The organism is Candidatus Limnocylindrales bacterium (assembly GCA_035571835.1).
In the GTDB taxonomy this organism is placed as follows: Bacteria; Desulfobacterota; Binatia; order UBA1149; family CAITLU01; genus DATNBU01.
On the sequence record DATNBU010000030.1, the window covers coordinates 1 to 41,750 of the forward strand.

General features: G+C 67.5%; 20 protein-coding genes and 1 tRNA gene. 18 read left to right on the plus strand and 3 right to left on the minus strand.

The genetic code is table 11. The features are described 5' to 3' along the window. A partial coding sequence (locus VN634_14250; protein ID HXC52045.1) for a hypothetical protein occupies positions 1 to 417 on the plus strand: 417 nt, incomplete at its 5' end. Beyond that, positions 414 to 1,880 (plus strand): aminomethyl-transferring glycine dehydrogenase subunit GcvPB, encoded by a 1,467-nt coding sequence (gene gcvPB, locus VN634_14255; protein HXC52046.1) that lies wholly within the window; start codon positions 414 to 416, stop codon positions 1,878 to 1,880. The genes VN634_14250 and gcvPB, both read left to right, overlap by 4 nt. A 456-nt stretch (positions 1,881 to 2,336) precedes the next feature. On the opposite strand, the gene VN634_14260 is transcribed toward gcvPB, so the two are convergent. Then, the gene (locus VN634_14260; protein ID HXC52047.1) at positions 2,337 to 3,059 is read right to left on the minus strand and encodes a hypothetical protein; all 723 of its coding nucleotides are present in this window, start codon (positions 3,057 to 3,059) and stop codon (positions 2,337 to 2,339) included. Between the two features lie 31 nt (positions 3,060 to 3,090). Between VN634_14260 and VN634_14265 the strand changes: the two genes are divergently transcribed. The 5 genes from VN634_14265 (at position 3,091) to VN634_14285 (ending at position 22,572) form a co-directional block, all read left to right on the plus strand. Then, a tRNA-Leu gene (locus VN634_14265) sits at positions 3,091 to 3,177 on the plus strand. Positions 3,178 to 3,218: 41 nt separating this feature from the next. Next, positions 3,219 to 3,710: a flavin reductase family protein gene (locus VN634_14270; protein HXC52048.1), complete on the plus strand. Its 492-nt coding sequence runs from the start codon at positions 3,219 to 3,221 to the stop codon at positions 3,708 to 3,710. A 431-nt stretch (positions 3,711 to 4,141) separates the two neighbouring features. Next, on the plus strand, positions 4,142 to 13,699 hold the full coding sequence (locus tag VN634_14275) for a S8 family serine peptidase (GenBank protein ID HXC52049.1): 9,558 nt from the start codon (positions 4,142 to 4,144) through the stop codon (positions 13,697 to 13,699). A 90-nt stretch (positions 13,700 to 13,789) separates the two neighbouring features. Then, the gene (locus tag VN634_14280; GenBank protein HXC52050.1) at positions 13,790 to 18,229 is read left to right on the plus strand and encodes a S8 family serine peptidase; all 4,440 of its coding nucleotides are present in this window, start codon (positions 13,790 to 13,792) and stop codon (positions 18,227 to 18,229) included. Positions 18,230 to 18,258: 29 nt separating this feature from the next. Next, the gene (locus VN634_14285; protein ID HXC52051.1) at positions 18,259 to 22,572 is read left to right on the plus strand and encodes a S8 family serine peptidase; all 4,314 of its coding nucleotides are present in this window, start codon (positions 18,259 to 18,261) and stop codon (positions 22,570 to 22,572) included. Positions 22,573 to 22,632: 60 nt separating this feature from the next. On the opposite strand, the gene VN634_14290 is transcribed toward VN634_14285, so the two are convergent. Next, entirely contained in the window at positions 22,633 to 23,856 is a 1,224-nt protein-coding gene (locus VN634_14290) for an MFS transporter (protein HXC52052.1), read from the minus strand. 95 nt (positions 23,857 to 23,951) lie between these two features. Then, positions 23,952 to 24,431, minus strand: coding sequence for a VOC family protein (locus VN634_14295; GenBank protein HXC52053.1), 480 nt, complete (start codon positions 24,429 to 24,431; stop codon positions 23,952 to 23,954). Between the two features lie 204 nt (positions 24,432 to 24,635). Here VN634_14295 and VN634_14300 point away from each other — a divergent pair, with 204 nt between their 5' ends. The 11 genes from VN634_14300 to VN634_14350 form a co-directional block, all read left to right on the plus strand. Then, positions 24,636 to 27,284 (plus strand): valine--tRNA ligase, encoded by a 2,649-nt coding sequence (locus VN634_14300; GenBank protein HXC52054.1) that lies wholly within the window; start codon positions 24,636 to 24,638, stop codon positions 27,282 to 27,284. After that, positions 27,281 to 28,174, plus strand: coding sequence for a carboxylating nicotinate-nucleotide diphosphorylase (nadC, locus tag VN634_14305; GenBank protein HXC52055.1), 894 nt, complete (start codon positions 27,281 to 27,283; stop codon positions 28,172 to 28,174). Before VN634_14300 ends, nadC begins: the two co-directional genes overlap by 4 nt. After that, a complete protein-coding gene (locus tag VN634_14310) occupies positions 28,171 to 29,193 on the plus strand; it encodes a biotin--[acetyl-CoA-carboxylase] ligase (GenBank protein HXC52056.1) in 1,023 nt (340 codons plus the stop codon). The genes nadC and VN634_14310 overlap by 4 nt, the downstream gene beginning before the upstream one ends. Beyond that, positions 29,193 to 29,972 (plus strand): type III pantothenate kinase, encoded by a 780-nt coding sequence (locus VN634_14315; GenBank protein ID HXC52057.1) that lies wholly within the window; start codon positions 29,193 to 29,195, stop codon positions 29,970 to 29,972. The genes VN634_14310 and VN634_14315 overlap by 1 nt, the downstream gene beginning before the upstream one ends. Before the next feature lie 82 nt (positions 29,973 to 30,054). Beyond that, on the plus strand, positions 30,055 to 32,142 hold the full coding sequence (gene fusA / locus VN634_14320) for an elongation factor G (GenBank protein HXC52058.1): 2,088 nt from the start codon (positions 30,055 to 30,057) through the stop codon (positions 32,140 to 32,142). A gap of 111 nt (positions 32,143 to 32,253) precedes the next feature. Further along, on the plus strand, positions 32,254 to 34,140 hold the full coding sequence (locus tag VN634_14325; protein ID HXC52059.1) for a potassium transporter Kup: 1,887 nt from the start codon (positions 32,254 to 32,256) through the stop codon (positions 34,138 to 34,140). Positions 34,141 to 34,220: 80 nt separating this feature from the next. After that, positions 34,221 to 36,164: a potassium transporter Kup gene (locus VN634_14330; protein ID HXC52060.1), complete on the plus strand. Its 1,944-nt coding sequence runs from the start codon at positions 34,221 to 34,223 to the stop codon at positions 36,162 to 36,164. 74 nt (positions 36,165 to 36,238) lie between these two features. Beyond that, on the plus strand, positions 36,239 to 38,173 hold the full coding sequence (locus tag VN634_14335) for a hypothetical protein (protein HXC52061.1): 1,935 nt from the start codon (positions 36,239 to 36,241) through the stop codon (positions 38,171 to 38,173). 492 nt (positions 38,174 to 38,665) lie between these two features. Then, a complete protein-coding gene (gene icd / locus VN634_14340) occupies positions 38,666 to 39,919 on the plus strand; it encodes an isocitrate dehydrogenase (NADP(+)) (GenBank protein ID HXC52062.1) in 1,254 nt (417 codons plus the stop codon). A gap of 70 nt (positions 39,920 to 39,989) precedes the next feature. Next, positions 39,990 to 40,931 carry a malate dehydrogenase gene (mdh, locus tag VN634_14345; protein HXC52063.1) on the plus strand — a complete coding sequence of 314 codons (942 nt, stop codon included), beginning with the start codon at positions 39,990 to 39,992 and terminating at the stop codon, positions 40,929 to 40,931. 6 nt (positions 40,932 to 40,937) lie between these two features. Further along, positions 40,938 to 41,750 (plus strand): ATP-grasp domain-containing protein (locus tag VN634_14350; protein HXC52064.1); only part of this gene is annotated, 813 nt, incomplete at its 3' end.

Here is a 41,750-nt window from a genome sequence, read left to right on the forward strand (position 1 = left end):
CGCGAGCAGCACATCCGCCGCGAGAAGGCGACGTCGAACATCTGCACGAACCAGGGGCTTGCCGCGCTGTGCGCGACGGTGTTCTTCAGCCTCACCGGTCGCAGCGGCCTGCGCGCGCTCGCAATCGAGAACGCGCGCGCCGCGCATCGCACCGCCGACCGGCTTCGCCGCGAAGCAGGAATCGACGTCGCGTTTGCTGCGCCGTACTTCAACGAGTTCACCGCCGACGTGCCGGACCTCGACGCGGTCTTCTCGCACTGCACCGCGTCCGGCCTCGTTCCCGGCGTGAAGATTGCGCCGCTGATTCCGGGGCGGCCCGAACACAGGAACCGCCTTCTGATCGCGGTTACCGAATGCACGAAAGATGCGGACGTGGACGCGCTGGTCGCGCGCCTCGCGCAGAGGAAGGCGGCATGACGCGCAGGCTCGAACCGCTGATTTTCGAAAAGGGCAGTCCCGGCCGCAGCGGCGTCGACGTCGCCGGAGCCGGCGGCCCGCTTCCGATCGACGCTTCGCTGCTTCGCGACGAGCTCGAGGATTTTCCGGAAGTCAGCGAGCCCGAAGTGATCCGTCACTACGTGCGGCTCTCGCAACTCAACTTCTCGGCCGCGACCAACTTCTATCCGCTCGGTTCGTGCACGATGAAGTACAACCCGGTTGCCAACGAGCGCGCCGCCGCGCTGCCGGGGTTTGCGAACATTCATCCGTACGCGCCGGAAGAGCTGGTGCAGGGGGCGCTGCGACTTCTCGTCGATCTCGAGCACCGGCTCTGCGAGATCAGCGGCCTCGATGCGGTATCCCTGCAGCCGGCCGCCGGTGCGCAGGGCGAGCTCGCCGGCATGAAGATGGTGCGCGCATGGCACGTGGCCGAAGGCCGAGCGCGGAGGAAGGTGCTGATTCCGGAGAGCGCGCACGGGACCAATCCGGCGAGCGCGACGCTCTGCGGTTACGACAGCGTCTCGGTGCCGTGCGACGCGCGCGGCCTTCTGTCGACCGCTGCCGTCCGCGAGCGCATGGACGAAGACGTCGCCGCGCTGATGGTGACCAATCCGAATACGCTCGGCCTGTTCGAGGAAGACATCGAGCAGATCGCCGCCGTCGTGCATGAGAAGGGCGGCCTCGTCTACATGGACGGCGCGAACATGAACGCGCTGATGGGCGTCGCGAAGCCCGGCCACATGGGCGCCGACGTGCTGCAGTTCAACCTGCACAAGACGTTCTCGACTCCGCACGGCGGCGGCGGCCCCGGCGCCGGCCCGGTCGCCGTGAAGAGCCATCTCGAAAAATTCCTGCCGCGTCCGCGCATCGTCGAAAAGAACGGCCGTCTCGCGTGGGATCACGACTGCCCGGACTCGATCGGCAAGGTGCGCTCGTTCTACGGCAACTTCGGCATCCTCGTGCGTGCGTGGTCGTACATGGCCGCGTGCGGCGGCGACGGCCTCACCGATGCGACCCGCTGCGCCGTGCTCGCCGCGAACTACATCAAGGCGCGCCTGACGCCGCGCTACGCCGTTGCGTACGATCGCCCGTGCATGCACGAGGTCGTGCTGACCGACAAGCTGCAGCTGCGCTCCGGCGTGAAGACGCTCGACATCGCCAAGCGCCTTCTCGACCACGGCTTCCACGCCCCGACCATCTACTTCCCGCTGGTCGTCGCCGGCGCGCTGATGATCGAGCCCACCGAAACCGAAAGCCTCGAAACCATCGACAGCTTCATCGACGCGATGCTCGCCGTAGCCGACGAAGCCGAGAACGATCCGGACAAGGTTCGCGAGGCGCCGCACGAAACGATTCTCGCAAGGCTCGACGAGACGCGTGCTGCAAGATTCCCCATCCTGACGTGGCCGGGCCACCAGGAACCGGAGAAGCAAGAGGTCTGATGACCACGCTTCCCGGAGATATTCGGGAGCGTCGTTAAAACGACTCAGCACCACAGAAAAGGTGGGTGGGGCAGCCAAGCCGCGAGAGCCCACGCAACACGAGCCGGGCGTCGAGAAGGGCCCAGATGCAAGGCGCGATCCGCGTAGTGAGGGAGTCATACTTCCCGTACGTCGACCGAACGAAGCGGATCGCAACGCGGCAGATGGGTCCTTATCGGCGTCCGGCCCACGTCTGTCGGCCCGTCCCGAAATACGGCCGACCCCGTCTTTGTTGGCCCGTCCCGAAATACCGCCTATAGTCGGGGGACATGTTCGGTCTAGGCATCTACGAGCTGCTGATCATTCTCGTGATCGTCATCATCATCTTCGGCGCGGGGAAGCTGCCGGAGCTTGGTGAAGGCATCGGGCGCGGCATCAAGAACTTCCGGCAGGCGGTCAAGCCGGAGGAGATCGATGTTACTCCGCGGGATGAGGATCGGCCGGCAGATCCGGATCGGAGTCCGCAGCGGAATCCGCGGGAGGATGGCCGGCGCTAGGCTCGGCCGACGCGATCCGGTAGCTGACCTCGTCGATTTCCGTCCGAAGCTGGGTAAGGGCCACCTGGCAGTCGGTCCGCTCTCCCGGCGCAAGCACCTCGCTCTCCGTCGCAAGCCCCATCAACGCCGAAACTTCGTCGCGCGACAGTCGCTTGACGAGCCGCACGCTGACGTTCTTGCCGCACGTCCCCTGGCTTTTCGCGATCAGCTTGCCGTCGCGATATCCCTCGATTTCGAGCCGGATGCCGCGCACCGGAATCGACGAGTCGTTGACGAGCGTCGCTTCGAACAGCAGTGCGACCGAACGGTCGGACAGCGTCATGTGCTCGGTATGAACGTCGGTCAGGCGAAGCTGCTCGGCGACGATTCCGTCACTGGCCAGCGAGCCGGCGGGCGAGGGCAGGCGCGAAAGCAGCTCGTCGGTCCAGCGGTGATTGTTGGCGAGAAACAGCGCAAAAAGCGCGAACGCGCCCACGCTCGACGCCATCAGGACGACGGCGCTCCAGGCCGACGATGATTCCTTTGGCTCGTCGGGAACGATGGCTCTCGGGCTGCGCGCCATTGCGGCTGAAAACTCCTGGCGATTGTACGGGTCGTCGCGCATCTTTGCGATGCGCGGCTGGGTAAATTCACTTGCCCGCAAGCCGGTTTCCGTTATGATCCGCGCGCCTCGAGCGAAAGTGGCGGAACTGGCAGACGCGCAGGATTCAGGTTCCTGTGACCGAGAGGTCGTGGGGGTTCAAGTCCCCCCTTTCGCACCAACATCTTCCCGCGGTCTCACGGCCGCCCTCTGAGAAGCAGAGTGTCCATCGACGCGACCTCCTTTCGCCGGATCATGGGCAGCTTCGCGACCGGCATCGGCGTCGTCACGACCGACAACGACGGCCGCCTTCACGGGCTCACGGCCAACTCGATCACGAGCGTCTCGCTCGAACCGATGCTGCTGCTCGTGTGTGTCGACAAGGCGGCGCACGGGCACGCCGAGCTGATGCGCTGCCGGAGCTTCGGCGTCAGCATCCTCGCCGCCGACCAGAAGGATGTCTCCTCGCTGTTCGCAAAGACCGGCGAGCCGGAGCTCGGCACGCTGCGCGGTGTACCGTTTCGTACCGGCCGCAGCGGCTGCCCGCTGGTCGAAGGCGCGATCGCGCACGTCGAGTGCGCGCCGCACGCGGTCGTCGATGCCGGCGACCATACGATCTTCGTCGGCCGCGTCCTGCATGCCAGCATCGAACGCGACGACACCGGTCCGCTGCTGTACTTCCGCGGCGGCTATCGCGAGATCGGCGACCTCTGATCATTGGGAACAGACACCGATTTCGCGAAATCCGTGTCTGACCCCGATTTTTTTCTGACCCCGATTACTCATGCCGCACTGCGCTCGTCGCGGCTCAGCGCGTCGTTGAGTAACGCCTAAGGTTTTTCTTTCGATTTGCCCGGCTAAACACCCCGCTTCTGGGTTACATGCAGCCCACTTCCCCGGTAGAGTGACCGCGTTCGGAAACAAGCGGGGACTTCTCATTGAGCGTTCGGATCGGCAGAGGGACGACGATCGGTTCGGTTCTGGGAGTGTTGGTGGGGCTCACCGGGTTGGTTGCGCCGCCATGCGCGGAAGCTGCGCCTTCCGAGTGGCGAGTGCCGGCCGAACCGGCGGTACGCCCTGAGCTTCCATCCCGATTCCAGATCGATGCAGATGACAATCGGGTCGAAGACTCGATCGATCACGCCGTGGGCAAGCTTCGTCGCGCCTACGCGCGCGAGCTCGTGCTCGAACGCCGCGGCGAGCTCGAAGACAAGCTCGCCGAGCCGGTTCGCGTCGAGCTCGTCTTCTCGTCGCAGGTCACGCAGCAGCAGATCGACGACTTCGTCGCGCTCGGCGGTGAGATCGAGCATCTCTACAAGGCGATCAGCTACGGCTGGAGCGGCACGTTCCCGCGCGCGTCGGTCGATGCTCTTCCCGCGGCGATGGGCGACACGCTGATCGTCGTCACCGAGGATCATCCGGGCAAGCTCACCATGGACGAAGCCACGCGCACCGGTCGCGTGCGGCCGATGTGGGTCGCCGGATACGCGGGCACGTCGAACGGACTCTCAGGAACCAGCGACATCACGATCGCGATCGTCGATTCCGGCGTGGACGATTCGCATACCGACCTCGCCGGACGCCTCGAATATTGGAAGGACTACACGGCCGACGGCGATGCGAACCCGCGCGACGTCGTCCAGCACGGCTCGCACGTTGCCGGCATTGCGCTCGGAACCGGCGCGGCCTTCGGCGTCGGTCCCGGCACGCTCAACTACACCGACAGCGGCGACGAGACGGGACTTGCCGTCAACGCGTGGGCGCACAACTTCCTCCACTACGCGCCGGTGACCACGAACATCACGCAGGTTGCCACGTGGCTGGGCGGCGGATCGGCGCTGCAGCGCCTGGCGGCGCGCACGAACGGAGTCGGCGGCTCTTTCCTGTCGATCAACTTCAACTCGGCTACGGCCTCGCCGAATACGCTGAACAGCCAGACGATCGGCAATCCGTCCCAGGCGTACACGACGGCACTGATCCAGAACGGCTCGATCAACAAGTTTGCGATCGCGACGACGGTATCGCCGTACCCGGCCGTCGGCGACGGCTTCAACGCCATGCGCGGTGTCGCGCCCGGCGCGAAGTGGGCCGGCGCCAAAGTCGTCTCGAACGCAAATGCGACCAGCGCTGCGATCATCGGCGCGGCGCTCGACGACCTGGTCGTCCAGAAGAGCGCGCACAACATCAAGGTCGTCACGATCAGCATCGGACTGACCGGCGCGCCGGGTCTCGACCCGGCGCTGCGCGCCAAGGTCAACACGATGGTCGGCAACGGCATCGTGGTCGTCTGCGCGGCCGGCAACGACGGCACCGCCAGCGGAAGCGGCAACCAGGTCGACGATCCGGGCCGCGCGGGCCTTGCGATCACTGTCGGCGCGAGCAACGACGCCGACCGCCTGACCGAATATTCGAGCATCGGCTTTGCGTCGCCGGGCTCCGACGAAGACATGAAGCCCGACCTGATCGCGCCGGGCGGCTCGGAGTACTACTCGGGCATCATGTCGGTCGACAGCAACGACGCCGACGCGAGCGTGTCGACGTTCGCCGACAAGGTCGCCAACGACTACTACATCTTCAAGGGTACTTCGGCCTCCGCGCCGTTCGTCGCGGGCTCGGCCGCACTGATGATCGATGCGCTGCAGAAGAACGGAACGTCGTGGACGTTCGCGTCGAGCGCGCAGCCGCTGTTCGTCAAGATGCTGCTGCTGGCGTCGTCGACCGAGACCAATGCGAACCGGGAGATGACGGCGAACGGAGGCAACCCGACTCTCGGCCGTGCCGCCGATCCCAAGGACATCCGCGAAGGCTACGGGATGATCAACCCCGATGCCGCCACCGAGGCGATCACACAGGTCTACAGCGGTGGAACCTTGAACGGCTCGACCAATAGCGGCCGTTTCGATCGTCGCGCGTGGGGCCGCAAGCTCGGCATCACCAGCGGTCCTGCGGTCACGCTCAACCTCGACGTCCCTGCGGATTCGGACTACGACCTCTATCTCGTTAGCGGCATCCCCGATGCCAACGGCAACCCGGTCATCCGCGCGTCGAGCACCAACGCCGGTGTCGGCATCGACGAATCGATCACGTTCACGCCGACGTCGACCGAGCCGCGCTACCTGTTCATCAAGCTCATTCCGGTACAGACCGCGTGTGCTGCAAGCACCTCGGTATGCAACATCAATGATCCGGCGACGTGCGCCGGCACCAACACCTCGTGCGGGGCTGGCCAGGCCGCGCTCGTGTGTGCGTGCGGATTCGTCGAGACGTGCGATCCGGTCGCCAGGGTCTGTTCGAAAGCAAGCTCGTGGACGCTGACGAATTCGACGGCGCAGGCTTCGTGCGGCGACGGAACCAAGCAGGGCGGAGAAGGATGCGACGACGGCAACACCGTCAGCGGCGACTGCTGCTCGTCGACGTGCGCCGTCGAAGCCAACGGCTCGCCGTGCAACGACGGCCTGTTCTGCACCGCGAGCGACAGCTGCTCGGCCGGAGCCTGCGTCGGCAGCGGCAATCCGTGCAGCACCGGTCCCGAGTGCAACAACGTCTGCAACGAATCGGCCGACAACTGCCTGGTGGCCAACGGCACCTCGTGCTCGAGCGATTCCAACCCGTGCACGATCGACCAGTGCAGCGCCGGCCAGTGCGGTCACGCGGCCGGCAATGCGGGCGCGACGTGCCGCGCGGTAAACGGAGTCTGCGACCAGGCTGAAAGCTGCAACGGCAGCAGCACTGCATGTCCGGCCGACGGCTATCTGTCGACCGCGACGACGTGCCGTACCACCAACGGCACCTGTGATGTGGCCGAGAAATGCAGCGGGACCGCCGCCGATTGTCCGACGGACGGGTTTGCCGGAACCGCTACGCTCTGTCGCGGATCCAACGGTGTCTGCGACGTGCAGGAGGTCTGCAGCGGCTCCAGTGCGGCGTGTCCGGTCGACGGCTTCGTGTCGACGTCGACTTCGTGTCGCTCGTCGACCGGTGTCTGCGATCCGGCCGAGACGTGCACCGGCACGTCGGCATCGTGCCCGGCCAACACGTTCCTGTCGTCGGCGGCGGTGTGCCGCCCGTCGACTGCAATCTGCGATGCAGCCGAGACGTGCAGCGGCTCGAGCGGCGCGTGTCCGGCCGACGGCTGGGCATCGACGGCAACCGTCTGCCGGGCATCGACGGGCGTCTGCGATCCGCAGGAGACATGCCCGGGCACGAGCTCGACATGCCCGGCCAACGCACTGCTTCCCACGTCGGCGATCTGCCGCCCGAGCACGTCGCTGTGCGATGTGCCGGAGCTGTGCCTTGGCACCGCCGGAGGCTGCCCGATCGACGTGTTCGCGCCGACCGCGACGGTATGCCGCGCATCCACCGCGCTGTGCGATGCGATCGAGACCTGCACCGGCACCAGCGCAGCGTGCCCGAGCAACGGTTTTTCCGCCGCGAGCGTCGTCTGCCGCAGCTCGACGAGCCTTTGCGACGCGCAGGAGACCTGCACAGGAACTTCGATCACGTGCCCGTCGGACGGTTTCGCGTCGTCGTCGACCGTGTGCCGCACGTCGACCAGCGTCTGCGACGCGCAGGAGAACTGTACGGGCGGGTCGGCGACGTGTCCTGCCGACGGTTTCGCATCGTCGTCGACGGTCTGCCGGCCCGGCACGACCATCTGCGATGCCGCCGAGCGCTGCACCGGTGCGTCGAACTCGTGCCCGGCCGACGGGTTTGCCGACTCGAACACGGTCTGCCGGCCTACGGCCGGAAACTGCGACCTCGCGGAGAAGTGCACGGGCGCTTCGGCCACGTGTCCGGGAGACGGCTTCGCGTCGACCGCGACGGTCTGCCGCGTGGCAAACGGCGTCTGCGACGTTGACGAGACGTGCACCGGCGCGAGCGCGACGTGTCCGGCGAATGGATTCGCGAACACCGCGACGCTCTGCCGCCCGGGCACCGGCCTGTGCGACGCGCAGGAGAGTTGCAGCGGAACTTCTGCGTCGTGTCCTGCCGACGGATTCGCCGCAAGCTCGACGGTATGCCGTCCGTCGACGAGCATCTGCGACGCGCAGGAGACGTGCACCGGCGCGTCGGCGACGTGTCCCGGCGACGGCTTCTCGTCGTCGTCAACGGTTTGCCGGCCCGGCACCGGCGTCTGCGATGCCGCCGAACGCTGCACCGGCGCATCGAACGCGTGTCCGGCCGACGCGTTCGCCGACTCGAACACGGTCTGCCGGCCGACTGCCGGCAACTGCGATCTCGCCGAGAAATGCACCGGCGGTTCCGCCGCATGTCCTGCCGACGGATTCGCATCGACGTCGACGATCTGCCGCGGCTCCGCGGGCATCTGTGATGTTCAGGAGACGTGCACCGGCGCGAGCGCGACTTGCCCGAATGACATTTTCGCATCGACCGCTTCGATCTGCCGCTCGAGCAACGGCCTCTGCGACGTGCTCGAAAGCTGTACAGGCTCGGCGGCGGCGTGTCCGGCCGACGGCTTCGCCGCGAGCTCGACGGTGTGCCGCCCGTCGACGAGCATCTGCGACGCGCAGGAGACGTGCACGGGCGCGTCGGCGACGTGTCCCGGCGACGGCTTCTCGTCGTCGTCAACGGTTTGCCGACCTGGCACCGGCGTCTGCGATGCCGCCGAACGCTGCACCGGCGCATCGAACTCATGCCCCGCCGACGCGTTCGCCGACTCGAACACGGTCTGCCGTCCGACCGCCGGCAACTGCGATCTTGCCGAAAAATGCACCGGCGGCTCCGCCGCATGTCCCGCCGACGGATTCGCGTCGACCGCGACGATCTGCCGGGGCTCAGCGGGCGTGTGCGACGTTCAGGAGACGTGCACCGGTGCGAGCGCGACGTGTCCCGTTGACACGTTCGCATCGACGGCTTCGCTCTGCCGTCCGGGCACCGGTCTGTGCGACGCGCAGGAGACCTGCAACGGAACGTCGGCGTCCTGTCCGGCCGACGGATTCGCCGCGAGCTCGACCGTTTGCCGCCCGTCGACGAGCATCTGCGACGCGCAGGAGACCTGCACAGGCGCTTCGGCGACGTGTCCCGGCGACGGCTTCTCGTCGTCGTCAACGGTTTGCCGACCCGGCACCGGCGTCTGCGATGCCGCCGAACGCTGCACCGGCGCATCGAACTCGTGTCCGGCCGACGCGTTCGCCGACTCGAACACGGTCTGCCGGCCGACTGCCGGCAACTGCGATCTTGCCGAAAAGTGCACCGGTGGTTCCGCCGCATGTCCTGCCGATGGATTCGCGTCGACGTCGACGATCTGCCGCGGCTCCGCGGGCATCTGTGATGTTCAGGAGACGTGCACCGGCGCGAGCGCGACTTGCCCGGGCGATATTCTCGTCTCGACGGCTACGCTGTGCCGCCCGAGCACCGGCCTGTGCGACGCGCAGGAGTCCTGCAACGGAACCTCCGCGTCGTGTCCGGCCGACGGCTTCGCCGCGAGCTCGACGGTGTGCCGGCCGTCGACGAGCATCTGCGATGCGCAGGAGACGTGCACCGGCGCTTCGGCGACGTGTCCCGGAGACGGCTTCGCATCATCGTCGACGGTGTGTCGCCCGGGCACGACCATCTGCGATGCGGCAGAACGCTGCACCGGTGCATCGAGCTCGTGCCCGGCCGACGCGTTCGCCGACTCGAACACCGTCTGCCGCCCGACTGCCGGCAACTGCGATCTTGCGGAGAAGTGCACCGGCGGTTCCGCCACATGTCCCGCCGACGGATTCGCGTCGACCGCGACGATCTGCCGCGGCTCTGCGGGCATCTGTGATGTTCAGGAGACGTGCACCGGCGCGAGCGCGGCGTGCCCGAACGACATTTTCGCATCGACCGCTTCGATCTGCCGCTCGAGCACCGGGCTCTGCGACGCGCAGGAGTCCTGCAATGGCTCGTCCGCGTCGTGTCCGGCCGACGGCTTCGCGGCAAGCTCGACGGTGTGCCGCGCGTCGGCGAGCATCTGCGACGCGCAGGAGACGTGCACGGGCGCGTCGGCAACGTGTCCCGGAGACGGCTTCGCATCATCATCGACGGTGTGCCGTCCGGGCACGACCATCTGCGACGCGGCCGAACGCTGCACCGGTGCATCGAACTCGTGCCCGGCCGATGCGTTCGCCGACTCGAGCACGGTATGTCGCCCGACGGCCGGAAACTGCGATCTCGCCGAGAAGTGCACGGGCGGCTCGGCGGCATGTCCGGGAGATCAGTTCGCATCCATAGAGACGGTCTGCCGCGCATCGGCCGGCGTCTGCGACGACGACGAAACCTGCACAGGGTCGACGGCAACCTGTCCGGCAAACGGCTTTGCTGCTTCCACCACCGTCTGCCGCACCAGCGCCGGCATCTGCGATACGCAGGAAACCTGCACCGGCGGGTCGGCGTCGTGCCCGGCCGATGGTTTTGCCGCATCGAGCTCGGTGTGCCGGCCGTCCGGCGGCATCTGCGATCCGGCTGAGCTCTGTACGGGCTCGTCCGCGGCCTGCGCAGTCGACGCGTTCGCGACGACGGCCACGGTGTGCCGTGCGGCAGCGGGAATCTGCGATGCCGCCGAATCGTGCACCGGCGCGGGAAGCGCATGCCCCGCCGACCTTCTCGTCTCGTCCGGCATCACGTGCCGAAGCGCGAGCAGCATCTGCGACGTTGCCGAGACCTGCAACGGCGCGAGCACGACGTGCCCGACGAACGTCTTCGCGTCCGCGTCGACGGTCTGCCGCGACAGCGTCGGCGTCTGCGACGAGGACGAGACCTGCACCGGAACGAGCTCGACCTGTCCCGCCAACGCTTTTGCAACGTCGGCAACGGTCTGCCGCTCGAGCGGCGGCGTGTGCGACGCGATCGAGCGCTGCTCGGGAACGTCGTCCGCGTGTCCGACGGATGCATTCTCTTCGACTTCGACGATCTGCCGCGCGTCGGCGAGCGTGTGCGATGCGCAGGAGACGTGCAGCGGAACCGGTGCGGCCTGTCCGGCCGACGTCGTGGCCGCTTCGAGTGTCGTCTGCCGCGCGGCAAACGGCGTCTGCGACGCGGCCGAAACCTGCACCGGCACCAGCGGCACGTGCCCGGGCGACAGCTACGCTTCGACTGCGACCGTGTGTCGTTCGGCGGCAAGCATCTGCGACGAACAGGAAACCTGCACGGGAACCGCGACGTCGTGTCCGGCCAACGGCTTTGCGCCGTCGGGCACCGTCTGCCGCGACAGCGCCGGTGTCTGCGACGAAGACGAATCGTGCACGGGAACGAGCGGGACGTGTCCGGCCAACGGGTTCGCATCGAGCGCGACCGTGTGTCGCGCAGGCGCAGGCGTCTGCGACGCGGCGGAGCGCTGTACCGGAGCGGCCGCGAGCTGTCCGAGCGACGGCTTCGCGCCGAGCTCGACCACGTGCCGAGGCTCCACCGGGATCTGCGACGCCGCCGAGACGTGCACGGGCGCTTCGTCTTCCTGTCCGGCCGATTCGTTCGCCGGTACGAACGTCGTCTGCCGCACGGCGGGCGGCGTCTGCGACCTCCAGGAAAACTGCACCGGCTCGTCACTGACCTGTCCCGGCGACGCGGTGGCGACGAGCACGACGACGTGCCGCCCAGCGGCCGGCGAGTGCGACGAACCGGAGACGTGCGACGGAGCCGCCAAGGCGTGCCCGGCCAATGGATTCGCTCCGGCGGACACCAGCTGCACGGCAGACGCATCGCCGTGCACCGAAGACATCTGCAGCGGCTCGTCGGCGACGTGCACGCATCCGGCCGGCAACGCCGGCGCCGTTTGCCGGAGCTCGTCGGGCATCTGCGACATCGAGGAGACCTGCAACGGAACGGCCACGGCGTGTCCGGCCAACGCGTTCGCGAACACTTCGATCGTCTGCCGCGCGGCCGGCGGCATCTGCGACCTCGCGGAGAGCTGCAGCGGCGCGAGTGCGACCTGTCCGGCGGACGTGGTCGCCGGCACGTCGAAGACCTGTCGCGCGAGCGCAGGGCAGTGCGACGTCGCCGAACGCTGCGACGGCGCAGCCAAGACCTGCGCCGCCGATACCGTTGCCGCAGCGGATACAGGCTGCACGAGCGACGGAATCCTCTGCACCGCGGACGTCTGCGACGGCACGTCGGCGCTCTGCACGCATCCGCCCGGCAATGCCGGCGCCGTGTGCCGCCCGGCCGGCAGCATCTGCGACGCCGAGGAAACCTGCTCGGGAACCGCGAGCGACTGTCCGGCCGACGGCTTCGCGCTGGCGACCAAAGTCTGCCGCACCGCGAGCGGAGTCTGCGACGTGCAGGAGACGTGCAGCGGCGCATCCGCCGCCTGTCCGGCCGACGGCGTCGCCGGAGCGTCGGTGACGTGTCGCGCGAGCGCGGGCGTCTGCGATCTTCCGGAGAGCTGCGGCGGCACCGCCAAGACGTGCCCGGCCGACGTGTTCGTCGGAAGCAGCACCGCGTGCGCGAGCGACAGCAATCCGTGCACGACGGATGTCTGCACCGGCTCGAGCGCGACCTGCAGCCATTCGGCGAACAGCGCGGCGTGCGACGACGGCGTGTTCTGCAACGGCGCCGACACGTGCAGCGCGACGACGTGCAGCCTGCACGCCGGCAATCCGTGCCCGGGCGCCAACGGCGACGGCAACTGCTCGCAGTCGTGCAACGAAAACGCCGATCTCTGCAACGCGGCCGACCCGGATTCGAGCGCATGCAACGACGGCCTGTTCTGCAACGGCGCCGACACGTGCTCTGGCGGCGTCTGCAGCGTGCACGCGGGCGATCCGTGCCCCGGCCCGAACGGCGATGCGGATTGCAGCGAGAGCTGCAGCGAAGCGGCCGACGCCTGCACGGCCGGCGATCCCAACGGCAGCGGCTGCAACGACGGCATCTCCTGCACGACGTCCGACCACTGCCAGGCCGGCATCTGCGTTGCCGACAGCAGCGGCTGCGGCGAATGCGGCGACGGCAGCCTCGATGCCGGCGAGCTCTGCGACGACGGCAACACGGCAAGCGGCGACTGCTGCTCGAGCACGTGCGTGCCGGCGCTCGATTCGACGCCGTGCAGCGACGGCGTGTTCTGCAACGGCGCCGACACCTGCAAGTCGGGTCTTTGCAGCCAGCATTCCGGCAACCCGTGCGCGGGCCCGGACGGCGACGGCAACTGCGCCGAGTCGTGCAACGAGAACGCCGCGCTCTGCAACGCGCCCGATCCGGACGGCTCCGCGTGCACCGACAGCGCGTTCTGCAATGGCGCCGACACGTGCAGCGGCGGAGCCTGCAGCCAGCACGCAGGAAGCCCGTGCAGCGGACCGGACGGCGACGGCAACTGCGCAGAATCGTGCAACGAAACGGCCGACGACTGCTCGGCCGCGGATCCGGACGGAAGTCCGTGCGACGACGGCCAGACCTGCACCGAGCTCGACAGCTGCGCGGGCGGCGTCTGCGGCGACGGATGCCCGGTCACGACGACGACGAACGAAGGCGGGATGTGCGGCGATGCGAACGAGGATCTGAAGATCTCGGCTACCGATGCCCTGAAGGCCCTTCGCACCGCCGTCGGAACGGCGACGTGCTCGTTGACGCTGTGCGACTACACCGGCGACGGCAGGATCACGGCGTCGGATGCGCTCGCGATCCTGCGGCGCGCCGTCGGCCAGAGCGTCGAGCCCAAGTGTCCAATTGCGCCTCAGGCCGAGGTCTCGACGACGCTTCTGGTCACGACGACCACTCTCAGCCGTTAGACCGGCCGGCGATTCTGCCGGTCCGATCCTGCGACTCTGTGCGAGACGCGCGGGCTTCTGTCGCGTCCTGCAGTTAGGATCGCCGATCTTATGAAGCATGGAATCCGGTTCCTGATGGTTGCGCTGCTGGCGCTTCCCGCCGCTGCGTCTGCCCAGCAGGATCCGCGATTGCGGGCGGCGCCGCCTGCCGAGCCGATTGTCCGGCCGCAGCTTCCCGCGACCGCCGCGGCCGACGTCGATCGCAACCGCATCGACGACCGACTCGATCGCGAGATCGCAGAGCTGCGCTGCGCGCTTGCCGCCGCGACCGGCGACGCGCGCCGCAGCGAAGCAGCCGCGCGGCTCGCCGAGCCGATGCGCGTCGAGCTCGTGTTCGGCGAGCAGATCACGCAGCAGCAGATCGATTCCTTCGTGGCCGCCGGCGGACGCATCGAGCACGTCTTCCAGGCGGTCAGCTACGGCTGGACCGGAACGATTGCGCGCGCGTCGATCGACGCCGTCAGCGCCGCGCTCGGCGAATCGCTGCTCATCGTCGTGCCGGACCTTCCGGCCCAGATGCACATGGACGAAGCCACGCGTACCGGTCGCGTGCGGCCGGTCTGGGCGAGCGGCTTTGCGAACAGCGGCAGCGGATTCTCCGGATCGGCCAACATCACGATCGGCATCATCGACTCCGGCGTCGACGACTCGCATACCGATCTCGCCGGGCGCGTCGAGTTCTGGAAGGACTACACGACCGACAACGAAGCGACGCCGCGCGACATCGTGCAGCACGGATCGCACGTAGCCGGCATCGCGCTCGGCACCGGTGCGGCGTTCGGCCAGGGCCCCGGCACGCTGCGCTACACCGACAGCGGCAACCTTGCCGGCGTCGCCGCCAACTCGTTCTTTCTCAGCATGATGCACCTGACCGAGCCGTCGATGCTGTTCAGCCAGAACGCGACGTGGCTCGGCGGCGGCTCGACGCTGCTGCGACTGGCCACGCGGGCGAACGGGCAGGGCGGCCTGTATTCGTCGTTCAGCAATTCGGCAACGGCGGTCTCGCCGCTGCAGCTCGATACCCAGCTCGCCGGAGATCCTGCGCAGGCCTACACGTCGGCGCTTGCGCAGAACCAGCAGAAGACGCTGACGCGATGGGCAGTCGCGAGCTCGATCACGAACTACCCGGGGCCGGGCGACGGGTTCAATGCGATGCGCGGCGTTGCTGCCGGAGCGCGATGGGCCGGCGCCAAGGTCTTCACCAACGCCGGCACCGGATCGAGCACGACTATCGCCGCCGCGATCGACGACCTGGTCGCGCAACGCGTGGCGCACAACATCAAGGTCGTCAACATGAGCATCGGCATCATCGGGTCGCCGGGCATCGATGCGACGCTGCGGGCCAAGGCGAACACGATGGCGACCAACGGCATCGTCGTCGTGTGCTCGGCCGGCAACGACGGCGCGGGTTCGGGCGTGGCGAACCAGGTCGACGATCCCGGCCGCGCGGCGCTGGTGCTGACCGTCGGCGCGAGCAACGACGTCGACACGCTGACGCAGTACACGAGCAGCGGCTTTGCGTCGCCCGATGCGACCGAGGACCTCAAGCCCGACCTGCTCGCGCCCGGCGGCTCGGACTTTTATTCGTACATCCTGTCGGTCGACAGCAACGACGCCGATGCGGAGATCACGACGTTCCCGGACCGCGTCGCCAACGACTACTACAACATCAAGGGCACCTCGATGGCGTCGCCGTTCGCGGCCGGCGCCGCGGCGCTCGTCATCGATGCGATGCAGCAGTCGGGCACACCGTGGACGTTCGCGGCCAGCCAGTCGCTGTTCGTCAAGATGATGCTGTGCGCGTCGGCGACCGAGACCAACGCCAATCGCGAGGTCGCGACCGGCACCAATCCCGTGCTCGGGCGCGCCGCCGCTCCGAAGGACCTGTTCGAAGGCTACGGCCTGATCAATCCGGATGCGGCCATCGAAGCCGTGTCGCTGACATGGTCCGGCGAGGATATCGGCGATGCGTCGGCCGGCGGACGCTTCGACCGCCGCGCGTGGGGCCGCAGGCTCGGCATCACGTCGGGCTTTCCGACGACGGTGATGCTGACTCCGGACTCGACGGCGGACTACGACATCTATCTTTACAGCGAGACTCCGGATGCGAAGGGCAATCCCGTCATTCGCGCGTCGAGCACGAAAGCCGGCACCGGCATCGTCGAGTCGTTCAACTTCACGCCGACCGCGAACGAGAAGCGCTACCTATTCATCAAGCGCGTCTCCGGCAGCGGCGGCTGGAGCCTGACGAGCTTCCCCGAAACCCCGGTGTGCGGCGATCAGACCGTGCAGTCGACCGAGGACTGCGACGACGGCAACACGGTGAGCGGTGACTGCTGCTCGTCAACATGTACCGCCGAGAGCGACGGCTCTCCGTGCAGCGACGGGCTGTTCTGCACGGCTACCGACGCATGCTCGGGCGGCGTCTGCACCGGCTCGGGCAACCCGTGCAGCGGCGGCGCCGAGTGCAACAACTCGTGCAACGAGAGCATCAATAACTGCGCGAGCGCGGCCGGCACGCCGTGTACGAGCGACGCCAATCCGTGCACGCTCGACCAGTGCAGCGGCGCCGGAAGCTGCGCGCATCCGCCCGGCAATGCGGGAAGCGTGTGCCGCAGCGCGACCGGCGTGTGCGATACGGCGGAAACCTGCACGGGCGCGAGCAGCGGCTGTCCGACCGATTCGCTCGTCTCGAGCGCGACCGTCTGCCGCGCGGCCGGCGCGATCTGCGATGCGGCCGAACGCTGCACGGGCTCAGGCCCGGCGTGCCCCGCCGACTCGTTCGCGACCACCGCGACCACGTGTCGTGCGGCAGCAACCGCATGCGATGCCGCCGAAAGCTGCAGCGGAACCAGCAGCGTGTGCCCTGCCGACGGCGTCCGTGATTCTTCGACGGTCTGCCGCAGCGCCGTGAGCGCGTGCGACGTGGCCGAGACCTGCACGGGCAGCGATGCGGCGTGCCCCGCCAACACGTTCGCAACGCCGGACACGATCTGCCGCGCGGCCGGCGGAGTCTGCGATGTGGACGAGCTGTGTCCCGGCACCAGCGCCGTGTGTCCCGCCAACGCGTTTGTGCCCACGTCGTCGGTCTGCCGCGCCATCTCCGGCGTGTGCGACGTTGCCGAGAGCTGCACCGGAAGCACCGCGGACTGCCCGGCGGAAGGCTTCCGCACGTCAGCCACGGCATGCCGCGCGGCGGCGGGCGTGTGCGACGCCATCGAGCGCTGCACCGGAAGCGCGGCAGCGTGTCCCGCCGACCAGCAGCAGGCGAGCTCCGTCGTGTGCCGCTCGTCGGTTTCGCCGTGCGATGCGGCCGAGCGTTGCAGCGGCATCGACTCCGACTGTCCGGGCGACGCCGCGGCTGCGTCCGGCACGGTCTGCCGCGCCGCCGCCGGAGCCTGCGACGTCGCCGAGCAGTGCACCGGCTCGCAGACCTCGTGTCCGGCCGATGCGTTCGCGCCAGGAGACGTCGTCTGCCGGAGCGCAGCCGGCATCTGCGACATTGCCGAATCGTGCCCGGGCACGTCGGCCGCGTGCCCGGCGGACGCCGTCGCACTGGCAAGCGTGACGTGCCGTGCGGCGCAGGGTGTCTGCGACGTTGCAGAGAAATGCACGGGTACCACCAAGACGTGCCCAGCCGACGGTTTCTCGCCGGCTTCGACGACGTGCCGCGCGAAAGCGGGCGACTGCGACGCGGCCGAGAGCTGCACTGGTACGAGCGCGGGCTGCCCGGCCGATGCCGCGCTGCCGACGTCGGTGCTGTGCCGGTCGAGCTCGGGCGAATGCGACGCGGTCGAGCGCTGTGACGGAATCACGACGTCGTGTCCCGCCAACCTGTTCCGCATTGCCGGCGCGCCGTGCGCAAGCGACGGCAAGACGTGCACGAGCGACGTCTGCGACGGTTCGACGGCAGTCTGCCAGCACGTCGCAATCACCGGTGCGTGCGACGACGGATTGTTCTGCAACGGCCCCGATTCGTGCAGCGGCGGATCGTGCAGCGTGCACGCGGGCAATCCGTGTCCGGGTGCCGACGGCGACGCCGACTGCTCGGAAGGATGCCGCGAACAGGGCGCCTCGTGCGATTCGCCCGACCCGGACGGAAGCCCGTGCGACGACGGGATCGCATGCACCGCATCGGATTCGTGTACGGGTGGCGTCTGCAGCGGCGATGCGTCCGCCGGCTGCACGACCACGACGATCGCCGGCCCGATCACGACGACGACGCTCGAAGCCGGCCTCTGCGGCGACGCGAACGGCGACGACGCGATCACCGCGGCCGATGCGCTCCTCACGCTGCGCACGGCCGTCGGCACGTCGACGTGCGCGGTCGACGTCTGCGACTACACCGGCGACTCCAAGGTCACTGCAACCGACGCGCTGGCGATCCTGCGGCGCGCGGTCGGGCAGAACATTCCGCCGCAGTGTCCCGCCGCGCTGAACGCGATCGTCTCGACGACGCTCGCGGTGACGACTACGCTGGACCTTCGATAGCGATACTGGTCTTTCGGGGCGGGGGAATCATGAAATCGTCGTTTCTGTACGGAATCGTCGCGCTCGTCGCGCTGCCGGCGGCGGTCGCGCTCGCCGCGCCGCCGCAGCATCCGGTGCCGCCTGCCAGCCCGCGCGTGCGGCCGGAGCTGCCTTCGACGGCCGAAGTCGATGCCGATCGCAACCGCATCGATGACCGGCTCGACCACGAGACCGGCGAGCTCCGGCGATCGCTCGCGCAGGAGCAGAATGCCGCGCGCCGCGAAGAGCTCGCCGCGCGGCTTGCCGAGCCGGTGCGGGTCGAGGTCGTCTTCGACGCGCAGGTCACTCCGCAGCAGATCGATGCGTTCGATGCGGCCGGCGGCCGCATCGAGCACCTGTACCAGGCCGTCAGCTACGGCTGGAGCGGAGTCGTGCCGCGCGCTGCGATCGACACGCTGCCGGCCGCTCTCGGAGCGTCGCTGCGGCTGGTGGCGCCGGACCTTCCGGTCCAGCTTCATCTCGACGAAGCCACGCGCGGCGGCCGCGTGCGGCCGGTGTGGGCGAACGGTTTCGCGGGCAGCACGAGTGGCTTCTCCGGAAGCGCCGATACCACGATCGCGATCGTCGACGGCGGCGTCGACGACTCGCACACCGACCTGGCCGGACGCCTCGAGTACTGGAAGGATTTCACGACCGATGCCGAGCCGACGCCGCGCGACATCGGCCATCACGGATCGCATGTCGCGGGCATTGCGTTCGGCACCGGAGCGTCGTTCGGCGTCGGCCCGGGAACGCTGCACTACACCGACAGCAACAATCTCGCGGGCATCGCCGCCAACAATTTCTTCATCAGCATGGTGCATCTTCCGCCGGGTTCGGTGCTGTTCCAGGAGGACGCGACGTGGGTCGGCACGGCGTCGGCGCTGCTGATCCTGGCTTCGCGACCCAACGGCAACACCAGCTTCTTCACGTCGCAGCACGACGCCACGGCCGGGCCGCCGCCGGTGCTGCTCGACACCAACCTGACGACCGACATCAGCCTCGCGTACACGGCGGGGCTCGAACAGAACCAGATGAAGAAGATCGGCCGCTTCGCGATCGTCAACACGGTGACGAACTACCCGGCCGTCGGCGACGGGTTCAACGCGCTTCGCGGTGTCGCGCCCGGCGTGCGCTGGGCCGGCGCCAAGGTCTTCACGAATACCGGAGCGAGCACGAGTGCGATCATCGCGGCCGCGCTCGACGACCTCGTCACCGAAAGCGCGGCGCACAACATCAAGGTCATCAACATCAGCATCGGGATCACCGGAAGCCCGGGCATCGACGTGACGCTGAGGGCCAAGGTCAACACGGTAGTCGAGAACGGCATCATCGTCGTGTGCTCCGGCGGCAACGACGGTCCGGGTTCGGCTGCGGGCAATCAGACCGACGATCCCGGGCGTGCTTCGCTCGTGATCACCGTCGGCGCGAGCAACGACATCAACGAGCTCACGCGCTACACGAGCAGCGGCACGGCGGCGCCGGCTGCGACCGAGGACATCAAGCCCGACGTGCTCGCGCCCGGCGGCTCGGATTACTATTCGTACATCATGTCGGTCGACACCAACGATGCGGACGCGCAGATCGAATCGTTCCCCGACCGCGTTCCCAACGACTACTACAACATCAAGGGCACCTCGATGGCCGCGCCGTTCGTGACCGGGTCGGCGGCGCTCGTGATCGACGCGATGAAACAGGCGGGCACGCCGTGGACGTTCGATCCGGCGCAGCCGCTGTTCGTGAAGATGATGCTGACGGCATCGGCGACCGAGACCAACGCGAACCGCGAGGTCGGAAGCGGAGCCAATCCGACGCTCGGCCGCGCGGCGACGCCGAAGGACGTGTTCGAAGGCTACGGGCTCATCAATCCCGACGCCGCCATCGAAGCCATCTCACTGACATGGTCCGGCGACGAGCTCTCCAGCACGTCGGCCGGCGGCCGCTTCGATCGCCGCGCGTGGGGACGAAAGCTCGGCATCACGAGCGGACCGTCGACGACGATCGCGCTCGCGCCGGCGCAGACGGCCGACTACGACCTCTATCTCTACAGCGACACTCCGGACGCGAAGGGCAATCCCGTCATCCTCGCATCGAGCACGAACGCAGGGCCCGGCGCCGCGGAGACGCTGACGTTCACGCCCACGGCGTCGGAGACGCGCTACCTGTTCATCAAGCGCGTGTCCGGCAGCGGCGACTGGTCGCTGACGAGCTACCCGGAAATCCCGGTCTGCGGCGACGGCAAGCTCCATCCGAACGAAGAGTGCGAGGACGGCAATACCGCCGCCGGCGACTGCTGTTCGCCGACCTGCACGAAGGAGAGCAACGGCTCGCCGTGCAACGACTCGCTGTTCTGCACGGCAACCGATCTCTGCGTAAGCGGCGTCTGCACCGGCTCGGGCGATCCGTGCGCTCTCGGCGGCGACTGCAACGACTCGTGCAACGAAAGTGCGAACAACTGCTCGGTCAGCGCAGGCACCGCGTGCACGAGCGACGCGAACCCGTGCACGCTCGACCGCTGCAACGGCAGCGGCACCTGCGCGCACACCGCCGGCAATGCCGGCAGCATCTGCCGGCCGTCGGCCGGCGACTGCGATGTCGCCGAGACGTGCACCGGATCGAGCGCGACGTGTCCGGCAAATTCGTTTGCAGCGTCCTCGATCGTCTGCCGCGCGGCAAGCGGAGTCTGCGACGCCGCCGAGCGCTGCACCGGCAGCTCGGCCGCGTGTCCGGCCGATTCGTTCGCGGCGACTTCCGCCGTCTGCCGCGCGCCGGCCGGAGGCTGCGATGCGCCGGAGACCTGCGCCGGAACCGGCGGCGGCTGCCCGCCCGACCTCTATCGTTCATCCGGGACGATCTGCCGCGACGCGAGCTCCGTCTGCGACGTTGCCGAGTCGTGCACCGGATCGGCGCCGTCGTGTCCGTCGAATTCGTTCGCGGCCTCGACGACGCTCTGCCGGCCGTCGGGCGGCGTCTGCGACGTTGGCGAATCGTGCACCGGCGCTAGCGCCACGTGTCCCGGCGACACGCTGCTTTCGACGGCGACCGTGTGCCGCACGAGCAGCGGGGTCTGCGATCCTGCCGAAACCTGCTCGGGCGCCGGCGCGTCGTGTCCGGCCGACAGTTTCCTTTCGAGCGCGGCGGTATGCCGCGCGGCAGCGGGAGCCTGCGATCTCGCCGAGCGCTGCACGGGCACGAGCGGTGCGTGCCCGGCGAATCAGGTCGCCGGCAGCGCGGCCATCTGCCGGCCGGCGGTTTCCGTCTGCGATGTCGCCGAACACTGCGATGGAGCGGCAGTGGCGTGTCCCGCCGATGTTTTTGAAACGGCCGGCGTCGTCTGCCGCGAGTCGGCGGGAGTCTGCGACGTCGCCGAACACTGCGCAGGAACATCTGCGGCGTGCGCGTCCGACGCGATGGCGGCAAGCGGTGTGACGTGCCGCGCGAGCGCAGGCGTGTGCGATCCGGCAGAGGGGTGCACGGGAACTGGACCGGCGTGCCCCGGCAACGCACTGGTCGCGGCGCAGGTGACGTGCCGTCCGGCGACGAATGTCTGCGACGTCGCCGAGAAGTGCACCGGCGCTGCCGCCGATTGTCCCGGTGATGCGGTCGCCGGAACGACGGTGACGTGCCGTCCGGGCGCCGGCGAATGCGACGAGGCCGAGGTTTGCGACGGTGCATCGAAAGCGTGTCCGCAGGACGCGCTGCGTGCGGCGGACACGGCCTGCACGGGTGACGCCAACCCGTGCACGGGCGATGCGTGCGACGGATCGTCGGCATCGTGCCAGCATCCGGCCATCGCCGCCCCGTGCGACGACGGTCTGTTCTGCAACGGCAGCGAGTCGTGCGCCGCCGGCACGTGCCAGCATTCCGGCGACCCGTGCCCCGGCGCCGACGGCGACGGTAACTGCGCAGAGAGCTGCAACGAAGGCGAGGATGCGTGCGACGCGTCCGATGCGGATACGAGCCCGTGCGACGACGGGAACTCCTGCACCGCGCCGGACTCGTGCACAGGCGGCTTGTGCAGCGGCGACTCGATCGACGGCTGCGGCACCACGACCACGACGCTGGCTGCCTTCGAGTGCGGCGACGCGAACGAAGACGGTGTCATCACGGCTCCCGATGCACTCAAGGCACTGCGCACAGCGGTCGGCACCGCAACCTGCAGCCTCGCGCTGTGCGACTTTACCGGCGACGGCAAAGTCGGCGCGTCCGATGCGCTCGCGATCCTTCGCCGCGCCGTCGGCGAGGACCTCGAAGGCCATTGTCCGGGTGCCACCGGCGTAACGACGACTCTGTTCGTGACGACGTCGACGACGATCGGCTTGTAAAAAATCGGGAAAATCGGGGACAGACACTGATTTCGCGAAATCGGTGTCTATCCCCGATCTCTAGGGCAGCTCTTCGGGCGGGCGCACCTTGCGGAACGCGCGCCACAGCAGCAGGTCGTACGTGATCTTCATGCCGGCGCCGACGACGAGCGGTGTCATCAGCGACGACGACTGCATGAAGAAGCCGGCGAGGCCGGGACCGGCGGCCCACGCCGCGAGCCGCACGAGGCTCGTCACGCCGGACGCGAACGTCGCTTCCTCGGGCCTGACGACGGCCATCACGTAGGACTGCCGGGTCGGCACGTCCATTTCGACGAGCCCTTCGCGAAGCAGGAACAGCACGGCGGCGACGGGAAAGCTCGGCGCGAACGCGACCGTGACGAGCAGCAGGCTCGACGGGATGTGCGTGAACACCATCGTGTTGACGAGCCCGATCCGTTTCGCGAGCCAGGCCGCGCCGAGGTGCGAGACGGCGTTGAGCAGTCGCGCCGCGAAGAACAGCGCGCCGATCGTCGCTTCGGTGACCGCGAAGCGCTCGAAGAAAAAGTATGACAGCAGCGACGTGACCAGCAGGCCGCCGGCGAGACTGTCGATCGCGAACAATGCCGAGATGCGCACCAGCAGGCCGCGGCTCTCGGTGCTGAGCCGGCGCGCCGGCCGTGAGCCATCGGCGCTGCGGGGCGCTTCGACCTCGGGGCCCAGGCGGAAATACAGCGGCAAGGGAGCGAGCGTCAGCGCGGCGGCCACCAGCATCGTCGATCGGTGCGCGCCGAGGCCACCGGCCCATCCCAGCGCGACGAGCAGCGTCGGCAGGCCGGCGGCGAGCGAGCCGAGCGCATGGCCCGCATCCTGAGCGACGTTGTACCAGGCGAACACACGAGTCCGCGCGTCGTGCGTCGTGGTGGCCGGAAGCATGGCCTGCTCGATGACGAGCGCAGCGCCGCGGTCGCGGCCCATGCCGTTGAGCATTCCTGCAAAGCTGGCAGCAGCGACCGCCACGAACGACGACGACGCGGCCGCCACCGCGCAGCCGATGCTGCCGAGAATCGTCAGCGTGAAAAGCATGCGCCGCCGTCCGAGCCGGTCCGCCGCGAACGTCGCGACCAGCGCCGCGAGCGCACCGCCGAGCAGTCCGGCGGCGACGACGAGGCCGACGCGCGATGCGCCGAGATCGAGATGCGTCAGGTAGAGTCCGAGCTCGACGCCGATGAGCCCGGTCGCGAGCGCGCGCAGGAACGCGGTGGAAAGAAGAGTCGCGCGATCGCGCTCGGCGCTGCCCGTCATGCGCTACGCTGCGGTCCGGCGCCGGCGGCGATGCCGCCGCGGCGCCTCAGCGGCCATGCCATGCCGATGTCCAGGATCGGCGGCCACGCCGCCGCCTAGAAGGAAGCGACCTTCGCGAACGCGTCGACGACCGCAGCCGGCGCCTGCACGAGCTCGATCAGCACGCCTTCGCCTCCGATCGGGAACTGCTCGTTCTCCTTCGGATGAATGAACGTCACATCGAAGCCCGCTGCGCCTTTGCGAATGCCGCCCGGAGTGAATCGGACGCCCTGCGTCTCGAGCCATGCGACGGCCGCACGCAGGTCGTCGATCCACAGGCCGATGTGGTTGAGCGGCGGGTTGTGCACGGCCGGCTTCTTGTCGGCGTCGATCGGCTGCATCAGGTCGACTTCGACCTTGAGCGGGCCGCTGCCGGCAACCGCGATGTCTTCGTCCACGTTCTCGCGTTCGCTCTGGAACGTGCCGGTCACGGTGAGACCGAGCGTGTCGATCCACAGCCGGCGAAGCCGGCTCTTGTCGAGGCCACCGACGGCGATCTGCTGAATGCCGAGGACGCGAAACGGACGGTTGCTCACGAGACTCCTCCAGAGTGGAAATCGCCGTTGCGCCGGTCCGGCGCGCTGCGGCTGACGTGGCGCGGTCGTAACAGAGGATAGCGCGATTCCCAACCTCCGCCGACCCGGCGAGCGCGGCTCGCGCTCTTCTTCCGACCCGGCGAGCGCGGGTCGCGCTCTTCTTCATATTGAACGCCCGCCGAAGACGATGTAGACGCGCGCGACGTGTCCGGCTACGACCCGAAAACTTTTGAATCCCGCTGGTACGAGCGCTGGACCGAATCCGGCGCGTTCGCGCCTCCACCGGCCAGGCTCGACGAGAAGACATTCTCGATCGTTATTCCGCCGCCGAACGTCACCGGCTCGCTGCACATGGGGCACGCGCTCAATAACACGCTCCAGGACGTGCTGACGCGCTACCACCGCATGCTCGGCGAGGCGACGCTGTGGCTGCCGGGCACCGACCACGCCGGCATCGCCACGCAGAACGTCGTCGAGCGCCAGCTCCTCGCCGAAGGTACCGACCGCCATGCGCTCGGCCGCGAGGCTTTCGTCGAGCGCACGTGGAAGTGGAAAGCCGAGTCGGGCGGCAAGATCACCGAGCAGCTTCGCCGCCTCGGCGTTTCATGCGACTGGTCGCGCGAGCGCTTCACGATGGACGAGGGGCTTTCGCGAGCGGTGCGCGAGGTTTTCGTCACCCTGTATGAAGAAGGTCTCATCCGCCGCGACCGCTACCTGATCAACTGGTGCCCGCGCTGCCGCACGGCGCTGTCCGACATCGAAGTCGAGCACGAGGACAAGCCCGGCCATCTCTGGCACCTGAAGTATCCGCTCGAAGACGGCAGCGGCTTCATCTCGGTCGCGACCACGCGTCCGGAGACGATGCTCGGCGACACCGCGGTTGCCGTGCATCCGGACGACGAGCGCTACCGCAGCCTCGTCGGAAAGAACGTGATTCTGCCGGTGCTCGGGCGTGCGATTCCTGTCATCGCCGATACCTACGTCGAAAGCTCGTTCGGCTCGGGCGCCGTCAAGATCACGCCGGCGCACGATCCCAACGACTTCGAGATCGGGCTGCGGCATTCGCTGCCGATGATCTCGGTGATGAACGAAGACGCGACGATGTCGGCCGAGGCCGGTCCGTACGCGGGAATGACGACGGCCGAGTGCCGCGCGGCGCTCGTCGAGCGCTTCACGGCCGACGGTGTGCTCGAGCGCGTCGAAGATCACCGCCACGCGGTCGGCATCTGCTACCGCTGCCGCAACGTCGTCGAGCCGCTGCTGTCCGACCAGTGGTTCCTCGAAGTGCGCGGGCTTGCGGATGCGACGCTCGAGGCGCTCGACGACGGCCGCACGCGCTTCGTGCCGGCGCACTGGGAGAAGACCTACCGCGCGTGGATGGAAGGGATCCGGCCGTGGTGCATCTCGCGCCAGTTGTGGTGGGGCCACCGCATTCCGGCGTGGTACTGCGACTCGTGCGGCCACGTGACGGTTTCGCGCGACGACATCACGACCTGCCCGATGTGCAAGAGCCCGGTGCGCCAGGACGAGGACGTGCTCGACACGTGGTTCTCGTCGGGCCTGTGGCCGTTCTCGACGATGGGCTGGCCGGAGAAGACCGAAGACCTCAGGCGCTTCTATCCGACCACCGCGCTGGTGACCGGCTTCGACATCATCTTCTTCTGGGTCGCCCGCATGATGATGCTCGGCCTGCGCTTCATGGGCGAGGTGCCGTTTCGCGACATCTACATCCATGCGCTGGTCCGCGATGAGCACGGCCAGAAGATGTCGAAGTCCAAGGGCAACGTCATCGATCCGCTGGTAATCGTCGACGAGTTCGGCGCCGACGCGTTCCGCTTCACGCTGGTTGCGTTCGCGGCAATGGGACGCGACGTGCGTCTTTCCGAAGACCGCATCGCCGGCTACCGCAACTTCGTCAACAAGCTGTGGAACGCGGCGCGCTTTGCCGCGATGAAACGCGAAGGCACGCAGACCACCTGCGAGATGCCGCCGGATCCGAAGCTGGTGCCGAACCTGTGGATCCGCTCGCGGCTGGCGGCGACGATTGCCGAGACGCGCGACGCGCTCGACAGCTACCGTTTCAACGAAGCCGCGCAGGCGCTCTACCGCTTCACGTGGAACGAGCTGTGCGACTGGTACATCGAGATCTCGAAGGTGCTTCTCGACGGAAGCGAATCGGATCGCGCCGAGACGCTTGCCACGCTGACCGCAGCGTTCGAGATGCTGCTGCGCCTTCTGCATCCTTTGATTCCGTTCGTGACCGAAGAACTCTGGCACGAGCTGCCCGCGGGCGGTCGCGACGGCAGCGACCTGCTGATGACGGCTTCGTATCCGGAGGCGAATCCGGCGTGGCGCGATGCCGCCGTCGATTCGGCGATGGAAACCCTGATCGAAGTCGTTCGCAGCGTACGCAACATCCGCGCCGAGATGCGCATCGCACCGAGGGTCGAGCTCGAGCTGTGGGTCGAAGACGGCCCGGCCGCCGAGGTGGTGCGCGCGAACGAAGCGATGGTTCGCCGTCTCGCGCGCCTCGGCTCGGTCCGCTACGGCGGCGCGGCTCCGGCGGGCTCGGCGACCGCGGTCGTCACCGGCGCCGAGATCGCGGTGCCGATTGCCGGCCACGTCGATCTGGTTGCCGAGGGCGAACGGTTGCGCCGCGAGATCGAACGAGCCGCGCAGGACGTCGCGCGCGCGTCCGGCAAGCTCGCCAACGAATCGTTCGTCGCACGCGCGAAAGAAGAGATCGTCGAAGGCGAGCGCGCCAAGCTCGCCGCCGCCGAACAGGAAAAGACCGCACTCGAAGCCGCCATCGCACGTCTCGAAGCGATCGGCGCGGCGGGGCCTGTTCGTTGAGCCTTCGGCCCGCACCGGCCGATGACGCCGGCGTGCGCGCGCTGATCCGCCTGGCGCTCCTCGAAGATATCGGCAGCGGCGACCTGACCACGCGGGCCACGGTGCCGCGCACGACGCAGGCTCGCGGCCGCGTCATCGCGCGCGAGCCGCTCGTCGTCGCCGGCATGGGTCTTCTCGACGCGATACTCGAAGAGCTCGCGCGTCTCGGCGATGCCGGGGCCGGGGCGGCGTCGCTGACCGCGACCGAACGTGCACCCGACGGCAGCCGCGCCGCGCGCGGCGCGACCTTGTGCGTGCTCGACGGCGACGCATGGGGCGTGCTCACGCTCGAGCGTACGTTCCTCAACTTCCTCGGGCGCCTGAGCGGAATCGCGACCGAAACGGCGCGCATCGTCGGTGCGGTGCGCGAAGCCGGCTGCACGACGCGGATCCTCGATACGCGCAAGACCACGCCGGGATGGCGGCTGCTCGAAAAGCACGCGGTCGCGTGCGGCGGCGGCTCCAATCATCGCATGGGCCTGTTCGATGCGGTGCTGATCAAGGACAACCACGTGATCGCGGCCGGAGGAATCGCAGAGGCCGTTCGTGCGGCAATCGCCAATGCGCCGGACGGCGTGCCCATCGAAGTCGAATGCGACACGCTCGAGCAGGTGCGCATCGCGCTCGCCGCCGGAGCGACCTCGGTACTGCTCGACAACTTCACTCCCGAAGCCGTCCTCGAAGCGGTGCAATGGATCGGCGGCCGCGCGGAGATCGAAGTGTCCGGCGGCATCACCGACGAGAACGTGGTCGCGTACGCCAAGGCCGGCCCCGACTCGATCTCGCTCGGCCGACTCACGCATTCGGCGCGCGCGGCCGATGTCAGCATGGAAGTGGGGCTTCTCGTATGAGCACACGGCGCGGCATCCTCGCGGCGCTCGAAGAGGCGCACGACTTCATCTCGGGTGAGCATCTTGCCGAGCGGCTCGGAATCTCGCGCGCCGCGGTCTGGAAGCACATCGCCGCGCTCAAGCACGGCGGTTACGAGATCGACGGCATCCGCTCGCGCGGCTACCGGCTGATCGCGCCGCCGTCGATGCTGAGCCAGGCGGCGATCCACTCGCGCACCGAAGGCCTGCGCATCGGCAAAAGCATCCTCGTGCTCGAGGTCACGCGCTCGACCAACAGCGATGCGATGGCGCTCGGCCGCGAAGGCGCACCGGAAGGCAACGTCGTGATCGCGGAGGAACAGACTGCCGGCCGCGGCCGGCTCGGACGCACGTGGGAATCGAGCCGCGGCGTCAACCTCTACATGTCGATCCTGCTGCGCCCGCAGGTTCCGCCGTGGCGTGCGCCGCAGCTTTCGCTCGTCGCGGGCGTGGCCGTGGCCGAGACGGTCAGTGAAGAAGGCATCGATGCGCGCATCAAGTGGCCGAACGATGTCGTGACGATGGCCGGCGGCGTGGCTGCGGCCGGCACGGCCGTGCGTCCGCCGCTGCGAAAGCTCGCCGGCATCCTGACCGAGATCGAGGCGGAGGCCGACTGCGCGCGCTTCGTCGTCGTCGGAATCGGCGTCAACCTGAACAGCGATGCGTCGCATTTTTCGCCGGAGCTCGAAGGCAAGGCGACGTCGGTGCTTCTCGAGCGCGGCGCGCGCACCGACCGCGCGGCGTTTGCCGCGCGCCTGCTCTCGCGTTTCGAGGAATGCTATGACGCATGGACGCGGGGAGGTTTTCCGGCGATTGCGCCGCGCTGGCGCGCGCTGTCGGTGCTCGACGGCCGCACGGTCGACATTGCGTCGCCGGGCGAGCATGCGACCGGCATCTGCGCCGGCATCGACGACGATGGTGCGCTGCTCGTCGACATCGACGGCGGCACGCGCCGCCGCGTCCTCGCGGGCGACGTGACGATCTCGGGAGGTTACAACTGATGCCTGCGGTTAACGGACTCCTGCTCGCGTTCGACGTCGGCAACACCAACACGGTGATCGGCCTGTTCGACGGCAAGCACCTGACGCGCCACTGGCGCCTGACCACCGCCGCCGAACGCACGTCGGACGAATATGGCATCCTGATGTGGAGCCTGTTCCAGGCGGTCGGTCATGCCATCCCGAAAGTGAGCGGGGTCATCGTCGCCAGCGTCGTGCCTCCACTTACCAGCACGGTGGAAGCGCTCAGCCAGGATTACTTCGGCGCGAAGGCGCTCGTCGTCGGGCCCGGGATCAAGACCGGCATGCCGATCCTTTACGAGAATCCGCGCGAGGTCGGCGCCGATCGCATCGTCAACGCGGTCGCCGCGTACGACCGCACGCACTCGGCGACGATCATCGTCGACTTCGGTACCGCGACGACGTTCGACTACGTGACGGCCAAGGGCGAATACGTCGGCGGCGTGATCGTTCCCGGCATCGGAATCTCGCTCGACGCCCTGTATTCGCGCACCGCCAAGCTGCCGCGCGTCGAGATCGCTCGCCCCCCTCGAGTGGTAGGACGCAACACCGTTCATGCCATCCAGGCCGGGATCTGCTACGGCTACGTCGAGCTCGTGGACGGACTGGTCCGTCAGATCGAGAAGGAAGAGGGCGTAAAGTGTCGCGTCCTTGCAACAGGTGGTCTGGCCCCGTTAATTGCAGAACAGTCGGCAACGATCGAAGAAGTGGACGAGTTTCTGACGCTCGACGGCCTGCGGCTGGTGTACGAACGGAACTGAGCCCGAGCGTTCTTTTTTCGGTGTGCACGAGCACACTCTGACGCGCCGGTGCCCCGGCGCGCGGCGCGAGTCGGAGGAAGCCATGGCCGCTCCCCAGGTCGAACCATCACGGATCCGGACCGTCGCCCTGGTCGGACAGGGCGGAGCCGGCAAGACCACCATCGCCGACGCGCTCGCATTTGCCGGCGGCGGCACCCAGCGCCTCGGCCGCGTCGACGACGAAACGTCGCTGTTCGATACCGAGCCCGAAGAGATGAGGCGGCGCTGTACGATCTCCGCGTCGCTGCACCACCTCGCGTGGGACAAGCACGAGGTGACGATCCTCGACACTCCCGGCCAGGGCAATTTCGTTGCCGAAACCCACTACGTGCTGCGCGGCGCGTCGGGCGTCGTGCAGGTCGTCGATGCGACGACGACGGTGCGAGCCGAGGCGCACAAGGTCTGGAAGTGGGCCGCCGACCTCGCGCAGCCGGTGCTGTTCGCGATGACGAAATGCGATCGGCCCGAGGCCGACGTCGATGCGCGGCTGGCCGAGCTTCAGGAGGAGCTCGGCGCACGGCCTGTGCTGCTGACGATTCCGATCGTCGAAGGCGGCGCGATGACCGGCGTCGTCGACGTGCTCGAGCAGAAGGCGTTTCTGTACGAAGGCGCGACCGGCAAGGCGAAGGCCGCGCCGATTCCGGAGTCGCTCGCCGCGCGCGCCGCTGAGCTGAGGAGCCAGCTCACCGAAGCCGCCGCCGAAGGCGACGACGAGCTGCTCGAGAAGTATCTCGACAAAGGCGACCTCGATCCCGACGACATGGTCAAAGGCCTGTCGCTCGCGATGCTGGCACGCACTTGCCAGCCGGTGCTCGCGGTGTCCGGGCTCGCCAACATCGGAATCGCGCAGCTTCTCGATGCGATCGCGCGGCTAACGCCGGCGCCGTGCACGCTGCCGCCGGCCAGGGCGAAAGACGAGCAGGGCAAGGAGATCGAGGTCAAGCCCGATCCGTCGGCGCCGTTTTCGGGATTCGTCTTCAAGACCATCATCGATCCTCATGTCGGCCAGCTTTCGCTGTTCCGCATCATGTCGGGAACGGTCACCGCCGAGACGGCCGTCGTCAACACCGCCAACCGCACCAAGGAACGGCTCGGTCATCTGCTCAAGCTCGAAGGCCGCAAGACGAAGGAAGTCGAATCGGCAACCGTCGGCGAAGTGCTCGCCGTAGCGAAGCTGCGCGACACGCACGCAGGCCAGACGCTTGCCGACGTGTCGCGTCCCGTCGCCATCGACGGCTTCGAACCGCTGACGCCGGCCATCAGCTTTGCGATCGAGGCCAAGAAGCGCGGTGAAGAAGACAAGGCGATGCAGGGCCTGATGAAGATGTGCGAGGAAGACCTCGCGCTGCGCGTCGACCGCAACGAGGAGACGCACCAGATGATCGTCTCCGGCAGCGGCCAGCTCCACGTCGAGGTCTCGTGCGAGCGTCTCGAGAGGAAGTACGGCGTCGGCGTCAACCTGAAGGCGCCGCAGGTTCCGTATCGCGAAACCATCCGCTCGAAGGTGCCGGCGCACGGCCGCCTGAAGAAGCAGAGCGGCGGTCACGGCCAGTTCGCCGACTGCAAGATCGAGATCGAGCCGCTGCCGCGTGGCGGCGGCTTCGAATTCGTCGACAAGATCGTCGGCGGCGCGGTGCCGAGGAACTACATTCCGGCGATCGAGAAGGGCGTCGTCGAAGGTCTGCGGGCCGGCACGCTGGCGGGCTACCCGGTGGTCGACGTGCGCGTGACGCTCGTCGACGGCCAGTACCACGACGTCGATTCGTCCGAAATGGCGTTCAAGGTGGCCGGCTCGATGGCGATCAAGGAAGGCCTGCCGCAGGCCAAGCCGGTGCTTCTCGAGCCGTTCGCGTCGCTCGTCGTCACGGCTCCCGATGCGTGCATGGGCGACGTGCTCGGCGATCTCAATTCGCGCCGCGCAAAGGTCGAAGGTATGGAGCAGCGCGGTCATTCCGAGGTCATCCGCGCCAAGGTTCCGATGTCCGAAGTTCTGCGGTACGCGTCGGATCTGACTTCGATGACCAGCGGGCGGGGGAGCTTCGACATTTCGTTTTCGCACTACGAGGCGGTTCCCGAGCAGCTGACGGCCAAGCTCGTTGCCGAGCTCAAGAAGAAGAGCGCCGAAGCGTAGCGACGTTCGCACGGCGGGACCGGGCAGAACGGCCGCAGCAGGCTGCGGCTGCACCAGCGGTGAGGGTGGCTGCGGCATCGGCCGCGCGGTTGGAAGAGGGGAAAACCAGAGTTGAGCGATACCGGCGTTCCCGCCGCCAGAGACCGGGCCCATCTAGCCGCCCTGGTGCTCGGCGCGATCGGTGTCGTCTTCGGCGACATCGGAACCAGCCCGCTCTACGCGTTCCGCGAGTGCTTCGCGCATCACGACCTCGCGATCACGCCAGCGAACGTGCTCGGGCTGCTGTCGATCATCGTCTGGTCGCTGCTCATCGTCGTCACCGGCAAGTACCTGTTCTTCGTTCTTCGCGCCGACAATCGCGGCGAAGGCGGAATGCTCGCGCTGATGACGCTCGTCGTCCCGCCCGACCGCCGCGACAAGAAACGCAACGTTCCACTGGTGCTGCTCGGCGTATTTGGCGCGACGCTTCTTTACGGCGACGGGATGATCACCCCGGCGATCTCCGTGCTGAGCGCGGTCGAAGGTCTGAAGATCGCGGCGCCCGAGCTCGAAGCATTCGTCGTGCCGATCTCGGTAGCCGTCCTGAGCGGCCTGTTCTTCGTGCAGCGCCACGGAACCGGCACGGTCGGATTGTTCTTCGGCCCGGTCACGCTGGTGTGGTTTTCGACGCTCGGCATTCTCGGGAGCACGTGGATCGCGCGCAGCCCGGAAGTGCTCGCCGCGTTCAATCCGCTCCGTGGCGTCGAGTTTTTCCTGGCCAATGGCCTGGCCGGGTTCCTCGTGCTCGGCTCGGTGCTTCTCGTGGTCACCGGTGCCGAGGCGCTTTACGCCGACATGGGCCACTTCGGAAAAACTCCGATCCGAATGGCGTGGCTCGCCATTGCGGGCCCGTGTCTCGTGCTCTGCTATTTCGGACAGGGGGCGCTGCTGCTCGCGCATCCGGAGGCGGTCGCCAACCCGTTCTACAACATGGCCCCGTCGTGGGCGCTGTATCCGCTGATCGGCCTTGCCACCGCTGCGACCGTGATCGCCTCCCAGGCGGTGATCTCCGGCGTGTTCTCGATCAGTCGGCAGGCGATTCAGCTCGGCTATCTCCCGCGCATGCAGGTGCTGCATTCGTCGGCGAAGGAAATCGGCCAGATTTACGTGCCGGCAGTCAACGCGGCGCTGTTCGTCTCGACGGTGATCCTGGTGCTGTGGTTCCGTTCGTCGGACCGGCTCGCCGGCGCCTACGGGATGGCCGTTTCGCTCGACATGCTGATCACGACCACGCTCGCGTCGCTGTGCGCGTGGCGGCGCTGGGGATGGTCGCCGTGGGTCGTGCTGATACTCAGCTCGGCGCTGCTGACGATCGATTCGGCGTTCTTCGTGGCAGCCTCGACCAAGTTCTTCCACGGCGGGTGGCTGACAGTCGTCGTGGCGCTGACCGTCTTTGCGATCATGACCACGTGGCGACGGGGCGTGAACCTGCTCAACGACTACGCAGTCGCTGCGCGGATCCCGGTCGAATACTTCCTTGCCGACCTCGACGCCCATCCGCTGACACGGGTTTCCGGGACTGCCATCGTCATGGATGCGCGCGGCGACGGCGTTCCGCGCACACTTCTGCACAACATCCGGCACAACAAGGTTTTGCACGAGCGCATCATTCTGTTGACGATGCGCACGGCCGACATTCCGCACGTGCCGCCCAAGGGCCGCCTTCACATCCACCGCTACCGGGACGACTTCGTGCGGATCGTCGCCGACTACGGATTCATGGAAGACCCGAGCGTTGCCGACGTGTTCGAGCTCGCGCGCGAGCGCGGCCTGTCCTGCGACGCCGACGCGACGTACTTCTTCGGGCGGGACACGCTTGTCATCGGAAAGAAAAAAGGTCTTATGACCTGGCGAAAGTACCTGTACGACTACATGTTCCGCAATGCGTACGGGGCGTACCTGCACCTTGGCGTACCTCCGAACCGCGTGATCGAGATCGGACAGCAGGTCGAGATTTGATGAGTCCAACGGCGAGCAACTCCGCGCGGCCAGCGCGCGATCCCGGACGCGGCCGGAAGCTGCGGGCACGGTAACCAGGCATGCTCGAAGCCGCGCCGGTCGAACCGGTCTCCGCAAGCGCCGCCGAAGGCAGCGCGCACGTCCACGACAGCGGCGTCGCCGGCCACGGCAACCGCACGGCCGCGCTGGTGCTCGGCGCCATCGGTGTCGTTTTCGGCGACATCGGCACGAGCCCGCTGTACGCGTTCCGCGAATGTTTCGAGCACCACGGGCTGGCGGTCACCGCGCCGAACGTGCTCGGCCTGCTTTCGATCGTCATCTGGTCGCTGCTGCTGATCGTCACGCTGAAGTATCTGTTCTTCGTCATGCGCGCCGACAACGGCGGCGAGGGCGGGATCCTCGCGCTGATGACGCTGGTCGTGCCGCCCGACCGGCGCCGCGACCGCCGCAACCGCCTGTTCGTCACGTTCGGCCTGTTCGGAGCCACGCTGCTCTACGGCGACGGAATGATCACGCCGGCGATCTCGGTGCTCAGCGCCGTCGAGGGTCTCGAGCTCGCCACGCCGTTCTTTACGCCGTTCATCGTACCGATCTCGATTGCCGTGCTGACCGGCCTGTTCTGGATGCAGCGTCACGGCACCGGCAAGGTCGGACAGATCTTCGGCCCGATCACCGTGGTGTGGTTCGGCGTGCTCGGAGCGATGGGCACGAGCTGCATTCTCGAGCATCCGGCGGTGCTCGCGGCGTTCAATCCGTTCCTCGGCCTGGGTTTTTTTGCGAAGAACGGGCTCGAAGGGTTTCTCGTCCTCGGCTCGGTGCTGCTCGTCGTGACCGGCGCCGAAGCGCTGTATGCGGACATGGGCCATTTCGGCCGCCGTCCGATCCGTATTGCATGGATGTCGGTGGCCGGGCCGTCCCTGCTGCTGTGTTATCTCGGGCAGGGCGCGCTGCTCATCGAGCATCCCGAGATGATCAACAATCCGTTCTTCAACATGGCTCCGTCGTGGGCGCTGCTGCCGCTGGTCGTGCTCGCCACGGCTGCGACGGTGATCGCCTCGCAGGCCATCATCTCGGGAGTGTTCTCGCTGTCGCGGCAGGCTCTGCAGCTCGGCTACCAGCCGCGCGTCGAAGTCTGCCATTCGTCGGCGCACGAGATCGGACAGGTCTACGTGCCGGTCATCAACTGGATCCTGTTCGTCGCGACCATCACGCTGGTGGTCGGATTCGGATCGTCCGCCTCGCTGGCCGGCGCGTACGGTATCGCCGTCGCGCTGACGATGGTGGTCACGACGATCCTGACCGGCGTCTGTGCGCGCCGGCGCTGGGGATGGTCCAAGCCTGCCGCGATCGCGCTGACCGGCGCGTTCCTCGTCATCGATCTCGCGTTCTTCGGCGCGGCATGCACGAAGATCCTGGACGGCGGCTGGGTGCCGCTCGCCGCCGCGGTGATCGTCTACACGATCATGAAGACCTGGCGGCGCGGCGCCGACCTGCTCAACGAATACGCGACCGCCGCGCGGCTGCCGGTCGAATACTTCCTGGCCGACCTCGACGCGCATCCGGTTACGCGCGTGCCCGGCACGGCGATCTGCATGGACGCGCGCGGCGCCGGCGTTCCGAGGACGCTCCTCCACAACATCAAGCACAATCACGTGCTTCACGAGCACATCATCCTGCTGACGATCCGGACGGCCGAGAGTCCGCACGTCGAAGACCAGAACCGGCTGCGGATCCATCGCTATCGCGACGATTTCATCCGCATCATCGCGCAGTACGGATTCATGGAGAACCCCACGGTCGCCCAGGTGCTCGAGCTCGCGCAGCAGGCGGGAGTCGACGTCGACCTGCAGCGCGCCACGTACTTCTTCGGGCGCGAGACGCTCATCATCGGCGACAAGAAAGGACTTGCGACGTGGCGCAAGTACATCTTCGATTTCCTGTTCCGCAACGCGTACGGCGCGTACCTGCATCTCGGCGTTCCGCCGAATCGCGTGATCGAGATCGGCCAGCAGGTCGAGATCTGATCGATTCGCAGTGACGAGCCGTCCGTTCTGCGGTCGGTCTTGTGAGAGCCACGGCAGGGGAGGAGAATCGCGCCATGCACGTAAAAGCGAGGCATGAGACAACCGCGCGCATGTTCGCGCGATGCGCGAGACGACTGGCTGCAGGCTGTGTCACCGCGAGCCTCGTCGTGGCGGCTTGCGGGCCGACCGCGGCGGCTCCGGCTGACCTCGATCCGAGCTTCGACCTTGACGGTATTGCGATCACGCCGGTCGGTTTCTCGCAGGATCATGGCATGGCGGCGGCAGTGCAGCCGGACGGGAAGGTCGTCGTTGCGAGCCAGTGGTGGATCAAGAACTATCTCTACCAGAGCGAATTCGGAGTGACGCGCTTCAATGAGAACGGAAGTCTCGATGCGACGTTCGGGTACGGCGGCACCGCGAAAATCGTTCTCGGCGGCGTAAGCGACCAGCCGAGGTGCATCGCGATTCAACCGGATGGAAAGATCCTTACCGGCGGCCATGTGGCTGCCGAGAATGGGCAGGACGATTCGCCGTATGCGCTGGTCCGGCAGAACACGGATGGGAGTCTCGACACGAGTTTCGGTGGCACGGGAATCGTGTCGGTGCCGGGAAGCCCGAGCGGTGTATTCGGGATCGAAGCGATCACTGACATTGCGATCCAGACCGACGGGAAAATTCTCGCCGCCGTATCGGATAGCGAGAGCAACATGCTCGCGCGATTCAACCCCGACGGAAGTCTCGACCCGGGCTTCGGCGCCGGCGGCATCGTAACGGTCACTCCCGGCAACGGTCTTCGTCATCCCGGGATGGCACTTGCGGCGGACGGCAGGATCGTCACGGCCGCCGTGTACTCCGATGCCGGTACGTATCTCGTCGTTCACCGTTTTCTCGCGGATGGGACGCTCGATGCGGGCTTCGACGCGGACGGAAGCGTTGTGATGTTGATGCCGGGAGATGCGGGCGTTGCGGGAGTGGGGATCCAGCCGGACGCAAGGATCGTCGTCGCGGCCAACTACTTCAGCGTGGCCGGACGCGGCGTGATGATCCTGCGCTACAACGAGGACGGGACGCTCGACACGGACTTCGGCGAAAATGGCATCGTCACGGACCCCGACCTCGACGCGTCGAAACTCGCGTTGCTGAGCGACGGGCGGATCCTGTTGCTCGGCGGGGACGGCCAGTTGGTTGCGGTGCGCTACCACTCCGACGGCAGCCGCGACCAGTCGTTCGGAACGTCCGGCATCGCGATCAGTCCGTTTCTCAATAACAACTACAACGCGTGGTACGGAGCGACGCTGGTCGGCGATGGTGGCGTCGTCGTCGCGACCACCACCGACGACACGTTTGATTCGGACCTGCTGGTTGCACGGCTCGCGCTGACCGCATGCGGCGACGGCGCGGTGGACTTCGGCGAGCAGTGCGACGACGGCAACGCGAGGAGCGGTGACGGATGCTCCGGCGGTTGCCGCGTCGAGTTCTGTCCGCCCGCGCCGATTCCATCGTCGTCGTGCGCGTCGGCAGGACGCGCGGACCTGCTGATCCGAGCTGTAGGCTCGAAGCACGCCGTTCGCTGGAAATGGAGCCGCGGCGACGCGGTCGATGCGGCCGACCTCGGCCTTCCGGACTCCGACACGAAGTACGGTTTGTGCGTGTATGGCTCTTCCGCCGGCGCCTCTTCGCTCGCGGTCGGACTTACGGTGACTCCCGGATCCTTGTGGATCGAAAACGAAAACGGGGGCTGGACCTATGCAGACTCCAAGGGCAGCAATGACGGGGTGCAGAGCGCGGAGCTCACGCCCGGCATGGCCGGAGCATCGAGTGCGAGGATGGGCGCGCGCGGCGGCTACACACTGGTTCCGACCGCGGTCAGCGCGTCGCGCTTCATCAGTCAGGATCCTGTCGTAACCGTGCAGCTGATCAGCTCGGACGGCCTTTGCCTGACGAGCGAGCTTACCGCCGTCCAGACCTCGCGTAACTCGGAAGGTCGCTTTCACGGCGCTGCGCGCTGAATGCGCGCGCTTCGCGCGGATCCCGCCCCGTCACCGTAGCGCCGTCAGCGCGCCGGGCCGCTCGTCCGATCGGAATGCCGTGTCCATGACCATCGGTCTCCAAGTTTAACGCTCGACATCGCCCAGGCAACGTAGCGTCCGCACTGCCAGCGCGGCTACGACAGTTCTGGAATGAGATTCCGACGAGTGCGCCCTGTGCGCGGGCGACGAGAAGGGTCCAGATGCGAGGCGGATTCCGGCGTAGTGAGGGAGTCGTACTTCCCGTACGTCGACCGAACGAAGCCGGAATCCAACGAAGCAGATGGGCCCTTATCGGCGTCCGCCCCGTCTTGAATCGCTATGAAATCCCTGCGTTTTCGCACTGCGTCGTTTTGACTCCCCCGTCTTTGCCCGATACGGTCCCGCGACCGACGCGCCAGTCCCGCCGAGAAGGCGGGAATCGCTCCGGGGAGACGCTCCGGACCGAGGACGACGTCGCTCCTTGAGAGCGAGATGCCGACCTACAAACACGTGACCGTTCCGTCCGGCGGCGAGAGAATCGGGCTCGATTCGTCCGGCCGCCTCGAAGTTCCCGACAATCCGATCCTGCCTTTCATCGAAGGCGACGGTACCGGCCCCGACATCTGGAAAGCTTCCGTCAGGGTCTTCGATGCCGCGGTCGCCAAGGCCTACGGCGGCAAAAAGAAGATCGCGTGGATGGAGATCTACGCCGGCGAGAAGGCCAACGAGGTCTACGGCCCGGCAACCTGGCTTCCCGACGAGACCAACGACGTCATCCGCGAGTTCCGCGTGGCCATCAAGGGCCCGCTGACGACGCCGGTCGGCGGTGGCATCCGCTCGATCAACGTCGCGCTCCGGCAGATCCACGATCTTTACGCGTGCGTGCGGCCGGTGCGCTACTTCAGCGGCGTTCCGTCGCCGGTCAAGGCTCCCGAAAAGCTCAACATCGTACTGTTTCGCGAGAACACCGAGGACGTCTACTCGGGCATCGAGTTCCAGGCCGGCAGCGCTGACGCCGACGCGGTCGCGAAGTTCATCACGTCGAAGTGCAAGAAGGAGATCCGTCCCGGATCGGCGATCGGCGTCAAGCCGACGTCGAAAGAGGGCAGCCAGCGTCTCGTCCGTCGCGCCGTTGCCTATGCGATCGCGAACAACCGCAGCTCGGTGACGATTGTCCACAAGGGCAACATCATGAAGTTCACCGAAGGCGCGTTCCGCGACTGGGGCTACGAGCTCGCGGCCAGCGAGTTCGGCGCGCAGACGATCACCGAGAACGAAGTCTACGAGAAGCACGGCGGCAAGGCGCCGGCCGGCAAGGTCGTGATCAAGGACCGCATCGCCGACGCGATGTTCCAGCAGCTGCTGCTGCGCCCCGACGAGTACGAAGTCGTTGCGACCATGAATCTCAACGGCGACTATCTCTCCGATGCAGCCGCGGCGCAGGTCGGCGGGCTCGGGCTCGCGCCGGGTGCGAACATCGGCGACCAGGCCGCCGTCTTCGAAGCGACGCACGGCACTGCGCCGAAGTACGCGGGCCTCGACAAGGTGAATCCCGGCTCGGTGATCCTGTCGGGCGTGCTGATGTTCGAGCACCTCGGCTGGAGCGAGGTCGCCCGGATGATCGAATCGTCGGTCGAAAAGACCATTTCGTCGAAGGTCGTCACCTACGACCTCGCGCGCCAGATGGAAGGCGCAAAAGAAGTTTCGTGCTCCGGCTTCGCGAGCGCGATGATCGAGAACCTGTAATCGAAACGTAAACAGAAAGCGGCGACCTCACAGCGGGGTCGCCGCTTTTGCATTCAAGAGGAACGCAGAAATGGCACGTAAGAAGATCGCACTGATTGGTGCAGGCAACATTGGTGGAACGCTCGCGCATCTTGCCCTGATTCGTCACCTCGGCGACGTGGTCCTGTTCGACGTCGTCGATGGCCTGCCGCAGGGAAAAGCGCTCGATCTGTTCGAAGGCGGACCGATCGAGGGCTTCGACGCATCGATCAAGGGCACCAACAGCTACGCCGACATCGCCGGCGCCGACGTCTGCATCGTCACGGCCGGCCTTGCGCGCAAGCCGGGCATGAGTCGCGACGACCTGCTCGCGACCAACTCGAAGATCATGAAGTCGGTTGCCGAGGGCATCCGCACGCACGCGCCGGATTCGTTCGTGATCGTGATCTCGAATCCTCTCGACGCGATGGTGACGCTCTGCAAGCGCGAGACCGGTTTCCCGAAGAACCGCGTCGTCGGCATGGCGGGCGTGCTCGACTCGGCCCGCTACCGCTCGTTCATCGCCGCTGAGCTCGGCGTCTCGGTGCACAGCGTGCACGCAATGGTGTTCGGCGGACACGGAGACGACATGGTGCCGGTGCGCTCGGCCTGCACGGTCGGCGGAGCGCCGATCGCGACGCTCATCAGCGACAAGCGTCTGTCGGAGATCGAGGAGCGCACGCGCAAGGCCGGCGGCGAGATCGTCGCGCTGCTGAAGACCGGCTCCGCGTACTACTCGCCGGCGACCGCGGCGATCCAGATGGCCGAGGCGTTCCTGCTCGACAAGAAGGAAATCCTGCCGTGCGCCGCGTACCTCGACGGCGAATACGGCTTCAAGGGCCTGTACCTCGGCGTACCCGTCATCATCGGCGCGGGCGGCGTCGAGAAAGTCATCGAAATTCCTCTGTCGGCCGACGAGAAGAAGCAGGTCGACGTATCGGCAAGCCACGTCTCCGAGCTCGTCAGCGCGCTCGACAAAGTCCTCGCAGGCTGAAGCGAAATGAACGTACACGAGTATCAGGGCAAGGCGCTGCTCGCGCGCTACGGCGTGCCGGTGCCGCGCGGTGAAGTGGCCGAGAGCCCGGAACAGGCCGGCGAGATCGCGAAGCGTCTCGGAACCAGCGTGGTCGTCGTCAAGTCGCAGATTCACGCGGGCGGACGCGGCGCCGGCGCGATCGTCGACAACGAAGCCGAAGCCGCCGAGATCTTCGCGAAGAATCTCGCGAAGGAAGGCCTTCCGAAGCATGGGCACAAGGGCGGCGTCCGCGTCGTCAAGTCGGCGGCCGACGCCACCGAAGCGGCGCGCTCGATTCTCGGCAAGCTTCTGGTCACGCGCCAGACCGGCGCGAGCGGACGCGAAGTGCGCCGCGTGCTCGTCGAAGAAGGCTGCGACATCGGCCGCGAGCTCTATCTCTCCGTGCTGCTCGACCGCGGCACCGGCCGCGTGATCCTGATGGCGAGCCAGGCCGGCGGCATGGACATCGAGCACGTCGCAGCCACGACCCCCGAGAAGATCTTCCGTGTGACGGTCGATCCCGCGCTCGGGCTGCAGGACCACCAGGCGCGCCGCCTGTCGTTCCAGCTCGGCGTGCCCGCCGCGAAGCTCGACGAGTGGGTGGCCTTCTTCCACGGCATCTACAACGCCTACGTCGGCATCGACGCGGCGCTGGTCGAGATCAACCCGCTGGTCGAGACCAAAGACGGCAGCCCGCTGGCGCTCGACGCGAAGATCTCGCTCGACGACAACGCGCTCTACCGCCACGACGACATCCGCGCGCTGCGCGACGAGCACGAGGAAGATCCCAAGGAACAG

Excerpts from the sequence above, each read along its gene's own strand:
- gcvPB (HXC52046.1), top strand. The coding sequence starts at position 414 with ATGACGCGCAGGCTCGAACCGCTGATTTTCGAAAAGGGCAGTCCCGGC.
- VN634_14280 (HXC52050.1), top strand. The coding sequence starts at position 13,790 with ATGAAGCATGGAATCCGGTTCCTGATGGTTGCGCTGCTGGCGCTTCCC.
- VN634_14285 (HXC52051.1), top strand. The coding sequence starts at position 18,259 with ATGAAATCGTCGTTTCTGTACGGAATCGTCGCGCTCGTCGCGCTGCCG.
- VN634_14290 (HXC52052.1), bottom strand. The coding sequence starts at position 23,856 with ATGACGGGCAGCGCCGAGCGCGATCGCGCGACTCTTCTTTCCACCGCG.
- VN634_14310 (HXC52056.1), top strand. The coding sequence starts at position 28,171 with ATGAGCACACGGCGCGGCATCCTCGCGGCGCTCGAAGAGGCGCACGAC.
- VN634_14315 (HXC52057.1), top strand. The coding sequence starts at position 29,193 with ATGCCTGCGGTTAACGGACTCCTGCTCGCGTTCGACGTCGGCAACACC.
- fusA (HXC52058.1), top strand. The coding sequence starts at position 30,055 with ATGGCCGCTCCCCAGGTCGAACCATCACGGATCCGGACCGTCGCCCTG.
- VN634_14330 (HXC52060.1), top strand. The coding sequence starts at position 34,221 with ATGCTCGAAGCCGCGCCGGTCGAACCGGTCTCCGCAAGCGCCGCCGAA.
- VN634_14335 (HXC52061.1), top strand. The coding sequence starts at position 36,239 with ATGCACGTAAAAGCGAGGCATGAGACAACCGCGCGCATGTTCGCGCGA.
- icd (HXC52062.1), top strand. The coding sequence starts at position 38,666 with ATGCCGACCTACAAACACGTGACCGTTCCGTCCGGCGGCGAGAGAATC.
- mdh (HXC52063.1), top strand. The coding sequence starts at position 39,990 with ATGGCACGTAAGAAGATCGCACTGATTGGTGCAGGCAACATTGGTGGA.